Annotated in this window: 50 protein-coding genes (2 of these 50 cut by a window edge); 18 read left to right on the plus strand and 32 right to left on the minus strand. The window is 74.6% G+C overall.

What is annotated here, in order from left to right:
- The 3 genes in view from ABZ493_RS07350 to ABZ493_RS07360 are tightly spaced (at most 43 nt apart) and all read right to left on the minus strand, a layout consistent with a single transcriptional unit that may run on beyond the window.
- Nucleotides 1-1,358, minus strand: partial view of a methyltransferase gene (locus tag ABZ493_RS07350; RefSeq protein WP_430581521.1) — the 5' portion only. It extends 286 nt beyond the left edge of the window; only the first 1,358 of its 1,644 coding nucleotides appear in the window; its start codon is at nucleotides 1,356-1,358; its stop codon lies beyond the left edge, outside the window.
- Complete coding sequence (locus ABZ493_RS07355) at nucleotides 1,358-1,942, minus strand: hypothetical protein (RefSeq protein ID WP_430581522.1); 585 nt, start codon at nucleotides 1,940-1,942, stop codon at nucleotides 1,358-1,360. Before ABZ493_RS07355 ends, ABZ493_RS07350 begins: the two co-directional genes overlap by 1 nt.
- A gap of 43 nt (nucleotides 1,943-1,985) precedes the next feature.
- Nucleotides 1,986-2,564: a hypothetical protein gene (locus ABZ493_RS07360; RefSeq protein ID WP_430581523.1), complete on the minus strand. Its 579-nt coding sequence runs from the start codon at nucleotides 2,562-2,564 to the stop codon at nucleotides 1,986-1,988.
- A gap of 99 nt (nucleotides 2,565-2,663) precedes the next feature.
- On the opposite strand from ABZ493_RS07360, the gene ABZ493_RS07365 reads away from it, so the two are divergent.
- Both ABZ493_RS07365 and ABZ493_RS07370 read left to right on the plus strand, forming a co-directional pair.
- Nucleotides 2,664-3,206, plus strand: a complete 543-nt coding sequence (locus ABZ493_RS07365; protein ID WP_430581524.1) for a DinB family protein — start codon at nucleotides 2,664-2,666, stop codon at nucleotides 3,204-3,206.
- 42 nt (nucleotides 3,207-3,248) lie between these two features.
- On the plus strand, nucleotides 3,249-4,121 hold the full coding sequence (locus ABZ493_RS07370; protein ID WP_430581525.1) for a hypothetical protein: 873 nt from the start codon (nucleotides 3,249-3,251) through the stop codon (nucleotides 4,119-4,121).
- Between the two features lie 51 nt (nucleotides 4,122-4,172).
- Here ABZ493_RS07370 and ABZ493_RS07375 read toward each other — a convergent pair whose 3' ends face one another.
- Entirely contained in the window at nucleotides 4,173-6,827 is a 2,655-nt protein-coding gene (locus tag ABZ493_RS07375) for a M14 family zinc carboxypeptidase (protein WP_430581526.1), read from the minus strand.
- Between the two features lie 194 nt (nucleotides 6,828-7,021).
- On the opposite strand from ABZ493_RS07375, the gene ABZ493_RS07380 reads away from it, so the two are divergent.
- Nucleotides 7,022-7,600, plus strand: a complete 579-nt coding sequence (locus ABZ493_RS07380) for a DinB family protein (protein ID WP_430581527.1) — start codon at nucleotides 7,022-7,024, stop codon at nucleotides 7,598-7,600.
- 81 nt (nucleotides 7,601-7,681) lie between these two features.
- On the opposite strand, the gene ABZ493_RS07385 is transcribed toward ABZ493_RS07380, so the two are convergent.
- A complete protein-coding gene (locus ABZ493_RS07385) occupies nucleotides 7,682-9,967 on the minus strand; it encodes a sodium-translocating pyrophosphatase (protein ID WP_430581528.1) in 2,286 nt (761 codons plus the stop codon).
- A 213-nt stretch (nucleotides 9,968-10,180) separates the two neighbouring features.
- Between ABZ493_RS07385 and ABZ493_RS07390 the strand changes: the two genes are divergently transcribed.
- From ABZ493_RS07390 to ABZ493_RS07400, 3 genes are read left to right on the plus strand one after another with little or no spacing between them, the layout of a single operon-like run.
- Nucleotides 10,181-10,801 (plus strand): sigma-70 family RNA polymerase sigma factor, encoded by a 621-nt coding sequence (locus ABZ493_RS07390; RefSeq protein WP_430581529.1) that lies wholly within the window; start codon nucleotides 10,181-10,183, stop codon nucleotides 10,799-10,801.
- On the plus strand, nucleotides 10,798-12,228 hold the full coding sequence (locus tag ABZ493_RS07395) for a hypothetical protein (RefSeq protein ID WP_430581530.1): 1,431 nt from the start codon (nucleotides 10,798-10,800) through the stop codon (nucleotides 12,226-12,228). Before ABZ493_RS07390 ends, ABZ493_RS07395 begins: the two co-directional genes overlap by 4 nt.
- Nucleotides 12,229-12,256: 28 nt before the next feature.
- A complete protein-coding gene (locus ABZ493_RS07400; protein ID WP_430581531.1) occupies nucleotides 12,257-13,552 on the plus strand; it encodes a M18 family aminopeptidase in 1,296 nt (431 codons plus the stop codon).
- Nucleotides 13,553-13,660: 108 nt separating this feature from the next.
- Here ABZ493_RS07400 and ABZ493_RS07405 read toward each other — a convergent pair whose 3' ends face one another.
- Entirely contained in the window at nucleotides 13,661-14,479 is an 819-nt protein-coding gene (locus tag ABZ493_RS07405; protein ID WP_430581532.1) for an LPXTG cell wall anchor domain-containing protein, read from the minus strand.
- Between the two features lie 209 nt (nucleotides 14,480-14,688).
- On the opposite strand from ABZ493_RS07405, the gene ABZ493_RS07410 reads away from it, so the two are divergent.
- Together ABZ493_RS07410 and ABZ493_RS07415 are read left to right on the plus strand one after the other, a co-directional pair.
- Nucleotides 14,689-17,283: a DEAD/DEAH box helicase gene (locus ABZ493_RS07410; protein ID WP_430581533.1), complete on the plus strand. Its 2,595-nt coding sequence runs from the start codon at nucleotides 14,689-14,691 to the stop codon at nucleotides 17,281-17,283.
- Nucleotides 17,284-17,291: 8 nt separating this feature from the next.
- Nucleotides 17,292-18,149 (plus strand): CoA ester lyase, encoded by an 858-nt coding sequence (locus ABZ493_RS07415; protein WP_430581602.1) that lies wholly within the window; start codon nucleotides 17,292-17,294, stop codon nucleotides 18,147-18,149.
- A 29-nt stretch (nucleotides 18,150-18,178) separates the two neighbouring features.
- Here ABZ493_RS07415 and ABZ493_RS07420 read toward each other — a convergent pair whose 3' ends face one another.
- The 10 genes from ABZ493_RS07420 to ABZ493_RS07465 all read right to left on the minus strand — a co-directional run bounded on the left by ABZ493_RS07420 (nucleotide 18,179) and on the right by ABZ493_RS07465 (nucleotide 24,898).
- Nucleotides 18,179-18,634 carry an Rv3654c family TadE-like protein gene (locus ABZ493_RS07420; protein WP_430581534.1) on the minus strand — a complete coding sequence of 152 codons (456 nt, stop codon included), beginning with the start codon at nucleotides 18,632-18,634 and terminating at the stop codon, nucleotides 18,179-18,181.
- Nucleotides 18,631-19,002 (minus strand): TadE family type IV pilus minor pilin, encoded by a 372-nt coding sequence (locus ABZ493_RS07425; protein ID WP_430581535.1) that lies wholly within the window; start codon nucleotides 19,000-19,002, stop codon nucleotides 18,631-18,633. Before ABZ493_RS07425 ends, ABZ493_RS07420 begins: the two co-directional genes overlap by 4 nt.
- Nucleotides 19,003-19,034: 32 nt before the next feature.
- Nucleotides 19,035-19,319 (minus strand): DUF4244 domain-containing protein, encoded by a 285-nt coding sequence (locus ABZ493_RS07430; RefSeq protein WP_430581536.1) that lies wholly within the window; start codon nucleotides 19,317-19,319, stop codon nucleotides 19,035-19,037.
- Nucleotides 19,320-19,464: 145 nt separating this feature from the next.
- A complete protein-coding gene (locus ABZ493_RS07435) occupies nucleotides 19,465-20,130 on the minus strand; it encodes a secretion system protein (protein ID WP_430581537.1) in 666 nt (221 codons plus the stop codon).
- A complete protein-coding gene (locus ABZ493_RS07440) occupies nucleotides 20,127-20,843 on the minus strand; it encodes a hypothetical protein (RefSeq protein ID WP_430581538.1) in 717 nt (238 codons plus the stop codon). Before ABZ493_RS07440 ends, ABZ493_RS07435 begins: the two co-directional genes overlap by 4 nt.
- Entirely contained in the window at nucleotides 20,831-21,457 is a 627-nt protein-coding gene (locus ABZ493_RS07445) for an ATPase, T2SS/T4P/T4SS family (RefSeq protein ID WP_430581539.1), read from the minus strand. Before ABZ493_RS07445 ends, ABZ493_RS07440 begins: the two co-directional genes overlap by 13 nt.
- Complete coding sequence (locus ABZ493_RS07450; protein ID WP_430581540.1) at nucleotides 21,439-21,990, minus strand: ATPase, T2SS/T4P/T4SS family; 552 nt, start codon at nucleotides 21,988-21,990, stop codon at nucleotides 21,439-21,441. The genes ABZ493_RS07445 and ABZ493_RS07450 overlap by 19 nt, the downstream gene beginning before the upstream one ends.
- Entirely contained in the window at nucleotides 21,987-22,823 is an 837-nt protein-coding gene (gene ssd, locus ABZ493_RS07455) for a septum site-determining protein Ssd (RefSeq protein ID WP_430581541.1), read from the minus strand. The genes ABZ493_RS07450 and ssd overlap by 4 nt, the downstream gene beginning before the upstream one ends.
- Before the next feature lie 90 nt (nucleotides 22,824-22,913).
- Nucleotides 22,914-24,254 carry an MFS transporter gene (locus tag ABZ493_RS07460; protein WP_430581542.1) on the minus strand — a complete coding sequence of 447 codons (1,341 nt, stop codon included), beginning with the start codon at nucleotides 24,252-24,254 and terminating at the stop codon, nucleotides 22,914-22,916.
- Nucleotides 24,251-24,898, minus strand: coding sequence for a helix-turn-helix domain-containing protein (locus ABZ493_RS07465; RefSeq protein WP_430581543.1), 648 nt, complete (start codon nucleotides 24,896-24,898; stop codon nucleotides 24,251-24,253). The genes ABZ493_RS07460 and ABZ493_RS07465 overlap by 4 nt, the downstream gene beginning before the upstream one ends.
- A gap of 104 nt (nucleotides 24,899-25,002) precedes the next feature.
- Here ABZ493_RS07465 and ABZ493_RS07470 point away from each other — a divergent pair, with 104 nt between their 5' ends.
- The gene (locus ABZ493_RS07470) at nucleotides 25,003-25,821 is read left to right on the plus strand and encodes an HAD-IB family hydrolase (protein WP_430581544.1); all 819 of its coding nucleotides are present in this window, start codon (nucleotides 25,003-25,005) and stop codon (nucleotides 25,819-25,821) included.
- A gap of 212 nt (nucleotides 25,822-26,033) precedes the next feature.
- Here ABZ493_RS07470 and ABZ493_RS07475 read toward each other — a convergent pair whose 3' ends face one another.
- Complete coding sequence (locus tag ABZ493_RS07475; protein WP_430581545.1) at nucleotides 26,034-26,624, minus strand: GNAT family protein; 591 nt, start codon at nucleotides 26,622-26,624, stop codon at nucleotides 26,034-26,036.
- Nucleotides 26,625-26,898: 274 nt separating this feature from the next.
- Here ABZ493_RS07475 and ABZ493_RS07480 point away from each other — a divergent pair, with 274 nt between their 5' ends.
- The 3 genes from ABZ493_RS07480 to ABZ493_RS07490 all read left to right on the plus strand — a co-directional run bounded on the left by ABZ493_RS07480 (nucleotide 26,899) and on the right by ABZ493_RS07490 (nucleotide 31,073).
- Nucleotides 26,899-27,426 (plus strand): alternate-type signal peptide domain-containing protein, encoded by a 528-nt coding sequence (locus tag ABZ493_RS07480; RefSeq protein ID WP_430581546.1) that lies wholly within the window; start codon nucleotides 26,899-26,901, stop codon nucleotides 27,424-27,426.
- Nucleotides 27,427-27,524: 98 nt separating this feature from the next.
- Entirely contained in the window at nucleotides 27,525-30,428 is a 2,904-nt protein-coding gene (locus ABZ493_RS07485; RefSeq protein ID WP_430581547.1) for a BspA family leucine-rich repeat surface protein, read from the plus strand.
- Nucleotides 30,429-30,545: 117 nt separating this feature from the next.
- Nucleotides 30,546-31,073, plus strand: a complete 528-nt coding sequence (locus tag ABZ493_RS07490) for a signal peptidase I (protein WP_430581548.1) — start codon at nucleotides 30,546-30,548, stop codon at nucleotides 31,071-31,073.
- Between the two features lie 6 nt (nucleotides 31,074-31,079).
- Here the strand turns inward: ABZ493_RS07490 and ABZ493_RS07495 are convergent, their stop codons facing one another.
- The gene (locus tag ABZ493_RS07495) at nucleotides 31,080-33,614 is read right to left on the minus strand and encodes a helix-turn-helix transcriptional regulator (protein WP_430581549.1); all 2,535 of its coding nucleotides are present in this window, start codon (nucleotides 33,612-33,614) and stop codon (nucleotides 31,080-31,082) included.
- A gap of 264 nt (nucleotides 33,615-33,878) precedes the next feature.
- Between ABZ493_RS07495 and acs the strand changes: the two genes are divergently transcribed.
- Nucleotides 33,879-35,894 carry an acetate--CoA ligase gene (gene acs, locus ABZ493_RS07500; RefSeq protein WP_430581550.1) on the plus strand — a complete coding sequence of 672 codons (2,016 nt, stop codon included), beginning with the start codon at nucleotides 33,879-33,881 and terminating at the stop codon, nucleotides 35,892-35,894.
- Nucleotides 35,895-35,997: 103 nt separating this feature from the next.
- Here acs and ABZ493_RS07505 read toward each other — a convergent pair whose 3' ends face one another.
- From ABZ493_RS07505 to ABZ493_RS07515, 3 genes are read right to left on the minus strand one after another with little or no spacing between them, the layout of a single operon-like run.
- The gene (locus ABZ493_RS07505; protein WP_430581551.1) at nucleotides 35,998-36,945 is read right to left on the minus strand and encodes a PDR/VanB family oxidoreductase; all 948 of its coding nucleotides are present in this window, start codon (nucleotides 36,943-36,945) and stop codon (nucleotides 35,998-36,000) included.
- A complete protein-coding gene (locus tag ABZ493_RS07510) occupies nucleotides 36,938-38,320 on the minus strand; it encodes an FAD-binding protein (RefSeq protein WP_430581552.1) in 1,383 nt (460 codons plus the stop codon). The genes ABZ493_RS07505 and ABZ493_RS07510 overlap by 8 nt, the downstream gene beginning before the upstream one ends.
- Before the next feature lie 29 nt (nucleotides 38,321-38,349).
- Entirely contained in the window at nucleotides 38,350-39,507 is a 1,158-nt protein-coding gene (locus ABZ493_RS07515) for an ABC transporter substrate-binding protein (protein ID WP_430581553.1), read from the minus strand.
- Nucleotides 39,508-39,671: 164 nt separating this feature from the next.
- Between ABZ493_RS07515 and ABZ493_RS07520 the strand changes: the two genes are divergently transcribed.
- A complete protein-coding gene (locus ABZ493_RS07520) occupies nucleotides 39,672-40,217 on the plus strand; it encodes a helix-turn-helix transcriptional regulator (protein ID WP_430581554.1) in 546 nt (181 codons plus the stop codon).
- A 57-nt stretch (nucleotides 40,218-40,274) separates the two neighbouring features.
- Here ABZ493_RS07520 and ABZ493_RS07525 read toward each other — a convergent pair whose 3' ends face one another.
- Nucleotides 40,275-41,444, minus strand: coding sequence for a hypothetical protein (locus tag ABZ493_RS07525; protein WP_430581555.1), 1,170 nt, complete (start codon nucleotides 41,442-41,444; stop codon nucleotides 40,275-40,277).
- Nucleotides 41,445-41,644: 200 nt separating this feature from the next.
- On the opposite strand from ABZ493_RS07525, the gene ABZ493_RS07530 reads away from it, so the two are divergent.
- Entirely contained in the window at nucleotides 41,645-42,631 is a 987-nt protein-coding gene (locus ABZ493_RS07530; protein ID WP_430581556.1) for a 2-oxoglutarate and iron-dependent oxygenase domain-containing protein, read from the plus strand.
- 33 nt (nucleotides 42,632-42,664) lie between these two features.
- Nucleotides 42,665-43,327, plus strand: coding sequence for a GntR family transcriptional regulator (locus tag ABZ493_RS07535; RefSeq protein ID WP_430581557.1), 663 nt, complete (start codon nucleotides 42,665-42,667; stop codon nucleotides 43,325-43,327).
- Here ABZ493_RS07535 and ABZ493_RS07540 read toward each other — a convergent pair.
- The 3 genes from ABZ493_RS07540 to ABZ493_RS07550 are packed head-to-tail and all read right to left on the minus strand — an operon-like array spanning nucleotide 43,324 to nucleotide 46,857.
- Nucleotides 43,324-44,787: an amidohydrolase family protein gene (locus tag ABZ493_RS07540; RefSeq protein ID WP_430581558.1), complete on the minus strand. Its 1,464-nt coding sequence runs from the start codon at nucleotides 44,785-44,787 to the stop codon at nucleotides 43,324-43,326. The genes ABZ493_RS07535 and ABZ493_RS07540 overlap by 4 nt on opposite strands.
- Before the next feature lie 52 nt (nucleotides 44,788-44,839).
- Complete coding sequence (locus tag ABZ493_RS07545) at nucleotides 44,840-46,201, minus strand: FAD-binding oxidoreductase (RefSeq protein WP_430581559.1); 1,362 nt, start codon at nucleotides 46,199-46,201, stop codon at nucleotides 44,840-44,842.
- A complete protein-coding gene (locus tag ABZ493_RS07550) occupies nucleotides 46,198-46,857 on the minus strand; it encodes a flavin reductase family protein (protein WP_430581560.1) in 660 nt (219 codons plus the stop codon). The genes ABZ493_RS07545 and ABZ493_RS07550 overlap by 4 nt, the downstream gene beginning before the upstream one ends.
- Before the next feature lie 6 nt (nucleotides 46,858-46,863).
- On the opposite strand from ABZ493_RS07550, the gene ABZ493_RS07555 reads away from it, so the two are divergent.
- The gene (locus ABZ493_RS07555) at nucleotides 46,864-47,460 is read left to right on the plus strand and encodes an XRE family transcriptional regulator (RefSeq protein ID WP_430581561.1); all 597 of its coding nucleotides are present in this window, start codon (nucleotides 46,864-46,866) and stop codon (nucleotides 47,458-47,460) included.
- Here ABZ493_RS07555 and ABZ493_RS07560 read toward each other — a convergent pair.
- From ABZ493_RS07560 to ABZ493_RS07590, 7 genes are read right to left on the minus strand one after another with little or no spacing between them, the layout of a single operon-like run.
- Nucleotides 47,429-48,790 carry an amidohydrolase family protein gene (locus ABZ493_RS07560; protein WP_430581562.1) on the minus strand — a complete coding sequence of 454 codons (1,362 nt, stop codon included), beginning with the start codon at nucleotides 48,788-48,790 and terminating at the stop codon, nucleotides 47,429-47,431. The genes ABZ493_RS07555 and ABZ493_RS07560 overlap by 32 nt on opposite strands.
- Nucleotides 48,787-49,602: a creatininase family protein gene (locus ABZ493_RS07565; RefSeq protein WP_430581563.1), complete on the minus strand. Its 816-nt coding sequence runs from the start codon at nucleotides 49,600-49,602 to the stop codon at nucleotides 48,787-48,789. The genes ABZ493_RS07560 and ABZ493_RS07565 overlap by 4 nt, the downstream gene beginning before the upstream one ends.
- Nucleotides 49,602-50,960, minus strand: a complete 1,359-nt coding sequence (locus ABZ493_RS07570; protein ID WP_430581564.1) for an FAD-binding oxidoreductase — start codon at nucleotides 50,958-50,960, stop codon at nucleotides 49,602-49,604. Before ABZ493_RS07570 ends, ABZ493_RS07565 begins: the two co-directional genes overlap by 1 nt.
- Before the next feature lie 9 nt (nucleotides 50,961-50,969).
- Nucleotides 50,970-52,181, minus strand: a complete 1,212-nt coding sequence (locus tag ABZ493_RS07575) for a hypothetical protein (RefSeq protein ID WP_430581565.1) — start codon at nucleotides 52,179-52,181, stop codon at nucleotides 50,970-50,972.
- Nucleotides 52,182-52,226: 45 nt separating this feature from the next.
- A complete protein-coding gene (locus ABZ493_RS07580) occupies nucleotides 52,227-53,183 on the minus strand; it encodes an ABC transporter permease (RefSeq protein ID WP_430581566.1) in 957 nt (318 codons plus the stop codon).
- Entirely contained in the window at nucleotides 53,180-53,971 is a 792-nt protein-coding gene (locus ABZ493_RS07585; protein ID WP_430581567.1) for an ABC transporter ATP-binding protein, read from the minus strand. Before ABZ493_RS07585 ends, ABZ493_RS07580 begins: the two co-directional genes overlap by 4 nt.
- A gap of 4 nt (nucleotides 53,972-53,975) precedes the next feature.
- On the minus strand, nucleotides 53,976-55,340 hold the full coding sequence (locus tag ABZ493_RS07590; protein WP_430581568.1) for an amidohydrolase family protein: 1,365 nt from the start codon (nucleotides 55,338-55,340) through the stop codon (nucleotides 53,976-53,978).
- Nucleotides 55,341-55,587: 247 nt separating this feature from the next.
- Between ABZ493_RS07590 and ABZ493_RS07595 the strand changes: the two genes are divergently transcribed.
- On the plus strand, nucleotides 55,588-56,532 hold the 5' portion of the coding sequence (locus ABZ493_RS07595) for a cellulase family glycosylhydrolase (RefSeq protein ID WP_430581569.1). The gene runs 438 nt beyond the window's last position; the window shows 945 of its 1,383 coding nt (coding positions 1-945); the start codon lies at nucleotides 55,588-55,590; its stop codon lies beyond the right edge, outside the window.

Consider the following 56,532-nt stretch of genomic DNA (forward strand, 5'->3'; position numbering starts at 1 on the left):
AGGTGGGCCTGGGCCAGGGCCGCGTCGTCGCGGGCCTCGAGCCAGTCGTGTGCCGCGAGCGACGCCGCGACGTGCGCCCCGAGGGGCTGGTGCACGGACCCCGTGTGCTCCTCGAGGCGCCGCAGCGTCGGGCGCGCGCCGTCCGTCGGGCGGCGGAGGGTGACGATGCCGAATCCGACGGCCTCGACGTCGCGCGAGGCGAAGTCGTCCAGCCACGCGCCGTAGGCGGCGGCCCACGCGCCGGGCTCGCGCTCGCCGGTGGTGCCGCCGTCGCGGATCCACGTCTCCGCGTACTCGGCCGGGTCGAGCACCTCGCGCTGGATCACCCAGCCGTCCAGGCCGGCCTCGTCGAGCCACGCGCCCACGCGCTCCTGCCACGGCTCACCGCGCCGGTGCTCCCAGTTGCCCAGCAGCTGCGCGACGCCGCCCGGCGCGAGCACGCCGCCGACGTCGCGCACCAGGTCGCGCACCAGGTCGTCGCCGGAGCGGCCGCCGTCGCGGTACTCGTAGTCGCCCAGCGCGTCCGCGACGGCGGCGCCCGCGGCGCCCGTGTGCGGGGTGATGACGAACGGCGGGTTGGAGACCACGAGGTCGAAGCGCTCCCCCGCCACCGGTTCGAGCATGGAACCGTGCCGCAGCTCGACGCCGACCCCCTGCGCCGGGGTGTTGAGGGCGAGGTTGAACCGCGCGAAGCCCAGGGCCCGTCGCGAGAGGTCGGTGGCGACGACGTGCCGGGCGTGCCGCGCGGCGTGCAGCGCCTGGATGCCGCAGCCGGTGCCGAGGTCGAGCACGCGGCCGACCGGCGTGCGGGACGTGACCTGCGCCAGCGTCGTGGAGGCGCCGCCCGCGCCGAGCACGTGGTCGGTCGCGAGGCGCCCGCCGGTCGCCAGCTCGGCCAGGTCGCTCGACAGCCACCACGACGCCTCGCCGCCGGCGTCGACGGCGGCGTACGGGCGCAGGTCGACGACGGCGCGCACCGCGTCGTCGTCCGCCTCGCCGGCGGCGGCCACGAGGCCCAGGCGGGCGGCGCCCGCCGTGCCGAGGTCGGGCAGTGCCCGGTCGAGCGCCGTCCGTGGCACCTCGTCGCCGAGCAAGAAGAGGCGCGCCAGCACGGCGCGCGGTTCGTGCGCGGCCGCGACGTCCGCGAGGGCGCGGCGCGCGGGCACGGTCTGCTCGCGGTGCAGCGCCGCCGACGCGACGTCGCCCAGCGCCTCGCCGACGCCGTCGACGGTGTAGCCCGCCGCCGTCAGGCCCGACCGCAGCGCGTGCACCAGGGGGGCGGCGTGCCCGGCCGCACCGGGCACCGGCGTCGAGGCAGGTGTCGAGGCAGATGACGAGGCGGAGCCGCCCGTGGTCATCAGCCCGCGCACCCGGTCGCGACGAACGACGTGATGTCCTTGGCGGCCGCCGTGGCGTCGGCCGTGTCGTCGGCCGTGATCGCCCCCGCCATCGCGGAGCTCACCGCGTCCGCGTCGTCCTCGTCGACGTCCTCGAACGCGGTCGCCACACTGTCCAGGTAGCCGGCCATCGTGTCCCACGGCTCCGCCACGTCCTCGGGCGGCTCGGCGTCCGCCATCGCCTTGTCCGCGGTGCGGAAGCTCTGCACGAGGGAGCGCGGGTGCTCGGGGCTCAGGTCGACGAGCGCACGGTTGGTCGTGGACCACGCCTGCTGGAGGCCGGCGCACGTCTCGGTGTCGAGGCCGCCGTCGTCCGCGCTCGGGTCGGGTGATGGCGCGGAGTCCGACCCGGAGTCCTTGGACCGGCTGGGCTCGCCCTCGACCCCCATCGCGAGGTCGCCCGGGATCGAGACCGCGGGCGCGGGCTGCACCACCGGCTCCTCGCCGCCGTCGGCCTGCCCGCAGCCGGCCAGCGCGGTCCCCGTCACGAGCATCCCCACGACGACGACCGGGAGGTGGCGGGGCAGGAGGCGGGCGCGGCGCATCCCCCTATGGTGCGTCACCTCCCCCGCCCGCGGAAATCCCCGCTCAGTCGGCGGGCGCGTCCGGGGCGCTCTCCTCGTCCGGGGTGTCGGCGACGCCGCAGTCGGCCTTGAGGAAGGTCGTGACACGGTTCGACGCCGCCGTCATCGCCTCGGTGTCCAGCCCGGCGAGAGCCCCGGCGACGGCGGCCGCGACCTCGCCCTCGTCGGCCGCCTCGATCTCGTCGGCGACCGCGCCGACGTAGGTCGCGACGGTGATCCAGTCGTCCCGCACCTCGGCGGGCGGCCGCACCTCGGTGAGCGCGTCGCGGGCCCCGACGAAGCCGCGCTCCAGGGTGGCCGGGTCGTCGGCCGTCATCCCGACCTGCAGGCTCGCCGACCGCGACCACGCGGCCTGCACCACCGGGCACTCGTCGGGCGGGCCCGCCGCGAGGACAACCTCCGCGGGAGCGCCCGCCTCCCACACGAAACCGGACGCCACGCCGACGCCGAGGCCCAGGAGCAGCGCGACCGCACCCGCCGCGGCGAGCGACGAGCGACGTCGCCAAGGCCCCCGAACCGGTCGCCTCAGGCGACCGACCAGGCCGCGCGACGCGCCGGCGACGCGTCTCGTGCTGGCCCTCATGCTGCCGAAGGCTACCGGGAGAGGCCGCGGCGGCGGAACGTCACCGCAGGTGGGAGGGCGCCGCTTGACCCGTGGCGGGCGTTCGGCCAGATTACGCGCGTGACCTTTACCACGCCCGGCCTGTGGGTGCATCCCGAGAACGACCCGCGAGCGACGGGCGTCGACCCGGTCGGCGAGAAGGAGACCCTCTGGGAATATCTCTGCCGCTACCGCATGACGCTGGTCATGAAGTGCGAGGGCCTCGACGCCTCCCAGCTCGCGCGCCGCGCCGTGCCGCCGTCGACCCTCTCGCTGCTCGGGCTCGTCCGGCACCTCGCGAACGTCGAGCACCACTGGTTCCGCCGCGTGCTCCAGGGCCGTGACGAGCGCGGCCCGTTCGAGCTGCCCGGCTACCCGGACGTCGACTTCGACGGCGCCCTCCCGGACGTGACCTGCGTCGAGGAGGCGTGGGACGCCTGGCACCGCGCCGTCGAGGTCGCCGACGACTGCTTCGCCGGCGAGGACCTCGGCCGCGAGGTGCCCTACGACGGCGGCACCGTCGAGGCGCGCGACGTGCTGCTGCACGTGCTCGAGGAGTACGCCCGGCACATGGGCCACGTGGACCTGCTGCGCGAGTGCCTCGACGGGCGCACCGGGCTGTAGCCCGCGCTGTGGCCCCGCCCGCGGCCGCGTAGCGTGCCGACCATGGCGGGTGTGCGGAGCTTCCTCAGCGGCGTCCTGGTCCTGCTCGCGGTGCTGGCGGCGGTGGTCACGGTCCCCGCGCGGTACGCCGAGGGCACGCTGCTGGACACGGACGCCTACGTCGCCGCGACCGCGCCGCTGGCGGACGAGATCACCACGCAGGACGCGGTCGCGGAGGCCCTGACCGGCACCGTGGTCGAGCAGATCGACTCGGGCGTGCTCGCCGGCGTGCTCCGGCCGGTGATCGGCGAGGTGGCCGACGTCTTCGTGCGGTCCGAGGCCTTTCCGCCCGCCTGGGAGGAGGCCACGCGGCAGGGTCATGCCGCGACGATGACGGTGCTGCGCGACGAGAGCGACGTCGTCGACGCCGCCGAGGGCGTGGTGACGCTCCCGCTCGACCCGTTCCTGGAGTCGATCGGGCAGGCGCTGCGCGACCGCGGGCTGCCCGTCCCCGAGGGCTTCGCGACGACCGGTGCCGACGTCGTCCTGTACGCGTCGGACGACCTCGCCACCGCCCAGTCGGCCGTCGCCGCCCTGGACCGGTGGACGCCGTGGGCGCTGCCGGCGACGGTGCTGCTCGCCGTGCTGGCGGCCCTCGCCGCCCGGCCGGGCCGGCGCCTGCGCACGGTCGCCGTCACGGGGGCGCTGACCGCCGTCGCGATGCTGGTGCTACTCGTGCTGCTGCCAGAGGCCGTCCAGGCGGGCTTCGCCGGGCTCGACGTCGGCGAGGCGGGACGCCAGGTGCTGGACGACACCGTCGAGGCCCTGCTGGTGCCGCTGCGCACCCAGCTGTGGTGGGCGTTCGGGATCGCGGCGGCGGTGGGAGTCGGTGCGGGGGTCGCGGCCGGCGTGCTGCGCCGCGGCCGCGCGGCCTGATCCCCGGCCCGGTCCCGCCGCCCGGGCGTCGGCCCGGGCGGCAGGTGCGGGTCAGTCGCCGGAGGTCGCCCAGAAGAGGGCCTGGGCGGCCTGTCCCAGACCGCCCTTCGGGTGGGTGCGGAAGAACACCGACGTGCCGAAGACGACGGCCCGCGCGCCGGACTCCGCCTCGCCCGAGACCACGGCCGCCTGGCCTGCCGCCGCGTCGGGGCCGCCGGACCCCGCGTCCGACGGCGCCCAGTGGCCGGCGAGGAACGGCCGGTCCGCGTCGTAGGACTGCTCGGCCGTGGTGCTCTCGCCGAGGTCGGTGAACCAGGTCGCCGGGTAGACGAACGCCTGGTCCTGCGGGTGCGCGGACAGGAACGACGAACCGGCGGTGTCGACGGCGACGATCCCGTTGCCCGACCGGTTGCCCGTGACCGCCGAGCCCTCCACGAGCCCGTACGTCTCGGCGACGGCGAACGCGGCCGCCGTGCGGCCCACGACCGAGCCGCCGTCGTCCACCCAGCCCTGCACGGCCGCCCGGCCCGCGCTGCCGGCCGGCAGCGTCAGCGACGACCCGACCCACAGGACGTCGGCGTCCTCGAGCCCCGTCGTCCCGGTGGCCGCGCCGGCCTCGATGCCGCCGGCCGTCACCCGGACCAGGTCGTCGAAGCCGAGCTCGGTCAGGGACAGCAGGTCGTCCTGGGTGCCGGCGTACGCGACCGTGAGGTCGTCGAGCTCCGCCGCCTCGTCGAGCCGGCGCAGCTCCTGCCGGGTCGCAGCCTCGAACGGGACGTCGTGCTCGCGCCCGACCTCGCGGACGGTCCGGCCGTCCCCGCGCCCGACGACGGCGCGCCCGTCGTCCAGGAGCCAGACCGGGACGTCCTCCTCCAGCAGCGCGTTGAGCGCGCGGTAGTCCTCGACCCCCGCGACGTCGAACGCGACGTGGCGCGCCCCGTGCGGCACCTTCGCGTCCGACGGCTCGTCGCGCAGCGGCACCACCGTCCCGACCGGCCGGTCCGTGGTCGACCCGACGCTGTCGACCGTCGCGCCCCACAGGGACGACAGGCTCCACGCCGAGATGTCGTACATCGACGGCACCTTCGCCGAGATGTCGGTGCCCAGGTCGAGCAGGGCGTTCGCCAGGCCGCGCAGCGGCTGGTGCAGGTCGACGACGAACGACCCGCGCGGGTACGTCGTGCCGCCGACGCGGGTGCTGCGCGCCAGCGTGCCCACCTCCACGCCGTGGAACAGGAGCTGGTCCACCAGCGCCTCGGCGTCGGCGGCGGAGCGCTGCCCGTCGCCGACCGGGATCACGTAGGCGCGCGGCAGGTCGACCGGGTCCTGGTCGTCGACCACGTCCCAGTGCTCCTTCCACTCGTCCGGCCCCGGCACGGCCGCCACGTCGTCGACCGTCAGGGCGTCCTTCGGCTCGCCCGCCACACCCCGCCGGAACGCCTCGACCTGGTCGGCCAGCATGGCGTCGTCGTGCCCGGCCACGTAGTCGATCATCGACGTCATCGTCCGCTCCGCCACCGCCGTGTTGATGGCGGCGTCCTCGGGCGTGGTGGCCGGGCCGGTGCGGCCCTTCGGCAGCTCGACGGTGCTGGTCGTGGCACCGTGGAAGGCCGCGTACTGGGCGGTGAAGACCGGCGGGTAGTCGTCCCACCCGGACGGCGTGTCGCGGTACGGGATCTTGATGAAGCCGGTGTTCTCGTCGACCGCCTCGTCCGTGGCCGGGTCGTAGTAGGTGTTCCCGGGGATCTCTGCCGCGACCACGTCGTCCTCCACCTGGCGCGCGATCGCGTACCCGTGCGGGATGAACAGGTCGTACTCGTAGTTCTCGCCGTGCGGCGGGCCGCACGGCTCCACCTGCAGCACGTCGGTGTACCCGTGGAAGTCCGCCGCGTATAGCGGTTGGAGCGCCTGCGCCGTCGCGACGAAGGACCGCGACTCCGGCGTCGCCCCGGTGATCATGTCGCGGTTGGCGTCGAGGCTCAGGCTCGTCGCCCGGGTGCCGAGGGTGCGACCGTCGGGGTTGAGCGTCAGCGAGAAGTACAGCCGGTGGTCCTCGAGCAGGGCCGCGGTGGCCGCGTCGTCCGACGTCGCCAGGTCGTCGATGACCTGCATCGCGGCGTCGGTGCCCTCCCACTCGTTGCCGTGGATGTTGGCGCTGATCCACAGCGGCGTCTTGTAGCCCTCGGCGAGGCGGCGGTCGGCCGCGGCCCGCTCCGGGGAGGTGCGGATCTCCTCCCGCCAGCGGGTCTGCTGCGCCGTCTCGCGGCGGGACTCCGGCGCCGTCACGGTCACCAGGTACAGGTCTCGGCCCGCCGTGGAGCGGCCCACCACCTGGGTCGAGACGCGGTCGCTCGAGGCCATGAGGGTCGTCAGCCGCGGGGCGATCTCGGCGTAGCTGATCGTGCCGTTGAGGTCGGTCGCGTCGTCGTCCTCCGGCGGGTACACGGTCAGGTCGGGCTGGGACGGGTAGGCGCGGGGCATGTCGATCGCGCCGCTCGTCGTCCCGCCGCCGTGGCCGTGGCCGGGCCCCGAGCGCTGCGCCGTGCGCGCGAGCTCGGCGAACGACGCCGCACCCGCGGCGGGTACGTCCCGCTCGGGGCCACGGCCCGGGCGGTCCGGGCGATCGTCGGCGGCGGCGGTGCCGACGAGCGTCGTCGCCAGGAGGGTGAGGGTGCCGAGCACCGCGACGGTGCGTGGGAGCTTCATGGGTCTCCTTCTCGTCGTCGTCGGCGTGGACCCCGTCGTCCCGCCCGGGCGCCGACGCCGAGCGCCGGCCCCGGTCCAGCATGTCGTGACCCGGGGGCGTCGGCACGGCCGGAAACACGATGTTCACCGGGCGACGCCGGGCGACGGGGACTATCCGCTTGCGCGCGTCTCGCCCGACGGGGTCGGATGTCGCCATGACTGATCCCGCCCCCGCGCCCGAGGCACGCCGGTTCCCCGACCTGTGGGTGGACCCCGAGGAGGACCCCCGCCAGCAGTGGGCCGACCCGGTCGGCGAGCTGCAGACCCACTGGTCCTACCTGCGGTCCTACCGCGCCACGTTCGAGATGAAGTGCGAAGGGCTCGACGCCGAGCAGCTCGCGCGCCGCTCCGTGCCGCCGTCGACCCTGTCCCTGCTGGGTCTGCTGCGGCACCTGGCGAAGGTGGAGCACTCCTGGTCCCGCCGCGTGCTCCAGGGCGCGATGGACCTGCCGAAGCTCTACGTCGCCGACGGCGGCCCGGACTGGGACTTCGACGGCGCCGTCGCGGACCCGGACGTCGTCGCGGAGGCGTGGGCCACCTGGCGGCGCGAGACGGCGGCCGCCGACGACTGGCTCGCGACCCAGACCGACGAGGACATGGGGCGGGTCGTCCCGTTCGACGGCACCACCTCGACCGTGCGCGACATCCTCGAGCACCTCGTCGAGGAGTACGCCCGGCACGCCGGGCACGCCGACCTGCTGCGCGAGTGCATCGACGGTCGTACCGGTCAGTAACCCCTTCGCGCCGGAGAAGCTCGGGCCGGGCCGCGACGTGGCGGCCCGGCCCGAGCTTCTCCCGTGGTTCGAGGTGGTCCGTCAGGCGGGGACGCTCGCCGTCTCCTCCGCCTGCTCACGGTCCACGCGCGCCGCGCGGAGGCGGGACATGATGACCGCGCCGAAGGCGATGCCCGCCGCGACGACCGCGATGGCGATGCGCACCGCCTGGTTCGCGTCGGCCGGCACGCTCAGCATGACCACGGCGGGCGCGATGAGCACCGACACCAGGTTCATGACCTTGATGAGCGGGTTGATCGCGGGGCCGGCAGTGTCCTTGAACGGGTCGCCGACGGTGTCGCCGATGACGGTGGCGGCGTGCGCCTCGGAGCCCTTGCCCCCGTAGGCGCCGTCCTCGACGATCTTCTTCGCGTTGTCCCAGGCGCCGCCCGAGTTGGCGAGGAAGACGGCCATGAGGACGCCCGCACCGATCGCCCCGCCGAGGAAGCCCGCGAGCGGCCCGACGCCGAGGCCGAAGCCGACCGCGATGGGCGCGAACGCCGCGAGCAGGCCGGGGGTGGCGAGCTCGCGCAACGAGTCGCGGGTGCAGATGTCCACGACGCGGCCGTACTCGGGCCGCTCCTCGTACGTCATGATCCCGGGGTGCTCGCGAAACTGGCGCCGCACCTCGAACACGATCGCGCCGGCCGCGCGGGTCACGGCGTCGATGGCGAGGCCGGAGAACAGGAACACGGTGGCGGCACCGAGGATCACGCCCACGAGCGTCACCGGCGACACGATGTCGAAGCTCAGCATGGCCGGGACCAGCCCGGCGCCCCGCTCCGCGACGTCCGCCAGGGCCGTCGAGACGGCGTCGGCGTACGAGCCGAACAGCGCCGTCGCGGCGAGCACCGCCGTCGCGATGGCGATGCCCTTGGTGATGGCCTTCGTCGTGTTGCCCACCGCGTCGAGGTCCGTGAGGATCTGCGCGGCCTCCTCGTCGACGTCGCCGGACATCTCGGCGATGCCCTGCGCGTTGTCGCTCACCGGGCCGAAGGTGTCCATCGCGACGATGACGCCCACCGTGGTGAGCAGGCCGCAGCCCGCGAGCGCCACGAGGAAGAGCGACAGCCAGAGCGACCCGCCGGCGAGCAGGAAGACGCCGCAGATCGCGGCGGCGATCACGCCCGCCGTGTACACGGCGGACTCGAAGCCGACCCCGATGCCGGACAGCACGACCGTGGCCGCGCCGGTGCGCGACGTCGCCGCGACGTGCAGCGTGGGCTTCGACGTCGTACCCGTGAAGTAGCCGGTGATCCACAGGATGACGCCCGCGAGGACGACGCCGATGATGACGGCCAGGGAGGCGACGACGCGCGGGTCCGCGGTGATCTCGCCCAGGTCGGCGGTGCCGGAGAGCTCGGCGAACGACGACGGCAGGTAGACGAAGGCGGCGACGGCCGCGAGCAGGGCCCCGACGACGGCTGACAGGTAGAAGCCGCGGTTGATGGCCTTGAGGCCGTTCTCGCTGCCCCGCACGCGGGTGACGAGCACGCCCAGCAGCGCGACGAACGCGCCTACGGCCGTCACGATCAGGGGGAAGACCAGGCCCTGCTCCCCCATGACGGCCTTGCCGAGGATGAGGGCGGCGACCAGGGTCACGGCGTAGGACTCGAACAGGTCGGCGGCCATGCCGGCGCAGTCGCCGACGTTGTCGCCCACGTTGTCCGCGATGGTGGCGGCGTTGCGCGGGTCGTCCTCGGGGATGCCCTGCTCGACCTTGCCGACCAGGTCGGCGCCGACGTCGGCCGCCTTGGTGAAGATGCCGCCGCCGACCCGCATGAACATGGCCAGCAGCGCGGCCCCGAAGCCGAAGCCCTCCAGCACGGCGGGTGCCTCGGTGCGGTACACGAGCACGACGAGCGCAGCCCCCAGCAGACCCAGACCCACCACGGACATGCCGACCACGCCGCCGGTGCGGAAGGCGATCCGAGCGCCCTCGGCGCGCCCGTCGGGGCGGGTCGACGCCGCCGCCACCCGCACGTTGGCGCGCACCGCGAGCCACATGCCCAGGTACCCGATGGCCGCCGAGAACCCGGCGCCGACGAGGAACGCGATCGAGCGGCCCACCCGGACCCCGCCGTCGCCCGGCAGCAGGAACAGCAGGGCGAACACCACGACGGCGAAGATCGCGAGGGTGCGGAACTGGCGGTTGAGGTAGGCGGACGCCCCCTCCTGGACGCCGCGCCCGATCTCCTGCATGCCGGACGTCCCCTCGGGGGCGGCGAGCACCTGTCTGCGCAGCGCGATCGCGCACAGGAGCGCGGCCAGACCGATCACCCCGATCACCACGACGATCACGACGCTGCTGGACCCGAACGTGAGCATCCGTCCTCCTTGACGTGCGTCCTCGACCCGACGGGGTCGGCGGTGACCACCCGTCGGTAAGGTCCCGCCGTCGCCGTTGACGGCGGGATGCCGGGGAGTCTACCCACATGTGACGGCCGTCACGAACCACCGTGGAATCCTGACCCCAACGTTTCCCGTCCCCCAGCCGTCCCAGCGGGTGAGGACGGCACGGGAGGGACTGGTGGATCGACGATGAGTCGCTGGGAGGACGAGCTCGCCGAGCTCGCGCGAGCACGGGGCCGCGCCCTGGTCGGGTACGCCTACGTGCTCTGCGGGGACCAACGGCTCGCGGAGGACCTGGTGCAGGACGCCCTGGTCAAGGTGTTCGCGCGGCTGCGCCGCGGGCCCGCCCCGGACGCGCGAGGCGGGCCGGAGGTGCACCCGCTCGACGGCGGAGGGACGAGCGAGGCGTACGTGCGGCGCGCGATCCTCACGCTCTTCCTCGACGAGCACCGGCGCACCAAGCGCTGGGTGGCGGCGCGCCCGCTGGTGGCCACCGACGACCGCGTGCGCGGCGCGGCCTCGGGCGCGACGGCGCGGGCCGACGTCGCCGCCGCGCTCGGGCGCCTGGCTCCGCGCGAGCGGGCCTGCGTCGTCCTGCGGTACTTCGAGGACCTCACGGTGCCGCAGGTGGCCGACGCGCTCGGGCTCGCCCAGGGCACGGTCAAGCGGTACCTCGCGGACGCGACGGCCACGCTCCGCGACGTGCTGCGGGTGCCCGACGACGACGTCCTGCGTGCCGCCGGCCCCGCGGGCCGCGGCGGCACGGACGTCACCACGACCACGACGGCCGGACGGAGGGCAGGACGATGAGCACGCACCACGCGCGGGACGACTGGGCGGACGCGCGCACCGACGAGGCGCTGCGCCGCGGGCTCGACGCCCTGGCCGGCGCCGGCGCCGCGGCGTCGACCCTCGACGGCGCGCTGGGCTCGGTGCGGCGGCGCGTGCGCCGCCGCCGGACGGTGAAGCAGGCCGGCATCGGCGCCATGACGCTCGCCGTCGCCGCCGGGCTGGTGCTGGGCGGCGCCGCGCTGCTCCCCGACGCGCCGCAGCCGCTGCCCGGGCCGGCGAACAGCCCGACGCCGACGCCGTCGGGGACGCCGTCCGGCACCGACGACGCGCAGGCGACGGGCGGTACGCGCGCCGCCGACCTGATCCAGCCCGGGTACCAGCCGGGCTGGCTCGAGGGCACCGGGCTGACGTGCGGCATGCCGGCCGAGGACGTCGCGCCGCAGGGCGGCGACACCTACCGCATGATCCTCGTCCCCAGCGGCGACGACCTCGGCGGGGCGGCGCTGGGCGACGGGTACGCGGCGAGCACGATCTCGATCACGACGACGACCCGGGTCGACGAGACGGTTCCGGCGGACGCCGTCCTCCTGGGCCCCACGCTGGTGTGGGCCCAGGACGGGCAGGTGGTCGACCTGGGCACCGACCAGACCGAGACCCCGGTGGACCTCGTCGCCGGACCCCTGGAGCGCGCCGCCACCGACTCCCCGACGACGACCTGCGCCCCGGACGGCCGGGCGGAGGGCCGCACCGCGTTCCCGCACCCGCTGCCCGACGGTCGGTACCAGGTGCGGGCCTACGGCGTGGCGTGGTCGGACGACTTCACCCGCGCCACCGTGGTGGCCTCGCCGTCGTGGATCGACGTCGACGTCGACGCGGACGGCGCGCACGTGCCTCACCGTGACCGCGGTGTCCTCGGGAGCGACGACTGCTCGGCCGCCGAGATCGACGCCGGGGTGCCGGACCTCTCCGAGGTGGACGAACCGGCCCGCAGCACCGCGGCCACGCTGCTGAACGCCGCCCTGGAGTGCGACGACAACACCCTGGTCGCGCTGGCCGAGGAGGCCGGCCGCGACGACCTCAACTGGGGCGGGCGGTCTCCGCAGGAGCTGCTCGGGCTGCCCGGCGCCGAGGCGGACGAGGACGTGTACGCGATCCTCGCGCGGCTGCTCGGTGGGACCACGCCCTGTGTGATCGAGGCCGAGGCCGAGGGCGACGCCGGCGTCGAGCGGGCGTACTCGTGGCCGCGCATGTACCCCGGCGGATGCTCGGCGACGGCCGAGGACTGGCAGGACGCCGTCGACGCGGGCGCGATCACCGTGCAGGAGTCGGAGGAGATGCGCGAGGCCGGGCTGGGCGGCTACGAGGGCTGGCGGGTCGTGATCCGCGACGACGGCAGCTGGATGCAGCTCGTCGACGGGTACCTGGGGCCGCCGCGCGGCGACTGACGACATGCCGCGTGGGAGGATGACGGTCATGCCCGACGCCGTCCCCGCAGCAGCCCGCGCCCACACCGAGGACCTGGGGGCGTTCGTCTCCGCCTCGCCGTCGTCGTACCACGCCGCCCTGGAGGTGGCCCGCCGCGCGGAGGCCGCCGGCTACGTGCGGCTGGACGAGACGGCCGCGTGGGACGTCGTGCCGGGCGGGCGCTACGTCGTCGTGCGTGACGGCTCGGTGATCGCCGTCGCCGTGCCGCCGTCGGCGGGTGCGACGACGCCGTACACGATCCTGGGCACGCACACCGACTCCACCGGGTTCAAGCTCAAGCCGAAGCCAACGACCGGCCGGGACGGCTGGGTGCAGGCCGGGGTCGAGGTGTACGGCGGGCCGCTGCTCAACTCGTGGCTGGACCGCGAGGTGGAGCTCGCCGGGCGGCTGGTGACGTCGGACGGGACGGAGCACCTGGTGCGCACCGGGCCGATCGCGCGCATCCCGCAGCTCGCCATCCACCTCGACCGCTCCGCGAACGAGGGGCTGACGCTCGACAAGCAGCGGCACACGCAGCCCGTCGTCGGGCTGGGAGACGTGTCGCAGGCCGACGTGCTGGCGGAGCTCGCCGCCGCGGCCGGGGACGCCGTCGAGGCGGCGGACGTCCTCGGGTACGACGTCGTGCTCGCCGAGACGCAGCCACCGCGCGCGTTCGGTATCGGCGAGGCGCTGTGGGCGTCGCCGCGCCTGGACAACCAGCTCTCGACGCACGCGGCGATCACGGCGCTGCTCGCCGTCGCCCCCGAGGACCTCGCCGGGATCGGCGTCGTCGCCGCGTTCGACCACGAGGAGATCGGGTCCGGGTCGCGCTCGGGCGCGGCGGGCCCGTTCCTGGAGGACGTGCTGCGTCGCGTGTCGGCCGGGCTCGGCGCGTCGGAGGACGAGCGGGCGCGCGCCTTCGCGGCCTCCCTGTGCGTGTCGTCCGACGTCGGGCACGCGGTGCACCCGAACTACCCCGAGCGGCACGACCCGGCGAACCACCCGCACGCGGGCGGCGGACCGATCCTCAAGATCAACGCCAACCAGCGCTACGCGACCGACGCGCACGGCGCCGCCCGCTGGCAGGCGGCGTGCGCCGCGGCCGGAGTGCCCAGCCAGGAGTTCGTCTCCAACAACACGGTGCCCTGCGGCTCCACGACGGGGCCGATCACCGCGACCCGCCTCGGCATCCGCGTCGTCGACGTCGGCGCCGCCATCCTGTCGATGCACTCCGCGCGGGAGCTCACCGCCGTCGTCGACCCCTGGTACCTCTCCCGCGCGATGCAGGCCGTGCTCGCCGCCTGACCACCGCCCCTGGTGGGCGCTGACCTGGTGCAGTTCCGCGTCGGACAGCACCTCAACAGCGCCCAGCACAGCGTGCCTCGCGCCGGCCGGGCACGCCCGGCCCGGGCCTCAGGCGCGGCGTCGACGGCGCACGAGCACCAGCGCCGCGCCCGCGCCGAGCAGCGCGGCGGCCGCGACCGCCAGTCCCGCCACCGCCGCGCCCGTGCGCGGCAGCTCGTCGGCCGGGGCGGACGGCGTCGCGGCCTCGACCGCCGGGGCTGCCGCCTCGACGGTCTCCTGCGCCACGACGGCGCGCTCGACGGGCGCCCCTGCGACGGTCGTCTCGTCCGCATCCAAGGACGTGTCGTCGGCCGACGTGGTGGCCACGTCGGCCGCACCGGCCGTCGGCTGCTCCTCATCCACGGCGGGCGCATCGGTCACGTCGCCGGACTCTTCGGGGGCGTCGGTGGCCGCCTCAGGGGCTGTTCGGTCGTCCGACTGCTCGGGCGGCGCCGACCCCTCCGGCGTCGGCACGGGGGGTGTCGGCGCCGTGGGCGTCGGGGCCGGGGCGTCGGTCGTGCAGACGCGCTCCTGTCCACCCGCACCGAAGTGCTCGTTGTAGTCGTGTACCTGAACCCAGGTCACGCAGACCTCCGCGGCATGGGGCAGCACGTACGACCAGGGAAGGAAGGACTCGCCGATCAGCCACGCGTCAGGGTCGTTGTTCTGGCTCTCGATGTGGACGTTGACGTGGGGCATCTCCCGGCCGTCGACGGTGAACTCCACATTCACGTCGTCGCTCTCCCTGAACGCGACTCCGTCGGGAAGCCTCAGCCCGTCGGTGGTGACCGTGTAGGGCGGCGCATCCTCGGTGCCACCTGCCATCGCGGGCGCGGCGGAGATCAGAAGAAGGGCGGCGGCGGTCGCCGCCACGGTGGCATGGCGCATCAGGGGTCCTTAGTCGGCGCAGCGTCGGGGAGCGCGGGGCCAGCCCCCGGACGGGGCGGCATGCGGGCGCGACCGGATCCTAGGGTCTCCGATGCCCGCGAAGTGCCGCTTTCTCATGATGCGACCTGGATGTCCGGATGGCTGTCCGCGCCGGCTGCTCGCGGGAGTCACGGCCCTCGGGCTCACGGCACGGTGCGAGACTGTCGCCCGTGCCCGCCACCCCCGCGCCCGAGGCCGAGCAGCACCCGCTGCTCGACGTGCTCACCGCGCACGGGGCGCGGGCGGACCGGCTCACGCACGTGCGCACCTTCCCGGCCCGCGCCGGGGTGACCTCCGACTGGCCCGCCTGGGCGGACCCGGGCGTGGTCGCCGGCTACCGCGCGCTCGGCGTGGACCGCCCGTGGGCGCACCAGGTCGAGGCCGCCGACGCTGCCCGGTCAGGGCGGCACGTCGCGCTAGCGACGTCGACCGGGTCGGGCAAGTCGCTCGCCTTCTGGCTGCCCGCGCTCACGGCGGTGCGCGGACCGGAGCCCGCCACCGTGCTCTACCTGTCCCCCACCAAGGCGCTGGCGGCCGACCAGCTCGCCGGCCTGGAGCGGCTGGTCGCGGGGATGCCGGGCCCCCGTCCCCGCGTCGCGACCTGCGACGGCGACACCCCGACGGAGGAGCGCCGCTGGGTGACCGAGCACGCCGACGTGGTGCTCACGAACCCCGACTTCCTGCACTTCTCGCTGCTGCCCGGCCACCGGCGGTGGTCGCGGCTGCTGCGCGGGCTGCGGTACGTCGTCGTCGACGAGGGGCACGCGTACCGCGGCGTCTTCGGCGCGCACGTGTCGCTCGTGCTCCGGCGCCTCACGCGGCTGGCCGCCCACTACCGCCCCCTGTCGGACACGCAGTTCACCGGGGTGAGCGCAGCGTCCGACCGTCGCGAGGCACCGCCCGACGTGTCAGACGCGCAGCTCACCGGGGCGCGCTCACGGTCCGACAGGTCGCCGGTGTTCGTGGTGGCCAGCGCGACGACGGCGGAGCCCGCGGCGAGCACGGCGCGGCTGGTGGGGGTGGCGCCCGAGGAGGTCGTCGCGGTGACGGCGGACGCGTCGCCGGCGGGACGGCGCACGTTCGCGCTGTGGCAGCCGCCGGAGGTGGCCGCGTTCGACCGGTCGCGGGCCACCGGCGACGCGCCCACGCACGACGACGACCCGTGGGCGCTGCCCGACCCGCTCGACCCGGCGCACACCGAGCACGAGGCCGAGGCCGTGCTCACGACGCGCGGCGCCGCCGAGCACCCGCGGCGGTCGGCGACCGCGGAGACGGCGGACCTGCTCGCCGACCTCACGGCCTCCGGCGCGCGCACGCTCGCGTTCACCCGGTCGCGACGCGGGGCGGAGTCGGTGGCGCAGCAGGCGCGCGACCACCTGCGCCCGGTGGCCGCGGGGCTCGAGTCCCGGGTGGCGAGCTACCGCGGCGGGTACCTGCCGGAGGAGCGCCGGGAGCTCGAGCAGGCGCTGCGCACCGGCGAGCTGCGCGGGCTGGCGACGACCAACGCGCTCGAGCTGGGCGTCGACATCTCTGGGCTGGACGCCGTGCTCGTCGCCGGCTGGCCGGGCACGCGCGTGTCCCTCTGGCAGCAGGCGGGGCGCGCCGGACGCGCGGGCGCCGAGGGCCTGGTCGCGTTCGTCGCCCGAGAGGACCCGCTCGACACGTACCTCGTGACCCATCCCGAGGCGGTGTTCGACGCCGCGCTCGAGGCCACCGTCTTCGACCCTGCCAACCCGCACGTGCTCGCGCCGCAGCTGTGCGCCGCCGCGCAGGAGGTGCCGCTGCGCGCCGAGGACCTGGCCGCTTTCGGCGACCCACGGGCCGTGCGCGAGGTGCTCGACGTGCTCGTCGCGCGCGGCGCGCTGCGGCGTCGCCCGTCCGGCTGGTACTGGACGCACGCGCAGCCGGCGTCGGCGATGGCGGACCTGCGCGGCACGGGCGGGCGGCCCGTGCGCGTCGTCGAGGCGACGACGGGGCGGTTGCTCGGCACCGTCGACGCCGGGTCGGCGGACGGGCAGGTGCACGACGGAGCGGTGTACGTGCACCAGGGCGCGACGTTCGTCGTCGACCACCTGGACCTCGCCGAGCACGTGGCGTTCGTGGTGCGCAGGGACGTGGAGCACGGCACCTGGTCGCACGAGGTCATGGAGATCGCCATCGACGAGGACGGGCACCGACCCGTCGAGGGCCGGGACTGGGGTCCGGTCCGCTGGGGTCTCGGGCCGGTCGAGGTGACGAGCCAGGTCGTGAGCTTCCAGCGCCGCCGCCTGCCCGACATGCAGGTGCTCGGCACGGAGCCGCTCGACCTGCCGTCGCGCACGCTCGCCACGACCGCCGTCTGGTGGTCGGTGCCGGACTTCGTGCTGCGGGCCGCGGGCGTGTCCGCCGACGAGACGCCGGGGGCGCTGCACGCGGCCGAGCACGCCTCGATCGGGCTGCTGCCGCTGCTGGCGACGTGCGACCGCTGGGACCTGGGCGGCGTGTCCACCGAGGTGCACCCCGACACCGGGGAGGCCACGGTGTTCGTGTACGACGCGTACCCGGGCGGCGCCGGCTTCGCCGAGCGCGGGTACGAGCTGGGTGCCCGCTGGCTGCGCGCCACGCGCGACGCGATCGCCGCGTGCCCCTGCGCGGAGGGCTGCCCGGCGTGCGTGCAGTCGCCCAAGTGCGGCAGCGACAACGCGCCCCTCGACAAGTCCGCGGCCGTGCGCTTGTTGGGTGCCGTGCTGAGCCACGCGCCGGCGGAACCTACCATCGTGAGGTGACTACCGAGATCGACCTCGCCGAACGCCGCCGTTCCCGCGAGGACACGCGCGTCGACCCAGCCAACTCCCGCTCGTGGCTGCTGCTGTCGGCCCTGCGCGACGACATGTTCGACGCCGCCCAGCTCTCCCGTGCCGACCAGGTGATCCTCGACTGCGAGGACGCCGTCGACGACAGCCGCAAGGACGAGGCCCGCCAGAAGGTGCTCGACTGGTTCTCCGCGGGGGGCCGCGCCTGGGTGCGCATCAACGAGCGCGGCTCGCAGGCCTGGGCCGACGACGTCCGCGCCCTCTGGGACTCGAAGGGCCTGCGCGGCGTCATGCTCGCCAAGACCGAGTCGCCCGACCAGGTCGTCGACACCGCCCAGCGGCTCGGCGGCAGCGTGCCGGTGATCCCGCTGGTCGAGTCGGCGCTGGGTATCGAAGACGCCGTGAGCATCGCGCGCGCCCCCGGTGCCTTCCGCCTCGCGTTCGGCTCCGGCGACTACCGTCGTGACACGGGTACCGCCAACGAGTCGCTCGCGATGGCGTACCCGCGCTCGCGCCTCGTCACCGCCAGCCGGATCGGCGGGCTGCCCGGCCCGATCGACGGCCCCACCGTCGGCACCAGCCACGCGCTGCTGCGCGAGCAGTCGGCGGACGGTGTGGCCCTCGGCCTCACCGCCAAGCTCTGCCTGGACCTGGAGACGCCGGCCGTCATCAACGAGTCCTTCAGCCCGTCCAGCGCCGACGTCGCGTGGGCGATCGACTTCCTGGCCGACTTCGAGGCCTCCGGCTCCGTGATCCGCGACGGCTCCGACAAGCCCCGCCTGGCCCGCGCCCGCAAGATCAGCGAGCGTGCCGCGCTGTTCAACGTCAACCCCTCCTGATCTCCGCCGCGTCCCGGCCCGGTCCCGCCTCACGGCGACGGCCCGGGCCGTGGCCCGGCGCGGGCGTGCGCGCTGGCGTCGCCGAGCGCGCCCGCCCACGGCCCCACCTCCGGCCCGACGGCGGCCCGCGACGCGCTGACACCGACGACACCGCCGTCCTCCGGGGCGCACGACACCACCTCCCCGCCGTTGCGGCGGACCGCCTCGGCCGCCGTCGCGCAGGGATCCGCGCCCTGCCGCCACGCCGTCGCGGCGGCGAGCGCGCCGAGGTCCGCCGCGGCCTGGGCCGACCCTCGTGCGCGCTGCGCGGCCCCCAGCGCACCGACGGCCAGCGCGAGCAGCACAACCACCGCCGCCAGTGCGAGCACGAGGACCGTCCCCGCCCCGCGCTCGCGGCTCGCTGCCCTCCGGTCGTCCCGAGGTGCGCGGTCGCCTCGCGACGCGCCCGCGCGCTCCGCGTCCGCGGCACGTGCTGGCGCCGTCACGGCTCGACCCACGCCGTCGCGTCCCCGGACGCCCGCACGGGCGCGCCGGCGAACCAGCCGCCCACGACGGGCCGGGTGACCGTGACCCGCACCCACGTGCCGTCCCGGGTGACGCTCAGCTCCGCGTCGTCGCCGCCGACCTGCGCGACGGCCAGCCGCGCCGCCGCGTCGTCCTCCCCGATGGCGTAGGCACGCGCCCCGGCCCGGGCCGCGTCCAGGGCGCGCATCTGCGCCGTGGACGCGGCCGCGAGGCTGAGCACCGCGACCAGCAGGAGGACCACCACCGGCAGCCCGACGGCGAGCTCGGCCGTGACCGCGCCCCGCTCGCCGCCGGCGCCCTCGCGGGCCGGCCCTCCCGGCACCCGCACCGTGCGGGCTCCTCTGTTGCGGTGCGGGCGCATCAGATCGACAGGGCCGAGCTGATGATGTTCTCCAGCAGGCCGCGCACGGTGCCGCTCTTCAGCACCGCGATCAGCAGGCCGGCGAACCCGACCGCCGCCACGGTGGCGACGGCGTACTCCGCGGTGGCGAGCCCCGCCTCCGGGTCCGGGCGCTCGGACGGCGGCCCCGCGGCCGACCCCGCGGAGGGCTCCCGGCCGTCGGCTGACACCCTCGCCCCCGTGCCCGTCGTCCCCGACTCCTGCTCGCTCTCGGCCGCCGCGCGGCCCTCGTCCTCGTTCGTCATGGCTCCTCGTGCTCCCTTCGTGGGTTTCTTGCGGTGTTCCTCTCGCGACCTGCGCCCGACTCGCCGGACCGGTCGTGTCGCGTCCGCCCGGCCGGGCGGACGCGGTGGACCCGGGCGGCGCCCGGGTCGTCGTGAGCCGGGCACGTCACCCGGACAGCAGGTCGATGCCCAGCGCGAGCAGCACGGGCACCAGGCCGACCAGCACGAACGCCGGCAGGTAGCAGGCGCCGAGCGGAAGCACGAGGCGCACCGCGAGGCGGGCCGCGGCCGTCCGGGCGGCCGCGCGACGGGCGCGGAGCAGCTCCTCTCCCGCGGCCCGCAACGCGCCGGTCGGGGACGCCCCGTCGGTCCATGCCCCGCGCAGCGCCCGCTGGGCAGGGCCGAGCCGGCCCGGCGCACCGCGCCACGCGCCGTCCCAGTCCGCGCCGAGCCGCAGCGCGTCGGCCGCTGCACGCAGTGCCGCGCCGTCGGCGGACCTCGCGCCGGAGATCATCGGTGTCGCAGGAGCTCCAGGAGCCCCGGAGGCCCTCGTCCCGGCGAGCGCCGATCCCGTGGCTTCGAGGGCCCGCGGCACCCCTGCTCCGGCGCGCAGGGCGGCCCCGACGAGCTCCAGCACGACGGGCACGTCCACCGGATCCGCCTCCGGTCCTTCGGCGTCCGAGGGCGCGCGACCGTCCACGGCAAGGCCCGCCACCCGCCTGTCGGCGGCGCGGCGTGCCAGCCACCAGGGCGTGACCGCGAGCAGCACGGCCACCAGGACCGTCCACGCTGCGCCGGAGACGGTGACCGTCCCGACCGGGACCACACTCATGCCGCCTCCTCCCCCGCCGTTCGCGCCGCCGCGACCAGCCGACGGGTCCATGCCCATCCGGCCGCGAGCAGCAGGAGTCCGAGGCCGACCGCGGCGGATCCGACGCCGCCGTCGAGCGCCGTCGCCAGCGGGTCGGCGCCCAGCACCCAGCCGAGCGCGGCCCCCAGCAGGGGCAGCCACATCAGCACCCGCGCGGTCGCCCGCGGTCCGGCCAACGACGCGTCCCGCTCCGCTCGGGCCTCCGCCTCGGCCACGAGCGCCCCCGACACGGCGTCCAGCACCGACGCCAGGGGCGCACCGACGTCCCGCGCGAGCACCGTCGCGGCCACCACCGACCGGGCATGGCGGGCCCCGCCGACCATCGGCGCCAGGGCCGCCTGGTCGGGGACGCCCGTGGTGTCGACCGGCACCCCGAGCGCCCGCGACCAGGCCGCTGCCGGCGGGGCCCCGGCCCGCAGCAGCGCCACGACCTGGGCGACGGCGACCCGCACCGCGTCCGCCTCGGTCGACGCGTCCCGTCCGCGGTGGAGCAGCACCGCGCGTCGGGAACCGGAGCGCGCGATCGCGGGGCGAGCGAGAGCGCCCGGGCGCCGTCCGCCGCGCGCCAGCACGAGCCACGCGGCGAGCGCCACCCAGAGCCCGACCGCGGCCGGTCCGGACGCCAGGTCTGCGCCCCCGCCGAGACCGGCGCCGAGGTCCGTCACGACGTCCACCGCCCCGTGAGCTCCTCCCACGCGACGTCGGGCCGTGGGTCCGCGCCCGGCTCCCACGTCGCCGCGCGGCGGACCACCAGCCGACCGTCGTCGCCACGCCCGACGAGGCCGAGCTCGGCGAGGTGTCGCCGCCCGCCGCGCCGTCGCAGGTGGAGCACCACGTCCAGCGCCGCGGCCGCCTGCGCGGCGACCGCGTCGCGCGGCATCCCCGCGAGGGCCGCGAGCGCCTCGAGCCGCGCGGGCACGTGCTCGACGGCGTTGGCGTGCACGGTGGCCATCCCGCCGTCGTGCCCGGTGTTCATCGCCAGGAGCAGCTCGCGGACCTCGGCGCCGCGGCACTCGCCCACGACGATCCGGTCGGGCCGCATCCGCAGTGCACCGCGCACCAGCTCGGTGAGCGTCACCTCGCCCACGCCCTCGACGTTGGGGCGCCGGGCCGCGAGGGACACGACGTGCCGGTGCTGCGGCGCGAGCTCGCGGGCCTCCTCGACCACGAGCACCCGCTCGGCGGGAGGCACCAGGGAGAGCAGCGCGGCGAGCAGGGTCGTCTTGCCCGTGCCGGTGCCGCCCGTCACGAGGAGGTTGGCCCGGCCGGTCACCAGGCCCCGCAGCACGCCCTCCCACCCGGCGGCAGCGCGCCGCCGGACACGAGCGACGCCACGGAGTGCGCCGCCTGCCGCAGCACGCGGAGCGCGATGACCGCCCCCGCGGGCGCGACGGGCTCCACCACGGCGTGCAGCCGGGTGCCGTCGGGCATCCGGGCGTCGACGGTCGGGGCCGCGTCGTCGAGGCGCTGGCCGGCGACGGCCGCCATCCGCACGGCGAGCGCCCGCACGGCGTCGGGAGTGCCGAGATCGAGGTCCACGCGGTGCAGGCCGTCGCCACGGTCCACCCAGACGTCGCGCGGGCCGTTGACGAGCACGTCGGTGACGTCGGGCGCGTCGAGCAGCTCCTGCAGCGGCCCGGCGCCGGTGAGCTCCGCCCGCGCGGCGCGGGTCAGGTCGGCCAGCGCCGCCGAACCGAACACGCGTCCGGTGGCCCGCAACGCGTCACGCACGGCGGCGTCGTCGAGCGCCGCGCCGGACCCGCCGACGCGTGCCCGGACGTCGTCGAGCAGGTCGCGGTCGACGAGCGCGCGGCCGGTCATGACCGCCCTCCCGCGAGCGCCGTGACCAGCGGGGCCACGGCACGCCCGAGCGGGGTCCGTCGGCCGGCGGGCGGGCCGTCGCCGCGGTCGACGGCGGCGGCCAGGCGGGGGTCCGTGCGCACGGTCGTGACCACCGGCAGCCCGACGGCGTCCCCCAGGGCGGCGGCGTCGACGCGGCCGGGAGCCGGGCGTCGGGCGACGAGCCACGGGTCCCGCACGCCGAGCTCGACGAGCTCCGCCCAGGTCGCGAGCGCCCCGGCGACGCCCGGGGCCGTGCACGGCACGACGAGCAGGACGACGTCGGCGGAGGTCACGAGCAGGCGTGCGGCCGCGGTCCAGGCCGCGGGCCGGGGCAGGTCGAGCACCACGGTCTCGCCGCCGCGGAGCAGCCCGGTGCAGACGTCCACCACGACCGCGTCGTCGGGACGGGCGGGGCTCAACCGGGACCCGGAGAGCACGGGCACCGAGTGCCAGCGGGGCAGCGCCGCGACCAGGCCGGCGCCGTCCACGTCACCGCGGGCGGCGGCCAGCTCGGTCCAGCGGGCGCCGGGCTCGTCCTCGATGCCGAGCAGCACGTCGGCGCCGGGGCCGGGCAGGTCGAGGTCCACGAGGACGGCGCCCTCCCCGGCCCGCCGCAGCCCCTGGGCGAGGGCCGCGGCCAAGGTGCTCACCCCGGCGCCGCCGCACGCGCCGACGACGGCGACCGTGCGGCGGCCGCGACCCGGCGGCCACGGCGCGGGTCCGGGCGGGGGCCACGCGGTCGTCGGCCTGGTGTCGACCAACTCAGGGCTCGGCGGCCGGGTCAACGTGCGGGTGGGTGCGTCGTCGTCCATGCGCCCAGGCTGGTCCGCGGCGCATGGACGCCGGCCCGGTAAGCGGCGATCTGTGGACGACGCCCACCTGGGGGCGGGCTCCGTGCGGCGTCAGGCCGCGGCGGCGTCCTGCGGGACGTCGTCCACCACGTCGACGGCTCGGCGGCCCCGCTCCCGCTCCGCGCGCAGCGCCGGCAGGAAGCACAGGACGCCGAGCACGCTGAACGCGCCGCCGAGCACCATCGCGAGCGGCGTCGACGCCGTCTGCGCCACCCAGCCGAGTGCGGGTGACACGACGGCGTACGACGCGAACCCCACCATCGACGCCATGGACAGCACGGTGGACCGGTTGTCGCGCCGCGCCTCGCGGTGCAGCAGAGCGCTGTAGCCCGGACCCGAGCTGCCGTGCAGCCCGTAGGTGACGAGGTAGGCGACCACCAGCATCACGGGCCCTGCGGCCAGACCCATCCAGACGGCCCCGAGGCCGTTGAGCACGCGGGCGGCCATCGCCGTGCGGGCCACCCCGAACCGGCGGCTGGCGAAGCCGCACAGGGCCGCGCCGAGGGCGAACGCTCCCCAGCCGACCGAGGCGACGGGCCCCATGACGGCGGCTGCCTGCGCCTCGCCGCCCAGCAGCTCCGCGAGCCGCACGGGTTGCAGGGACTCGAAGACCACCATCGCCGCCGCGGCGAAGATCTCGACGAGCAGCAGCCCGCGCAGCACCCGGTTGTCCCGGGCCAGCCGCAGCCCCGACGCGATGCTCGCAGGCGCCTGCCGCGCCGCGCTCGTGACCGACCGCAGCGCCACGCCCCACCGGGCCCGCGCACCGACCGGCCTGACGGCCTCGACCAGGGCGACGCCGCGTGCGACCGTCCGCGGGCGTACCTCCCGCACCAGCAGCACGACCATCACCAGGTGCACGACGGCGAGCACGCAGTACGCGGCGTACGGGAGCGCGAGCGCCGACCACGCGGCGAACGGGTGCCACCAGATCAGCCCGCCGGACACGAGCGCGCCGAGGGCGATCGACACCCCGAGGACGGTGCCCTGGTGGGCGAGCGTGCGGTCGACGTCGGCCCCGGGATGCTTCGCGTGCACGGCGTCGACGAACCACGCCTCGAGCGGGCCGGAGTCCAGCGCCCGGAACATGCCCATGAGCCCCGACGCGACGAGAAAGGCCCAGAAGGACTGCGCCAGCAGGAAGGTGGTGGCCGCCAGCACCTGCACCACGGCGGAGGCGATGAGCATCGGGCGCCGCCCGACGGCGTCGGCGGTGCCGCCGGTCGGGAGCTCGAGCGCGAACACGACGAGGCCCATCACCGAGGCGAGGGTGAGGGTCTGGCCCACGGTGAGGCCACGCTCGATCGGCAGCAGTGTCGTGACGGTGACGACCAGACCGACGGGGAACCACCGCGTGGCGGTGAGCAGGAGGAAGACGCGCTGCGGGCTCATGACTCGTCGTCCTTGGTCGAGGAGGCGCTCTCGGAACCCTCGTCGACGGCGGCGGTCCCGGTGTCGGGCACGTCGTCGGCGTCGAGCGGGAACAGGAAGCGCCACAGGTGCAGGCGCCGGGCGCGGGGGTCGCCGGTGCCGACGCGCAGGTACTTGTTGACGACGCCCTCGAGCTCCTCCGCCATCTCCGCCGCCTGCTCGGGCGTGACCTCGACCCAGGTGTCGGTCATGCCGGCCACGTCGGTCCACTCCTTCGGCCAGCTGTCGGCGACGTCGAGCCAGTGGGCGTAGTTCGTGTCGAACTGCCGGTGGTAGTCGCGCACCAGCCAGCCGAGCGCGGTCTGCGCGTCCTCGTCGCCACCGAAGTCGGAGTCGCGCCAGCCGTGGCTCTGCGTGGCCGCCGCCCAGAGCCGCTCCTTGCCGCGCCCCTCCTCCGTGTCGGTCACGAGGCCGACGGACTCCAGCTTGCGCAGGTGGTAGCTGGTCGCCCCCGTGTTCGTGGCCAGCTCGGCCGCGAGCGCCGTCGCCGACGCAGGACCGCCGCGCCGCAGCGCGCCGAGCAGCCGCGAGCGCAACGGGTGGGCGAGCACCTTGGCGGCCTCTGCGGTCAGCTCGAGGTGGGTGTAGGGGCGCTCCGGTTCCATGCGTGCACAGTAACCGTGCACAACTCTTCTGCACAAGACTTCTGCACAACAGTTGTGCATGAGATCCGGCCCGACCCCGCGACCCGCACGGCTAGGCTCGCCCCGTGACCGACCAGCGACCCGGACCGCGCGAGGCGGCACCGGCGCGCGTCGCGGCGTTCTTCGACCTCGACAAGACGATCATCGCGACGAGCTCGTCGGCGGCGTTCTCCAAGCCGTTCTATGCCGGGGGCCTCATCACCCGCGGGGACGTGCTGCGCAGCGCGTACGCGCACCTCCTCTTCTACGCCGGCAACGCCGACGCCGACCAGACCGAGCGGATGCGCAAGCACCTGTCCGAGCTCGCCACCGGGTGGGAGGTGAGCAAGGTGCAGCAGATCGTCGCCGAGACCGTGCACGAGCTCATCGACCCCTACGTCTACGCCGAGGCCGTGGAGCTCATCGCCGAGCACCACGAGCTCGGGCACGACGTCGTCATCGTCTCCGCCTCCGGCACCGAGCTCGTCGAGCCGATCGCCACCGTGCTGGGCGCCGACCACGTCGTCGCCACCCGCATGGCCGTCGACGACGGCCGGTACACCGGGGAGATCGAGTTCTACGCCTACGGGGAGCAGAAGGCCGAGGCCGTGCGCGAGCTCGCGGCCCGGCGCGGCTACGACCTCGAGCGCTCCTACGCCTACTCCGACTCGGTCACCGACGCCCCGATGCTGGGCGCCGTCGGCCACGGCTTCGCCGTCAACCCGGACAAGTCGCTGCGGCGCGTGGCCGCCGAGAACGGCTGGGGCGTGCTCACGTTCTCCCGGCCCGTCGCGCTGCGCTCCGCGATCCGGCCGCCCGCCGTGGCGCTCGCCGCGGGCGGCATCGTCCTCGCCGCCGTGGCCGCCTGGTTGCTCCGCCGCTGGTGGCGGCGTCGGCACGCCTGAGCGCTTGCACCCCTGGGCGGGCGGGCGTTCCATGGAAGGGAACAGCCGGACGAGGGACCCACGCTAAGGAAGTCCCCGGTTGAGGACCCACTCGGTGGGAACGACCCCACCCAGTGATCGGACCAAGCGCCTGCTACCCACGTCCGGGCTGGCGAGAACGGCGCTCGGTGTCCTGCAACCCGGGCGCCGTCCTCGTGTCCGGGCCCGGCGCCTCAGTCGGCGGGCTGCCGCTCGGGGACGCCCGCCCACTCGTCCGCGAGGACGCCGTAGGTGTAGCCGTCGACCCAGCCCAGCTCGTCGTGCCACGAGTCGCGGACGCCGTGCTGCTCGCGGCGCATCCCGAGCTTCTCCATGACCCGCCACGACGCGTCGTTCGCCGCGAAGCAGCCGGCGGTCACGCGGTGCAGGCCCAGGTCGGTGAACGCGACGTCGAGCAGGGCGCCCGCGAGGGCGGTCGCGATCCCCCGCCCCGCGTACGCCGGGTCGACGAGGTAGCCGATCGAGCCCTCGGCACGGCGCCACGAGTCGCCCTGTGGCTGGCCCATCCCGTCGCTCACCTCCAGCATGCCGGTCGCGACGACGACGCCGTCCAGGTCGGCCAGGACCACCTGGTCGTAGGGGTCGTCGAGCGCGCGGCGCCATGACGCCCGCAGCTCGTCGCCGTCCTGCGTGGTGCGCAGCAGCCACCGGGTCACGTCGGGCTCGTTGCGCCACGCCAGCACGCGGTCGACGTCGCGGCTCGTCGGGACGCGCAGGCGGAGGTCGCCCGCCTCGCGCGGCCAGGACACGTAGGGGGTCGCCATGGTCGACATCTACCAGGGCCCGACGACAGAAGCCCGGACTTTTCGCCCCGTCCCGCGACGCGCCACCCGTGCTCGGGGCTACTGCGGACGGCCGGCTCAGTAGTGCCCCGGGCTACTGCACTCGCGGACGACGACGGACGTCGCCCCAGGTCGTGGGCGCGGCCGTACCTACGGCCGGTGCCGTGCATTCCCCGCGCGCGACGACGGTCGCCGACCGTGGATGTGTCAGGCGCAGCGAGCGTCAGACCTCAGCCCACAGGGGAGGAACAGAAAAATGACGAACACGACCACGAAGAAGGGTGCCGTCAAGGGCACCGTCGCCGCTGCTGCCGGCATCGCCGTCCTGCTGGGCGGGGCCGGGACGTTCGCCGCGTGGAACGCGGACCTCAGCGTCGGACAGGGCGACACCGTCACGGCCGGTGAACTGAAGGTCGACAGCTACGAGAAGGGCGAGTGGACCGACACGAGCGACGACTCGCCGATCACCTCCATCGCCGACTTCCGCATGGTGCCGGGCGACACGCTCGTGCGCCGGGACACCGCCAAGGTCATCGCCTACGGCGACAACCTGGTGATCCAGTCGGACATCGACACCACCGCGAGTATCGCCAACGAGTTCGGCGAAGACGTGACCGTCGACGTCACGGTCGACCAGAGCGCCATCGACACCAGCGTCAAGACGGCGCAGGACCTGCCGGTCACCGTCACCGTCGCGTACGCGAGCACCGGCTCGAACGCCGGCCAGGCCGCCGCGGTCACGCTGGACGACATCGCGGTCAAGCTGACCCAGGTCACGAACTGAGCGTCTGAACCGCCGCGGGCGGCGGCTTGCTCCTCCCCCGAGCGTCGCCGCCCGCGGTCACCACCATCACGTCCCTGCGACACGAAGACAGGTATGAGATGACGCGCCAGGTCCGGTCCACGAACCCGCTGCGGGCGATGCTGCTCGCGATGGCAGCCGTTGCGGCCCTGCTCGTCACGCTGCCGGGTGCGGGCTCGTTCGCGGCGTGGAACGCCTCCACGCCGGTCGGGGGGACGGTCACCACGGGGAGCCTGGCGATCGGGACCGACGCCGTCACCGGCGGGTCGTGGACCAAGGGCTGGGCCGCGTTCGACCCCGCCGAGGACCGGCTCAGCGCCGGCACCACGCTCACGTACACGGTCTGGAACGTGCCCGTCACCGCCGTCGGGGACAACCTCGAGGCGTCGTTCGAGCCGGGGGTCACCGGTGCCTTCATGCCCGCCGCGATCGAGGACCACATCGCGCTGTCGGTCGCGTCGGACCCGGCGACGATCCCGGGCGGCACATCGGAGTCCACCGGCCAGAAGACGGTCGGCCTCAAGCTCACCGTCTCCGCCGACGCGAGCCTGCCGGCCGGGACCGAGACGATCGACCTCAGCAAGCTCACCGTCACGCTGAGCAACGGCCACTCGTGGACGGACACGGCGACGCTCGATGCGGGCACCCTCATCACGAGCCGGAGCTCGGCCCCCGGCGGCACGGTCAACCTGAGCTTCACGCTCGCGGACGACGCCGACCACAAGGTGGGCTTCTACCTCACCAACCCGGGCGAGGACACGACCATCAACTGGGGCAACACGACCACGGCAGCCAAGGACGGCTACAACGAGTCCCCCGTCTACACCTCCGAGGGCGCCTACATCGGCATCACCGGGACGTTCGAGGGTTTCGGCTCGAAGGAGCAGACCGTCGAGCAGATCGGCGGACTCACCCACGTCCAGGGATGGACGGACAACATCGGGTCGACGTCGGCGCGGTACGCCTTCCTCAACGCCAGCCACCTCCAGTACGTCGGTTCCCTGCCGAACGGGCTCACGGACGCCGCGTACGCGTTCAACGATGCGGGCACCGCGTCGACCGCCGAGCAGGGCATCTACATCGGGGAATGGACCCCGTCCAAGGTCACCACCATGGCCCACATGTTCGACGGCGCCACGACGTTCAAGCAGAGCAACATCTCCTGGGACACCTCCAGCGTCACCGACATGTCCTTCATGTTCGCGGGCGCGACGAGCTTCACCGGCCCGGTCAAGTTCACCGACACGAGCAACGTCACCACCATGGAGGCGATGTTCCAGGGCACCACGAGCTACACCGGCGGCACCTGGGCGGACGGCGACACCGTGCAGAACTGGGACACCTCGAAGGTCACCTCGATGGCGCACATGTTCGACGGCGCGTCGCTGTTCGACCACGACCTCCGGATGTGGGACACGTCGTCCGTCACGGACATGTCGGCCATGTTCCGCGGAGCGACGGCGTTCAACCGTGCCCTGGAGACGTGGGACACCTCGAGCGTCACGAACATGTCCGCGATGTTCCAGGGCGCCTCCGCCCTGAACCAGAACCTCAACACCGACGGCAACCGCTGGAACACGGCGCACGTCACCACGATGGCCCACATGTTCGACGGGGCGGCGACCTTCGACGGCGACGTCCAGGGGTGGAACACCTCCGCCGTGGAGGACATGAGCTTCATGTTCGCCGGTGCGGAGAACTACGACGGGACGATCCGCGAGTGGGACGTCTCGCAGGTCACCACCATGCGGTCGATGTTCGACGGCGCCGCCGCGTTCGACGGCGACCTGTCGGCGTGGACCACGTCGAGCCTCACCACCATGGAGGCCATGTTCCGCCGGGCGACGAGCTTCACAGGCACGGCCGGAGCCGGGATCGGGAGCTGGGACGTCAGCTCCGTCACGACCATGAAGAGCACGTTCGAGGACGCAGCGAGCCTTGCCGCGACGTTCCCGGGCTGGGACGTCAGCTCCGTCGCCGACATGTCGCACATGTTCGAGAACGCGGTCGACTACTCGGGCGGGCAGCTCCCCCGCTGGGACGTGTCGAGCGTCGTCACCATGTCCGCGATGTTCCGCGGCACCAAGGAGCTGTCCAAGTCCCTCAACAACTGGGGAAGCAAGACCCAGAACGTCGAGGACATGTCCTACATGTTTGCCGACTCCGGGTTCAACCAGGCTCTCGACCAGTGGGACGTGAGCTCGGTGACGACGATGAAGGGCATGTTCCAGAACGCTCGGGCCTTCTCGAAGGAGGTCAAGTGGCGGCCGGGCACGGGCACCGCCCATGTCACCGACATGTCCCACATGTTCGACGGCGCGAGCAGCTTCAACGGCGACCTCACCATGTGGAACACCGGCAAGGTCACGGCCATGGACGCCATGTTCCGCAGCGCGTCGTCGATGGTCGGGAACCTGAGTGCGTGGGACGTCTCGACGGTCACGACCCACGTCGACTTCGCCACCGGAGCGGGCGCCCTCACCGAGCCGAACTGGGGCGGCACGCCATCCGCGGCCGAGCAGGCACCGTCGTCCGACACGCAGACCGACAGCTCGAAGGCGAAGGCTGCTGACGGGCCGGCGGACGACGCCGCGTCCGGCGCCACGACGACGCCGGGTGCCGGCACCGACCCGGAGACCACGGACACCACCGCCGACACCACCGCCGACGGCGCCGACGACGGCGCCGACGACATCGCCGACGAGTCGCTCGCCCCCGAGGAGCCGGCCGGAACGGCGGGCGCGGAGGGCTCAGAGGACGCGAAGCAGGCGGTCGACGCGCTCGAGGAGGCGTGGGAGCAGGCGCAGGAGTCGGGCACCGACGAGTCGCTCCGGGCGCTCCAGGAGGCGGCGGACGCCGTCGACGCGCTGCTCGGCGCGGGCAGCGCCGATGAGATCGTGCAGCGGCTCGAGGACGAGGCGGCCGCCGCCACGCCGTCGTCGGCACGCCCGATGGCGACGTCGGAGAACGACCAGGCAGACTGAGCAACGCCCGCGAGGCAGGCCCCTCGCGGACGACCGGGGGAGGTCGACATCATCGCGGACGACGCGGCAAACGGACCGGCGGCGGAACCTGACCGCGGCCGGCAGGACCGGCACCCGGTGCTGTCGGGCCTGTGGACGGGGTTCACGTACGGCCTGCTGGGCCTGGTGCTGCTGCTGGCGGCGGTGGTGATCGTGGTGCCGAAGATGATGGGCGGCATCCCGCTGACCATCCTGTCGGGGTCGATGGAGCCGAACCTGCCGGTCGGCTCCCTCGCCGTCGTCCTGCCGGTCGAGCCGGAGGACGTCCGCATCGGCGACATCGTCACCTACCTGCCCAACCCGGACGACCCGACGGCGATCACGCACCGCGTCATCGCGATCGACAACCACCAGGACGGCTCGCGGACCTTCACCGTGCAGGGCGACGCGAACGCCACCGCCGACGACCCCGTGCAGGAGTACCAGGTGCGCGGCCGCGTCGCCTATGCCGTCCCGTGGCTGGGGTACGTCAACTCCGCCGTCAACGGTGAGCAGCGCTCGGTGGCCGTGTACGTCGTCGCCGGCGTGTTCCTCCTCTGGGCGGTCAGTCTGTGGTGGCGCGCCTGGCATGGGCGCCGCGCTCCGCAGGACGAGCAGGCGGCCTGACCGCCGTCACCCGCCGAGCTGCCGCCGGTCGGAGACGCCCAGCTTCTGCATCGCCCGGTACAGATGGCTCTCGACGGTCCGCACGGACAGGAAGAGGCGGCTGGCGATCTCGCGGTTGGCGAGGCCGTCGCGCACGAGGGTCACGATCTCGTCCTCCCGGGCGGTGAGGAGCGACGCCGGGCCGACGGCGGTGCGCGCGGTGGTGGCGCCGGTCGCCGCGGCGACGTCGTCGGCGGTGAGCGCGGCCCGCCCCTCGGCCGCACGACGCCGCTGCACGGTCGCGAGGGCGACGTGGGCCAGCGGTCCGCGCGTGCGCATGGCGCGCAACGACTCGAGGACGACGCCGCTGGTGCCGTGCGCGAGGTGCCGGTGCAGCCGTACGGCGGGCGCCAGCAGCGGCACGTGCACGGCCCCGAAGCCCTCCTCCAGTCGGGCGAGGCGTGCGTCGTCGAGCACCTGCGGCGTGAGCGCCCAGCAGAACACGGCCGACGCGGTCCAGCCGCGCGCCCACAGGTCCTCCCCCGCGGCCCACAGCGGCTCGCCGTCGGGTTCGCCGCCGGTCGCCGCGTGCTCCACCTCCATCCGGGCCCACGGCCGCATGAAGTCGAGCACGGGGACGAACGGGCGCGGGGTGCGCTCCAGCTCGTCGAGCAGGGTCCGCGCGAGGTCGTGGTGCCCGGCCCGGGCGTGCAGCATCGCGGCGAGCGCGAAGATCCGTTCGTCGTAGGGGCTCATCACCGGGCCGACGCGCCCGAGCCGCAGCACCACGCTCAGCGCGCGCAGGGCCCGGTCGTGGTCGCCGCGCAGGAACAGCGCGGTCGCGAGCCCGCGCGCCGCCAGCCGGATGCCGAACGGGCTGACCTCGTCGTAGGCGGCGCTGACGCGCTCGCGCGCCCACGTCACGGCGTCGTCCACCTGACCCACCATGAGCAGCGCGTCACCGCGCAGGGCGTCCAGCCGGTGCGTGTAGGGCCGCTGGTGGGGCGTGCCGTGCCAGCTGCCCAGCAGCTCGAGCGCGCGGTCGGGGGAGCCCGCCTCCAGCTCGGCCCGGACCTGCTGGACGACGGCGTAGCCACGCAGGGAGCGCGGGACGTCGGTCTCCACGTCGAACGCCGCGGCGTCCGGGGCGCGCTCGGGCTCGCCGTACACGTCGTCGAGGTAGTGCAGGAACGGCTCGCCGACGTCGTCGAGCGCGACCTGCCCGGACGGGCCGGGGTCGTGCAGGAACCCCTCGCGCGCCGTCCCGCCTCCCTGCACGGCCCACTGTCCGCGCAGGACGACGTAGGCCGCCACCTGCTCGGGGTCGTCGGTCGGGGCCCGCGAGGTGCCGGCGAAGATCTCGTCCGCCTCCACCGGGGCGAGGCCGTCCACGAGGTGCAGCCGCAGCAGCGGGAGCGCGCTCGCGACGTCGCGCCGCGCCGCCCACGTGTGCGACCACAATGCCGCCCGCGTGCGCACCGACTCGGTGACGATCGTGACCTGCTGGTGCACCGGCTGGTCCTCGGGCACGGGTGCCCCGGCGAGGGCCGCCAGCGGCGAGTCCCCGCCGGTGTCCTCACCGCCCGCGGGTCTGCTGACCCCGAGCATCTGCTCCGCCTGCTCGCGCAGCACCGCCCGCCTCGCACCGGTGAGGCCGGCGCGCAGCGCCTGAGCGAGCACGGGCGGGCTCACCGCGACGAGGCGGGCGTCGGGTCGCTCGTCGACGGCGACCCTCCCGGCGGCGTCGAGCGCGGCGAGCCGGTCCTCGCCGAGCAGCACGCCCGCGTGGTCGACGTCGAGCAGCCCGAACCAGGCGAGCGCCTCGAGCCCCTGGCGCAACGTGTCGGGGAGCCCGCCGAGCAGCCCGTGCACCACGGAGTCGGTCGGCACCGACTCGAGGTTGTGCACCTGCGACCACCGGCCCTGCACCTGGGCGACGGCGCCGGCCCCTGCCGCCGCGACCACCAGCGCGCCCGCGGCGCGCGGGTTCCCGCCCGACCGCCCGGTCACGGTCGCCGCGAGGCTGCCCTCGACCTGGCCGCCCAGGAGGTCGCCGATCAGCGTCGCCACCTCGTTCACGCCCAGGGGCTCGACCGGGACCGCGGCGGCCCCCCGCACGAGGACGGACCACGCGCCGTCGACCGGCACGCCCGGCGGGACGGTCGTGACGAGGCGCATCCGGTCGCGCCGCAGCCGCGCCACGCTGTCGACGACGGCGAGCGACGGGCGGTCGAGCAGGTGCGCGTCGTCGACGACGACGGTGGCCTGGCGACCGGCGAGCGCCTCGTCGAGGACGGCCGCCGCCTCGGTCGCTCCCCACCTCGGGACGGTCCCGCGGGGCCGCAGCGTGGGATGGGTGAGGAACGCGCCGAGCGGCACGGCCTCCCCGCCCGCTGCCCCGGCGAGCTCGACGACGGCCGCACCGGAGGAGCGCCGTGCGTCGGCCAGCGCCCGCAGGACGGTGCTGCGCCCTGCGCCGACGTCGCCGGTGACGTGGACGTCGTGCCCCGAGCGCAGCCATCGCAGCGCGTCGTCGAGGGTCCTGTGGTGGACGAAGGTCACCGTCGCGCCTCCCTGCTGCCGGCCCAGTCTCCGGACTCGTCGCGAACGCCCTGCTCAGGATGCCGCCGACGGGTCAGGACGGCCACCGGTGGGCGCGCCCGACGATTTTGCAAGGAAGGTGGCCGAACCGTGGGACGGCGTGACCCCGGTCACGCGCGAGGTCTAGACTCCCGACGGCGGGCCCCGCGGGGCGCCGCCGTCCCCGGGGCGCGACACGTCGCGCCGGCGGGACCGCACCAGCGACGATGCGCACCGGAGGTAAGCGTGCCAGAGAACGAGACCACCGCCCCCAGCCTCGAGAACCTGCTGCACGAGACGCGAGCGTTCCCGCCCAGCCCCGCCTTCGCGGCGCAGGCGAACGCCCAGGCGTCCCTGTACGAGGAGGCCGCGGCCGACCGGCTCGGGTTCTGGGCCGACCAGGCGAGGGAGCTGGTCAGCTGGTCCACGCCGTTCACCCAGACCCTCGACTGGTCCGGGGCCCCGGTGGCGAAGTGGTTCGCCGACGGGAAGCTCAACGCCGCGTACAACGCGGTGGACCGGCACGTCGAGGCGGGTCTCGGCGACCGGGTCGCCATCCACTTCGAGGGCGAGCCGGGCGACACCCGCACCGTCACCTACGCGGACCTGCAGGCCGAGGTCTCCCGGGCCGCGAACGCCCTCACGTCGCTGGGCGTCAGCAAGGGCGACCGCGTCGTCGTCTACCTGCCGATGCTCGTCGAGTCGGTCGTCGCGATGCTCGCGTGCGCGCGCATCGGCGCCCCGCACTCCGTGGTCTTCGGCGGCTTCTCCGCCGACGCGCTGCGCAGCCGCATCGCCGACGCCGAGGCCAAGCTCGTGATCACCGCCGACGGCGGCTACCGCCGCGGCGCGCCGTCGGCCCTCAAGCCCGCCGTCGACGATGCGCTCGCTCCCAAGGACGGCGAGCCCGCGACGACCGTCGAGCACGTGCTCGTCGTGCGCCGCACCGAGCAGGACGTCGCGTGGACCGACGGCCGCGACGTCTGGTGGCACGACGCCCTGGAGCAGGCCAGCCCGGTCCACGAGCCCGTCGAGGTGGACGCGGAGCACCCGCTGTTCATCCTGTACACCTCCGGCACCACGGGGAAGCCGAAGGGCATCCTGCACACCACGGGCGGCTACCTCACGCAGGCGGCGTACACCCACAAGAACGTCTTCGACCTCAAGGCGGAGAGCGACGTCTACTGGTGCACCGCCGACATCGGCTGGGTCACCGGCCACACCTACGTCGTGTACGGGCCGCTGACCAACGGCGCCACCCAGGTGCTGTACGAGGGCACGCCGGACACCCCGCACCGTGGCCGCTGGTGGGAGCTCGTCGAGAAGTACAAGGTCTCGATCCTCTACACCGCGCCGACGGCGATCCGCACCTGCATGAAGTGGGGCGAGGACATCCCCGCCGGCTTCGACCTGTCGAGCCTGCGCGTGCTCGGCTCGGTGGGCGAGCCCATCAACCCCGAGGCGTGGATGTGGTACCGGCGCGTCATCGGCGGCGACACCGCCCCCATCGTCGACACCTGGTGGCAGACCGAGACGGGCGCCATCATGATCAGCCCGCTGCCCGGCGTCACCGCCACGAAGCCCGGCTCGGCGCAGGTCGCGCTGCCCGGCATCGTGGCCGACGTCGTCGACGACGAGGCGCACTCCGTGCCCGACGGCGGTGGCGGCTACCTCGTGCTCTCCGAGCCGTGGCCGTCCATGCTGCGCGGCATCTGGGGCGACCTGCAGCGCTTCAAGGACACGTACTGGTCGCGGTTCGAGGGCCTCTACTTCGCCGGCGACGGCGCCAAGAAGGACGAGGACGGCGACATCTGGCTGCTCGGCCGCGTGGACGACGTCATGAACGTCTCCGGCCACCGCCTGTCGACCACGGAGATCGAGTCCGCCCTCGTCTCGCACGACGTCGTGGCCGAGGCCGCCGTCGTCGGCGCCGCCGACGAGACCACCGGCCAGGCGGTCGTCGCGTTCGTCATCCTGCGGGGCGAGCACGCGGACCGCGCCTCGACGCCGGAGGGTGCCGAGGAGGTGCAGCAGGAGCTGCGCAACCACGTCGCCAAGGAGATCGGCCCGATCGCCAAGCCGCGCCGCATCCTCGTCGTGCCGGAGCTGCCCAAGACCCGGTCCGGCAAGATCATGCGCCGCCTGCTGCGCGACGTCGCCGAGAACCGCACCGTGGGCGACGCGACCACGCTCGCCGACTCCTCGGTGATGGACCTCATCTCCGCTGGCCTCGCCAAGCCGTCGGCGGCCAACGAGGACTGACGGCACCACCCCGGGGCGGCCGTCTCTCGTGCGGAGACGGCCGTCCGGGGTGGCGCGGCTGTGCATCCAGGGCCTGGCGCCGACGACGGAACGCTCCCCGTGGTCACAGGTCGAGCGTGAGGACGGGGCCGCACGCCCTGGAGACACAGGGCATCATGGAGCGGTTGCCGGCCTGCTCCTCGGGCGAGAGCACCGAGTCCCGGTGCTCGACCTCCCCGTCGACGACCGCCACCTCGCACGTGCCGCAGGTGCCGACGCGGCAGCTCGAGACGACGGGAACGTCGTGCCGTTCCAGCACGTCGAGCACGGACTCGTGCGGCTCGACGGTCAGCGTCTCGGCAGACATCAACAGCTCGAGCCGGAACCGCTCGGCCCACCGCGGAGGGGCGAAGGTCCTCGGCGCGAAGCGCTCGACGTGCAGGCTGCCGGGCGGTCGGTCGTCGAGCGCGGCCCCCAGCCCGTCGAGCAGCCGCGCCGGCCCGCACCCGTACACGACGGTCCGCGCCTGCTGCCCCGCGAAGCGCGCGGAGAGGTCGAGGCGCACGCCCTCGTCCGCAGCGAACACCTCGACCCGGCCCCGGTAGCGTTCCTCGAGCTCCTCGACCAGCGCCATCGAGGCCCGCGAGCGTCCCAGATAGAGCAGGGAGAACTCGTTCCCGGCCGCAGCGGCCGCAGCCAGCATCGGCACGAGAGGTGTGATCCCGATCCCGCCGGCGACGAAGACGTACCGCCGGCCGGGGCTCGGCGCGAACAGGAAGTGGTTCGCGGGTCCTCGCACCCGAAGCGTGCACCCGACGCGGGCGTTCTCGTGCAACCACGCCGAGACCTCCCGCTGGCGCAGCACGCCGATGCGCCACGTCGTCCCGTCGTCGGGGTCGGAGCACAGGGAGTACTGCCGCTCCCGCCCGTCGTCGAGCACCACCGTGACGTGCGCGCCGGGCGCCCACCGGGGCAGGGTCCCGACGGCCGGGGCGAGGTCGAGGAGCACCACGTCCTGGGCGGCGGATCGGCGGCGCGTCACCACGACGTCGATCGTCCGCGTCTCAGCCACGGCCAGCCGCCCCGCGGCCGCCCGGGCGCGTCTCGACGGGCAGCCTGCCGGGGTTCAACAGACCCTGAGGGTCGGTGCGTGCCGCTGTCGCGATCGCCTCGTCGACCCGGGTGTCGACCATCCACTGGTGGGCGTCGTGGTGGCCGATGCCCAGCGCGGCCAGACTCTCGTACCCCTCGCGCACGTCGCGCTCGGAGCGGAACGGCGCCACCAGCAACCCGTTCGGACGCGACCGGGTGCCCTCGAGATGGAGCATCCCGCCGGGGTAGACCGACTCGACCGCGGCGCACTTCTCCGGCAGGGCGGGTCCGCCCACCTCGACGTGGAACAGCGGGACCGTCGAGCGCTTCTGCACCCATTCGACCGCGTGGTTGTAGCTGAGGGTCGAGGCGTGCAGCACGGCGTTCAGCCCCTCCCGCACGTCCTCGATCCGTCCGCCGCCGCCCTCGACGAGCGCCACCACGCCGTCGAGCGTCGCGGCGTCGACGACGACGCGCAGGCTGGCGCGCCCCGCGGGCATGGCGGTGTCCTCCGGGAAGGCGGCCGACACGGCCGGGTTGTCGCACGAGACCAGCCGCGGCGCGGGCTCAACGTCGCACAGCGGCCTCAGCACGGCGGCCGCCGACGGCAGGTCCGGAAAGCTCGCGTAGACCGCGCGCCACTGCTGCAGCGGTTCGAGGGCCACGGTGGCCCGGACGATCACGCCGGTGGTGCCGTAGGTGTGGACGTACGGCAGCGTCTCGGGCGCGGTGACGTGGACGATCTCGTCGCTCCCGTCGGCGTGCACCACGTCCAGGGCCCGCACGAACCCCCTGTCATTGAAGCCGTGCGCCACCGAGCCGGTGCCGCCCTTGCCGCCCCCCAGGAAGCCGGCGATCGTGGAGTGGACCGTGGACGGGTACATCTGGAGCTGCTGCCCGGCGGCCCAGGCGGCCCGCTCCATCAGCACCATCGGCGTCCCCGCCTCGGCGGTGAGGAACCCGTCACCCACCTCGGTGATCGCGCGGGCCCGCGTGGTGTCGAGCACGAGGCCCTGGCGCAGCGGCAGCGCCTGGCCGTAGTTCCCGGTGCCCTTGCCGCGCACGGTGACGGGCACCCGGAGCCGCACCGCGGCGGCGACGGCCCGGGCCAGCGAGACGGCGTCCTCGGGGAACGCGACCAGGTCGGCCAGGGGCAGCGGGAGCCGGGCGGCGAGGATCGGGGACATGATCGCGCCGTCGACGCTCGCGCGCTGCCGTACCCGGGGCTCGGCGCTCACCGCACCCGCCCCCAGGAGCTCGACGAGGCGTTCCTCCAGGGCGACCACGCGCTGCTCACGGTCCGGCGCACGGGTGGGCCCGCGGTCGCCGTCCACGACGGGAATCTTCTGAACCATGGTGAGGCCCTCTCCTTCGGTGCGGGGAATCACGGCGCGAGCCCGACGGAGGGGTCGATGAAGTCGTTCGTGTACAGGTCCTCCGCGACGAGGCCGTCGGCCACGGTGGTGCCCGACGCCTCGAAGAGCGGGGCGACGACGTCGAGGGTCGACGCCACGCGCGCCGGGTCGAAGCTGCCGATCGCGCCGTCGGGGCCGTCGGCGACGATGCCGTCCGCGACGGCGGCGTCGATCCCGGCGCGCGCGGCCTCCACCGTGATCGGGACGGCGCTCGACGTCTCGTTCGTGGCCCGCGCGATCAGGTCCAGCGTCGGCTCGGGATCGGCGAAGAACTCGGCCTCCGCGCGCTGGACGGCGGGTACCAGCGACTTCAGGCAGTCGGAGCGCGCGTCGAGCCTGTCGGCCCGCACCGCGAGGGTGCCCTCGTAGTACTCGTATCCTGCGTCGCTGACCATCTGATAGGCCACGGGCTTCGACCACTCGGGGATCTCGTGCTCGTACTGGTACGGCTCGCTGGTGACGAAGCCCTGCTGCGCGTCGGCGCCGCCGCTCGCCACGAAGTTGGCCGGGGCACCGTCGTAGCCGCCGTCCACCTGGTCGCGGCGCAGCTGCCCGCTCTCGACGAGGTATGCCATGAAGGGCGCGTCACCGTAGTAGCGCACGACGGCGTCGGTGCGGCCGAGGTCGGCGATGGAGTGCACGTCGGGGTACGTCGCCGGGTCCCACATGATCATCAGCGGGCTCTTGTTCAAGGGCGCCATGACGGAGACGACGGGCTGGTCGGCGAACGTCGCGATCTGGTTGTCGGTGGGCACGAAGCCGAGCAGGATGTCGTCGTCGGTGTAGAGCTGGCTCTGCACGGTCTGGTAGCCGATCGCCGGCCCGCCGGCGCGGATCTCGACGTCGACACCGGCGTACTCCCCCTCCGTGTAGAGGGGCCCGCTCACGGTCCCGGTGGCACTGTCGATCATCGGATCCGGACCGAGGAGCCGGTAGATGTAGGCGTTGTCGGTGCCCGGCGTCCAGCTCGTCTGGATGCCGACGGTGGCGGGGCAGACCGCGGACAGGTCGGTCTCCCCGACCTCGAGGTCGGCGGCCGTCGCGCCCGTCGGCGTCGCGGAAGAACACCCGGCGAGGATCGCGGCCACCAGGGCTGACGTGACCGCGGGGATGACGGTGCTGCGCATGGACGGCTCCTTGTACGGTGGGCGGGACGACGGGCGGGACAGCGGTGCCGGATCCGGGACGGCAGGGGCGATATAACTGATAGGAATATTGGCGTGACCGTGTTACGGAGCGTTTGCGGGTTCTGGTCGATCGCGTTGCGACCGCGACACGGGTGGTGGGACCGATGACCGCCCAGGCGGACCTCGGCGCGCTCCTGCGCACCGCGCGCCAGGCCCGCGGACTCACGCTCGTCGCGCTGGCCGCCGCCGCCGGCGTGAGCCAGCCGTTCCTCAGCAAGGTCGAACGGGGCCAGGCCAACCCGTCGCTGCACAGCCTCTACCGCATCGCGAACGCGCTCGAGGTGAGGGTGTCGGACCTGCTCCCCGGACAGGAACCCACGGGCGTGACCGTCGTGCGCGCCGACGCGGGCACCATGGTCGCCAGCACGGAGGGCCCGACCGCACCCCGGGTCCGGTTGATCACTCCCGGCGCAGGGGCGCGGACCTCGGTGCTGGACTACACGATCAACGCCGACCAGAACGTCGACGACTGGTTCGACTCGCACGACGAGACCACGCTCGTCATCACCGACGGCGACCTCACCGTCGAGGTGCGCGGGCGGGGGACGTGGACGCTGGGGCCCCACGACGTCATGTCGCTGCAGGGTGACCTGCAGACCCGATGGGCCACGGCCTCGGGGTGCTCGCTGATCGTGTTCTCGCTCCGCTGACCGGTGGACGGCCGCGGGCCGGCCTCGCCCGCCGCCGGCGGGCCGGCCCCTGCGTCGTCAGTCCGCGGTCACCTCGTGGTCGGTGAACCGGTCGGTGAACAGCGTGTCGGCCGCGGGGTCGCCGAGGTCGGTCCCCTCACCCTCGAGCACGCCCACCAGGTCGGTGACGAACGACTCGACGCGCTCCATGTCGTACGTGCTGACGGAGCCGTCGTCCTCCGGGCCGATCAGCCCCTCCTCGACCAGCGTCTGTGCGCTGTACGCCGCCTCCCCGGCCGAGTAGGGCGAGTACGACGGGTCCTGCGCGACGACGTCGACGATGACGTCGTTCACCGCCTCCGGCGCGGTCACGTAGTCCGCGTTGGCCTGCTGGATCATCGGCACGAGCGCGTCCAGGCACGGGGCGAGCTCCTCCAGGCGGTCGGCGCGGACCGAGACGTTCGACGCGTAGACGTCGTACCCGACGTCCTTGACGTAGCCGAACCCGACGGACCGCCCCCACGCGGGCACCTCGTGCTCGTACGTGTACGGCTCGGAGTTGCCGAACCCCTGCTGCACGACGGTCGGGTCGCCGACGAACCGGGCGGGGTTGCCGTCGTAGCTCGTGTCGACCTGGCCGGCGTCGAGGAGGTCGTGCGCCACCATCCAGGCCGGGTAGATCTGGTCGGCGGACACCACGACCGGGGCGCCCGAGGCCCGCACGTCGTCGACGCCCGCGATCTCGGGGTGGGACTCCGGGTCCCACATGAGGATCGCCGGGCTGTACCTGAGCAGCGGCGCGACGCCGACGACGGGCGCCTCCGCCGCCGCGGCCACGAGCTGGTCGCCGTGGACGAGGCCCACGGTCACCGCGTCGTCCACGTACATCTGCGACGGCACCGACTGGAAGCCGATCGCCGGTCCGCCCGCCCGGAGCGTCAGGTCGACCCCGGTGTCCTCGCCGTCCGCCACGAGCGGCCCGGTGACCGAGTGCTGGTCGGTGTCGACGGTCCAGCCCTCGCCGAGGAGGCCGAAGACGGCGCCCTGGTCGGACTGCGGCTGCCACTGCAGCTGGACCACCACCTCGTCCGGGCAGGTGCCGGCGAGGGCGCCGCCGCCGGCGGGGGCGGGAGCAGCGGACGCGCCGGACGACGCGGCGTCCGCTGCGGCCCCGGCGCCGCACCCCGAGAGGGTGACGAGGCCGAGGACCGCGGCCAGGGGGACGAGGTGGGTGCGGGACAGGGCCATGTCGGGCTCGCTCTCTGGAGGGATGCTGGCGCGACCACTCTCCCGATCGGAGGTATTACATGCAATACCTCGATGTTGCCGCTCCGTTAACTCTTCACAGCACACCGTCGTCGCGGTTGACAGCGGTGTGACGCGGGCCATTACATGGCATCACTGTCCAGCGACATCGCCAGGGACCGTACCCGCCGAGGGAGAACACCATGACGGACACGTACGCACTCGCCGAGCTCCAGAAGGAGTCGCGGATGGGGGGCGTCGGCACCGAGAACGCCGACCGCACCATCCCCCGCATCGATCTGTCGGACTTCGACGAGCGCCGGTCCGAGATCACCGAGCAGCTGTGGACGGCAGCCACCGAGATCGGCTTCTTCCAGCTGGTCGGGCACGGCATCCCCCAGGACCAGGTGGACCGCGCGTTCGCCGAGTCGGCCCGCTTCTTCTCGCTGCCCGACGAGGTCAAGGGCCGCTTCCCTCTCGTGTCCGGTACCAACGCCGGGTGGGAGAAGCTCTCGCAGACCCGCCCCTCCGTGGGCACCCCGGACCAGAAGGAGTCGTACCAGGTCACCCGGCCGCGCATGGACGACCTGTGGCCGGACGACGAGCTGCCCGGGTTCCGGGACTTCGTGCTCGGCTTCGAGGCGCAGTGCTGGGGCCTCGCGATGCGCGTGCTGTCCTGCTTCGCGGACAAGCTGGGCTTCGACCGCGACTTCTTCGCCCGGGCGCACGACCCGGCCTCCGCCGAGTACCAGTCGACGCTGCGCCTGATCCACTACCTGCCCCTCCCCGCGGACCAGAAGGAGCGTCCCGGGGTGTGGCGAGCAGGCGCGCACACCGACTTCGACTGCCTGACCCTGCTGTTCCAGCGGGACGGCCAGGGTGGGCTCCAGGTGTGCCCCGGGCGCGATGCCGAGGCGCAGGAGTGGACGCCCGTCACGCCCTCCGACGAAGCGATCACGTGCAACATCGGGGACATGCTCATGCGGTGGAGCGACGACCAGCTGCTGTCGAACTTCCACCGGGTCAAGCTTCCGGGACGAGGTGACTACACCGGGTCGCGCTTCTCCATCCCGTTCTTCGCGCAGGCGAACCGGGACGTCGTCATCGAGACCCCGCAGGGCACCTACCCGCCGATCACGGCGCACGACTACCTGCAGGAGCGGGTGCGCGCCAACTACCGCAAGGGCTGATCCCATGGGGGCCGGGCCCGGTTACAGTGCCGCATGACCACCGCCGAGTCCGGCTCCCTGCTCGCCGAGTCCGTCTACCGCACGCTCGTCGACCAGATCTTCGAGGGGGCGCTCCCACCGGGCGCCCCCTTGAGCGTCCCCGCCCTCGCCGCCCGGCTCGACGTGAGCCGCAGCCCCGTGCGGGAGTCGGTCCAACGCCTCATCCACGAGGGCCTCGCGGTGCACGTGCCGCACGCCGGCGCCCGGGTGCTCGAGCTCGACGAGCGCGCCGTGCGCGACGTGCTCGCCGTCCGCGAGGCCTTGGACGGGCTCGCCGCGCAGGAGGCCGCGCGCCGGGCGTCGGCGGACGACGTCGCGGGGATCGTGGAGCTCGTGGAGCGCCAGGCCGGCCTGCTCGAGGAGCCCGCGGACCCGCTGCGCGACGCCCGGCTCGACGTCGAGCTGCACACCCGGGTGCGCGAGGTCTCGGGGAACCGGCCGCTCGCCGACGCGCTGCGGCGCCTCGACGCGCAGGCGCACCTGTACACGTCGGGCATGTGGGCCGAGGAGTCCAACCGGCGGGTCGCGGTGGTCGAGCACCGTCGTATCGCCGACGCGGTCGCCGCCGGGGACGCCGACGGCGCACGCCAGGCGGCGAGCGCCCACGTCGCCGCCATCGCGGTGCGGATGCACCGCTGGCGCTCGGCGGTCGGCTAGGCCGGCGACGCCTCCCGCACGCCCGAGCGCCGGGCACGGGCGGACACGAGCTGCTCCGCGGTGACGGCGAGGCGGCGTCCGTCGGCGTGGGCCGCGCGCTCGATGCGCTCGGCCAGCTCGGCGTCGGCGCGGTCGGCGAGCGGCGTCGTGGCTCGCCCGTCGCGGGCGACGCACCGTCCGCCCACGTAGGTCGCGCGCAGGTTGCGCAGCCCGCACGCCAGCACATAGGTCGCGACGACGTCCCAGACGGGTCCGGTGCTCGGCGCACGGTGGTCGACGACCACGAAGTCGGCGTGCTTGCCGACCTCGAGGCTCCCCACCCGGTCGGCCACGCCGAGCACCTCCGCGGACCCGAGGGTGTGCATCCGCAGCACGTCGCGGGCGGACAGCACGGCGGCGTCGCGGTGCAGCGCGCGCTGGGAGTACAGGCCGAGACGCATGTTGGACCAAGGGTCGGAGATGTCGGTGCACGACTGGTCGTCCAGCCCGACGCCGACGGCGATGCCCGCGTCGCGGTAGCGCACCACGTCCGCCACGCCCGACCCCAGGCGCCCGTTGGACGTCGGCTGCCAGACCACGGGGCTGCCCGCCGCGGCGACGCGGTCGACCATCGTGTCCGTCGGGTGCACGAAGTGCCCCAGGAGCAGGTCGGGGCCGAGCGCACCGGCCTCCTCGTACCAGGCGAACTTGGCACGCTGGGTGTCCAGGCCTTCGGCCGTCTCGACGAAGTGCGCCTGGTCGGTGATGCCGTGCTCGCGCATCACGAGGGCCTCGAGCTCGGCGGTGCGCGGCGTGGCGGCCCACTGGACGGCGCCCATCACGGACACGCCCAGGTGCTGGTCGTGCCGGTCACGCTCGGGGGCGCGGGCGGCGTCGACCATGCGGGCGAAGCGCGCCAGCACCTGGTCCTCCGGGCCGGACTCGTCGTCCAGCCGGATGGCATGGATCGCCCGGAGGCCGGCGTCGACGGTCCCGTCCATCTGCCGGGTCGTGTACGCGTCGGGGTGCACCCGGCCCAGCACGTTGCGCGCGGTAGCGGGGTCGTACAGCCAGGTGACACCCGACTGCAGGAAGTTGTACGCGCTGGTCACGCCGTTGGCGAGGAAGTCGAGCGACCCGTGCAGCGTCGCCCAGTACATGTCCTCGGCCTCGGTGTGCCGGAACAGCTCCATCATCGACCGGACCCAGGGGTACAGCGTCGCGTCGGGCGCGATGCCCCGCAGGCCCGACGTGAACAGGTGCGAGTGCGCCGAGACGAACCCGGGGGCGACGATCGCCCCGCCGGCGTCCAGCACGGGTGCTGCCTCGTGGCCGGGCGGCGGCTCGCCCGGGCCGAGCCCGAGGACGCGGCCGTCGGCGCCGACCTGCAGCCAGCCGAAGAACCAGTCGGGGCCCGTGTCCGCCCCGGGGAGCACGAGGGCGTCGACGACGGTGAGGGCGGGCGGGGTGCTGTGGTTCACGGGGATCCCTTCGCGGGTACGGGTCGGGGGTGAGGGCAGCCGGGGCGCGTCGTCAGTACAGCCCGGGCGGCGGGCGGAAGACGCCGGCGGGGTCGAGCCGGCGCCGCAGCTCCCGGACCCGCGCGATCCCACCGTCGGGCCAGCACCGCGCAAGGCGCTCGGGTGTGCGGCGCAGGTCGGACTCGCCGATGTAGTGGCCGGTCGTCACGTCGGCGAGCGGCGCGAGGGTCCGGGTGGGCCAGGCGAGGTTCGCGTCGTCGTCCTCGCCCGGGGACCAGCACGCGTACGCGGCGACGGTCAGCGGGCCGAGCGGCCGGTGCAGGGGGTCCGGGGAGGGCGGGGCCGACCGCCGGTAGGAGGCCGAGCTCACGAGCACGCTCGACGCCCCCGACAGCGCGGCGGCGAGGCCCGGGGCGAGCCGGGGCAGGACGTCGGCGTAGCCTGCGCGGCTCCAGGCCTGCTGCGCCACGCACCCCGCTCCGGTCCGCTCGGGCTCGGCGCGCAGCAGCCCGGCGAAGGTCGTCGCGCTGGACACCACGGCGTGGGTCGAGGCCGGCAGCCCGCCGGAGACGGGTTCCAGCAGCGCGTCGGTGTGGGCGTCGTCGCGGCCGAACGCCGTGACCGAGGCGACGACCCCGGTGCCCTCTCGGGCGGGAGCGAGCACCAGCGTGAGCTCGACCTCGGGGGCGACCTCGGCGGCGAGCGCGTCGGCCCACTCCCCGGCGGCCCGGAGCCCCGTCGCGTCGGCAACCTGCATCCGTACCGACCGGCGCCGCACCACGGGCTCCGGCCACAAGCGCAGCCGGAAGGAGGTGACCACCCCCGGGAAGGCAGGGCCGGCGCCGCGCAGCACGGCGAACGCCTCGGGGTCGGCGGCGGCGTCGAGCACCACGCGGCACCCGTCTGCCAGCACCACCTCGGCGTCGAGCACCGACTCGCAAGCGCTGCCCCACGCGCCCTGGTTCCAGCCGTTCCCGCCGGCGAGGAGGAAGCCGCCGAGCCCCACGCCCGCCTGGTGCCCCACCGGGAAGGCGAGCCCGGTGCCTTCCAGCGCCTGCGCGAGCGCGAGCGACGTCACGCCCGGTCCGACGCGCGCCGTGCGCGCCGCAAGGTCGACGACGACGCCGTCGAGGGCCGAGACGTCCAGGGCAAGGGCGCCGTGCGCCAGGGCCGTGAAGGCGGTGCCGTGCCCGCCGGAGCGCACGGTGACCGGCAGGGCCTCCCGAGCCGCGTACCGCACGGCCGACGCGACGTCCGCGGCATCGTGGGCCCGGACCACGAGCGCGGGCCGGTCACCGGGTACGACCGCCGAGACGGCGAGCTCCCGACGTGCGAGCTCGTAGCCGGCGTCGCGGGGCCTCAGCGCGCCGGGGGGCACGGAGGGGCCCGCGTGCGCGAGCACAGGGTCGGTCACCCCTGCCGCCCGGGCGCCCGGGGCGCCCCCACCTCGTGGAACGCCCGGTCGAAGTGCACCAGCGCGCGCCCGTCGGGCGCCGCCGCCCCGTGCACGCGCACCACCCGGCCCACGAGCAGCACGTGGTCGCCCGCCTCGACCTCCGCCCACGTCTCGCACTCGACGACGTGCCGCGCGGCGTCGGCCAGCAGGGGGACGCCGCCCTCGCCCGGCCGGACCGCGAGCCCGGCGAACTTGTCCACGGCCTTGGAGGCGAACACGGACGCGACGTCCGCCCGGTCGTGCGGCAGCACGTGGACGGCGAACCGACGCGCGGTGCGCAGTGGCTCGAGCGTGCGGCTCGCGCGCCCCACGCCGACGGCGACGAGCGGCGGCGCGAGGCTCACGCTCATCACCGCGGTCGTGGTCAGCCCGGCCGGGACGCCGTCCACCGACGTCGTCACCACGCACACCCCGCTCGCCAACCCTGCCATCGCGTCGCGGAACCCGTCGGCGACGGACTCAGGAGGCGATGTTGATGTCATCAACATGCCTCCATCCTGGGCGCACGATGTTTCGCCGCGATCACCCCGGCGCGCGGGTTCTGTTACGGCTGCTCCGGAGGGCCCGCGAACGCCGACGACGGCAGGTCGCCGGGGTCCGCGCTCCCCTAGCATCGAGCCATGCAAGCGCGCACCGACGAGACCACCGATCCCCTCGATCGTTCGGTCACCCGCCTGGGGCAGCGGATCCGGACGCTGCGGCACGCCGCGGGCCTGACGCTCGTCCAGCTCGCCGCCGCGACAGGGCTCTCGCACTCGTTCCTCAGCCAGGTCGAGCGCGGCCGGGCGCGGCTGAGCATGTCGTCGCTCTTCCGCGTCGCGACGACGCTCGGCACCACGCAGCAGATCCTGCTCGCGGAGGCGACCGCGCCGTCCGCGGGCGCGACATCGGTGCTGCGCCGGACGGACGACGCGTCGGCCTCGGCCGGCGGCGGCACGGTCCGCGCCCTCGCCCCCGCCGGGGAGCGGCCGTTCGACCCGCTCGAGTACGCGGGCACCTCGCGCGACCTGGGCCCGTACTGGGTGCACGACGAGGACGAGTTCGCCTACGTCGTGGAGGGCAGCGTGCTCCTCGACCTCGACGGCACCGTGGACCGGGTAGGGCCCGGCGACTCCGCGTTCTACCGCGGCGGCACCCGCCACCGCTGGGCGAGCGCGGAGGGCGCGCCCTACCGGCTGCTGGTGGTCAAGCAGCGACTCGCTCCAGGCGCCGGCTGAGGCCCCGGGCGACGTCGCGCTCGTCGGCGGTCACCAACCGGCCGTCCCGGACCACGACCCGCCCGCCGACCACGACGTGGCGGGGCCGGCGCCCCGGGGAGGCCCAGAGCAGGCCCGCCACCGGGTCCGCGACCCCGGCGTCGGCGACGCCGCCGACGTCCCAGACGCACAGGTCGGCCGCCGAGCCGGGGTCGAGCCGGCCGAGCTCGGCACGGCCGAGGCCCGCCGCCGAGCCGGCCGTCGCCGCGTCCAGGAGCTCGCGGGCGGCGAGCTGACGACCCACCAGTGCCGAGACCTGCATCGCGAGGCGCGCGTCGGCGAGCAGGTGCCCGGCGTCGTTCGACCCGCCGCCGCTCGTGCCGAGTCCGACCTCGATCCCCGCGGCGAGCAGCCGGGCCACGGGCGCGACGCCCCAGCCCATCGGCACGTCGCAGCCGGGCGCGTGCGTGGCGTGCACGCCCGCCGCCGCGAGCCGCTCGATCTCCCCGTCGGTGACGTCGCACAGGTGCGCGACGGTGACGTCGGGGGCGAGCCAGCCCCACTCGTCGTGCAGGTCCAGCGGCCGGCGCCCGTACCGCTCGCGCGCGGCCGCGACGTCGACCTGCTCGTTGGCCTGGGTGCGCCGCCGCAGCCCGCGTCGCGCCGCCACCTCCCCCAACGCCCGGAAGGTCTCCTCGCCGTCGCTGTGCACCCCGGCCGGACCGACGGCCACCTGCACTCGGCCGTCCGCGCGCACCCCGCCGGGCGCGCCGCCGACCAGCGCGGCCGCGACCGCGTCGGCGCTGGCGGCCGCGCTCTCCGGGTCGTCGCCGGCGGTGCCGCGCACGAGCACGAGGCGCGCCCCGAGCTCGTCGGCCGCGGCGGCCGCCGCCACGGCCAGGTCCACCGTGTCCGCGGGCGCGAGCGACGCCGGCCACGTCAGGTGATGGTCGGCGACTGTCGTGACCCCGCTGAGCAGGGCCTCCGCCAGGCCGGCGCGGGCCGCCGCACCGACCAGCTCGGCGTCGATCCCCGCCCGCCGGTACGCGTCCCCCATGAGCCCCAGCCAAGCGCGCATCGGCACCCCGCGGGTGCCCGGCAGCGTGCGGAACGCCGTCTGCAGCAGGTGGTGGTGGGCGTTCACGAGGCCTGGCGTCACGACGCAGCCCGTCGCGTCCAGCACCTCCACCCCGGCGGCGATGCCGGAGATGCCGGCGGCCGCGTCGCCCGTGGCCAGCACCCGGCCGTCCCGGCCCACGACGACGTCGCCGCCCGGCTCGCCGCCCGCTCCGGCGCCCGGCCCCGTGCGCACGGCGAGCGCGCCGCGCACCACCAGCCCGGGCGTCGTCATGCGCGGTCCCGCGCGACGAGCGCGGTCGCACCGTCGGCGGGGGTCGTGAACCGCGCCGCCTCGACGAGCGTGCGCGCCAGCTGCTCGACGGCGTGCTCGAACGCCTCCTTGCCGGCCTGGGCGGTCGCCGTCGTCGGGTCGCCCACGTGACCGTCGGGACCGAAGTCGCTCGACAGCCAGCCGAACGACGTCGCGCGGCCGAAGCCGATCTGCTCATACGCGAGCAGCCCTTCGGGCACGCGGCGCTCCGCGAGGTCCATGTGCACGAGCTCGGGCCGCAGGTGCAGCATGAGCGATGTCTCCGCGTGCCCGCCGTGCACCCCGAGGCCGTGCTCGTCGCCGGACGTCGGGACGCCGCCCTGGTCGCGAGGCGTCGCCACGTGCGCGAAGAACGTCCGTAGCCCGAAGCGCCGCCGCAGCTCACGGTTCGCGACCTGCCCGAGGGCCGAGTTGCCGCCGTGCCCGTTCACGAAGACCAGCCGGGTGATCCCCGACGCGGCGAGCGACCGCCCGACGTCGGTCAGCACCCGCATGAGCGTGTCCCACGACAGCCAGATCGTGCCCGGGAACCCGGCGTGCTCGTCCGACTTCGTGTACGCGAGCGGCTCCAGCAGCACGACCGAGGCCGCGCCGGAGCGGGCCACGGTCTCGACCGCCGCAGCAGCCGTCTCCGAGGCGGTGACGAGGTCCGTCGACACCGGCAGGTGCGGCCCGTGCTGCTCGATCGCGCCGAGCGGGAGCACCGCGACCGTGTCGACGGGCAGCGCCTCGACCTCCCGCCAGGTGAGGTCGGCGAAGCGCGGGGCGGACATCAGCGCACCCCGATGTTGACGCGGGTGTCGACGGGCGGGGAGTCCACGAGCTTGCCCGGGTTGAGCAGGCCCTTCGGGTCGGTGGTCCGCGCGACGTGCCGGGCGAGGTCGACGTGGCGGTCGACGTACCACTGGTGCGGCGAGTGCACGCCGAGGCCGAGCGACTCGAGGCGCGGGATCCCGGCGAGGACCTCGTCCTCGGACACGTAGTCCGCGACGACCATCGCGAGCGGCGCCTTCCCCATCAGCTCCAGGTGGAGGTGCACGTCGCCGTCGTAGACCGCGCGCACCTCGTCCGGGCGCTCCCAGTGCGCGAGCCCGCCGGTCTCCATGTGGAACCACGTGCGCTCCGGGTGCGCCTTCTGCAGGAAGTACACGGGGTGGTTGTACGACATCGACGACAACCTGTCCGTCTCGGCGTAGTCGGCGAGGCTCGCGACGACGGTGCCGCCCGCGGCGACCACCCGGGCCTCGACCTCCGCCACGGTGGACGCCTCGGCGATGACCCGCAGGCTGTGCCGTGCCGGGTCGAGCGGCACGGCGGCCGGCAGGCTCGGCACCAGCGCGGGCGGGTCGGCCGACGCCAACCGCGGCAGCACCGGCAGGTCGAGCAGCGAGCGGTGCACGCCCGTCATCGCCTCCCAGTCGTCGAAGGCGGCGTACACCGCCACCCAGTCCCGCGCCGGGTCCGTGGCGATCTCGAGCTCCACCACCACCCCCGTCACGCCGTACACGTGCACGTAGGGCGTGACGTCGGGGCCGCTCACGGTGAACGTCGTGCCGCTGCCGTCCATCGGCGCCACCGTCAGGGAGAGCACGAACCCGTCGGACGTGGAACCGCGCTCGATCGTCCCGGTGCCGGCCGAGCCGCCGCCCACGAAGCCGCCGATCGTGGAGCCCTTGGTCGACGGGTAGATCCAGATGTCCCGGCCGGCCGCCCGGGCCGCGGCGTCGATCGCGGTGATCTTGGCCCCGGCGCCCGCCGTGACCGAGCCGGAGTCGTTGACGCGGATCTCGTCGAGCCCCCGCAGGTCCAGCACGAGGCCGCCGTCGAAGGGCGTCGCCTGCCCGTAGTTGCCGGTGCCCGATCCCCGGGGCGTCACCGGGACGTCGTGCTCGTAGGCGATCCGCAGCACCTCGGCGACCTCCGCCGCGGAGCGCGGACGGACGACGGCGTCCGGCAGGTAGCGCCCGGCGGGCACCTTCTCCTGCAGGATCGGCGACATCCGCGACCAGTCGGAGGAGGCCTTGAGCAGCAGCTCGGGGTCGGTGGTCACGAGCCCGGGTCCGAGCAGCGCGTCGATCGCCCCGGCCACCTGCCCGGCCCGTTCGGACGTGGTGAGGGTGGTGCTGGTCATGTCTGCTCCTCAGCTGCCCATCGAGATGGTGTCGTCGATGAACTCGTTGGTGTACAGCGACTCGGGGTCGACGTCCGCGGACTCGATCTGCCCGGCGTCCACGAGGATGGGGGCGAAGGTGTCGACGATCTCCGCCATCCGCGCCGGGTCGATCTGCCCGAACACGCCGGACGTCGGGTCGTCCGTCACGAGGTCGAGGTCGCGCATCGTCCGCACCGAGAAGTCCGCCACGCCCTGGGAGTACGTCCAGCCGGTCTGGTACTGGTCCACGAGGTCGACGATCAGGTCGTTCGTGGCCTCCGGGTCCTCGAGGTAGTCGATCTGCGCCTGCTGCAGGATCGGCACGAGCCTGGCGAGGCACTCGGCGTGCTCCTCGAGCTTGTCCGCCCGCACGGTGAGGGCCTCCGGGTACACCGAGTACCCGACGTCGGCGAGCAGCTGGGAGCCGACCGGCTTCCCCCACTGCGGGATCTCCTCCTCGTAGATGTACGGCTCCGCGGTGGCGAACCCCTGCTGCAGGATGCTCGGGTCGGAGACGAAGCGCTGCGGCGTGCCCTCGTAGCTGAGGTCGATCTGCGCGTCGTCGATGAGTCCCTGGGCGGCGAGGAGCCGCGGGAACACGTCCCCGGACGACACGAGCGGGTCGCCGCCCGCCGCGGCCTCCTCGATCGTCGTGGCGCCGCCGTGGCTCGCCGGGTCCCACATGACGATCTGCGGGCTGGTGGTGAGCTGGGAGGCCACGGTGACCACCGGGTTGTCGGCCAGCGCGGTGATCTGCGCGTCGCTCGTCACAGCACCCAGCAGGATCGAATCGTCGAGGTACATCAGCGACGGCACGGGCTGGAAGTTCACGTTCGGCCCGCCGGGCCGCACCTCGACGTCGACCCCCGTGTCGACGCCCTGCGCCACGAGCGACCCGGTGACGGACTTCGCCTCGGCGTCCACCGTCCGGTCGGCCCCGACCAGCGAGTACATCGCGCCGTGCTCGGCCTCCGGCTGCCAGTCCTGCTGCAGCACGACGGTCGCCGGGCAGACCCCGGACAGGTCGAGCGGCCCGTCCGCCTCGGCGGCCGGGAGGTCGATGTCGGCGACGGCGCCCGCGGGCGCGGGGTCGGCGCCGCTGCACGCGGTGAGAGCGAGCAACGGAACGGCGGTCAGCGCGGCGAGGACGGGGCGGACGGTCCGACGGCCAGGACGACGTCCGGGGCGGGACAAGGGCATGAGGGCTCCTGGGGGTGAGGGGTGGGGGGAGCTGGGGCGGGACGGTCAGGCTGCGCCGCGGCCGTACCAGCGGCCGATCACGGCCCGGTCGAGCGCCGCGAAGACGGAGAAGACGACGACCCCGAACAGCGCGGTGAGGATGATGGCCATGAACAGGGCGTCCATGTTGAGCCGCAAGGTGTAGGTGCGCAGGAGGCCGCCGATCCCCGGCGACCCCTGCTGGAAGAAGAAGTCACCGACGATGGCGCCGATGACGCTGAGGCCGGCGGCGTTGCGCAGGCCCGTGAAGATCGACGGGAGCGCCGCGGGGAACTGCAGCTTGGCGAGCCGCTGTGAGCGCGTGGCCCGGTTCAGCGTGAACAGGTCGTGGGCGGCGGCGCTCGCGGACTGCAGCCCGAACAGGGTGTTCGCGATCATCGGGAACAGGGCGATGATCACGCAGACCACGATGCGGGCGCCGAACCCGTAGCCCATCCAGATCCCGATCAGCGGCGTGAGCGCCAGGATCGGGATGGTCTGGAGGATCACCGCGTAGGGGTAGAGCATGCGCTCCAGCCAGCCGGTCTGGACCATGACCACGGCGTACCCGATGCCGATCACCACGGCGATCGCCAGCCCGCACAGAGCCACGCCGACGGTCTGCCACAGCGCGTCGAGCATCGGGCCCATGACGTTCGGGTTGCCCAGCGTGGTGCCGAGCACCTGGTGCAGCGGCGGCAGCAGGAAGCGGCGCTCGGGGCTGAGCACGAGGTACGTCACGACGTACCAGACGCCGACGATGCCGGCGACGGCGGCGACGAGCGGACCGACCGTGGCAGCGGCCGCCCGTCCTCGTCCACCGGGACGGGCGGGCGCCGTCCGCGCCGCCGCCGTCGCGGACGGGGGCGCCGGCGCGGTCGCACGGGGTGTCGCTGTCGACGTCACGATGGCCTCCTGCGGGACGGTCCGGTTCTGGGTGGGTGCGGCGGGCGTGGCGGCCTGGTTGACGGCGGGGCTGGTCACGAGTGCTCCCCGAGCGCCGCGGAGACCTCGCCGGTGAGCGCGCCGAACTCGGGCTCGTAGCGCAGCTCGGGAGGCCGCGGGTACGACCAGGGCACAGGGAGGTCGGCCACCACCCGGCCGGGGCGACCGCTCATGACCACCACGCGGGTGGAGAGGTAGACCGCCTCGGAGACCGAGTGGGTGATGAACAGCCCGGCGAAGCCCTTGAGCGCGAAGAGGCTCTGCAGCTCCGTCTGCATGCGGAGGCGGGTGATCTCGTCGAGCGCGCCGAAGGGCTCGTCGAACAACGCGAGGTCGGGCTCGGCGACGAGGGCGCGGGCGATCGAGACGCGCATCCGCATGCCCCCCGAGAGCTGGCGCGGGTGCTGCTTCTCGAAGCCGGTCAGCCCGACGAGGTCGAGCGCCTCGCGCGCCCGGCGACGCCGCTCCAGCTTCGGGACGCCCCGCAGCTCACCGACCAGCTCGACGTTGCGCAGCGCGCTGCGCCACTCCAGGAGCGTCGGTTCCTGGAAGACGTACGACGTCGAGGTGGCGTTGACCTCGACCTCGCCGCTCGTCGCGTCGTCGAGCCCCGACGCGAGCCGGAGCAGGGTGGACTTGCCGCATCCTGAAGGGCCCACGACGGAGACGAACTCGCCGCCCGCGACAGCGAGGCTCACCCCTTCGAGCGCGACGGTCCCGGTCGGGAAAGCCTTGGTCACGTCGTCGAGCACGAGCGTGCGCGTCAGGGACGCGGGCCGTGGGGTCGTGCTCGTCGTGCTCGTGCTGGTCGTGGTCGCTGCGCTCATCGGGTCACCTCACGAGCTGGTCGGGTACGGGAACGGTCTTGCGGGTCGAGGGCCCGGCGGCGCGGTGGGCGACGCCGAGCGCGAGGTCGCGACGGACGCGCGTGTCGGCGACCACGCGGCCGCCCGCGACGACGACGCGCGCCGGCTCCGCTCCCGCGAGCACGTCGCCGAGGGGTACGTCCGGCACCAGGACCAGGTCTGCCCGGTCCCCGAGGGCGAGGCCCGCCGGCGGCATCCCGAGCACGGTGCGCGGTGTCGTCGTGACGGCGTCGAGCGCCTCCCGCTCCGAGAGGTGGGCCGCGGTCATGAGGAGCGCGGTCGTCTCGAACGGGTCGCAGCTGCCGACCGGGTTGAACGGGTCACGCACGTTGTCCGCCCCGGCGGCCACGGGCACCCCGGCGTCCAGCAGCGCGCGCACCGCGGTGAGACCACGCGGGGCAAGATGCGTGGCGTCGCGACCCTGCAGGTAGAGATTGGTGATCGGCAGCGTCACGACCCCGAGACCGGCGCGTGCCACGAGCTCGACGACGGGACCGAGCCGGTCGGGCGGCAGGGACCCGAGGCGGACGGCGTGGCTCGCGGTGACCCGCTGGGTCAGCCCCCGGGCCAGGACCTGCCGGGCGAGGTCCTCGATGTCGAGCGCCCCGCCCGACGCCAGCGACGTCTGTTCGTCGACGTGCAGGTCGACGGGCAGGCCCGTGCGCTCCGCGACGTCGAGCACGCGCGTCACCTCGCCGTGCGGGTCGGGCGCGAGGTGCGGGCACCCGCCGAGCACGTCGGCACCGCGGGCGGCGGCCTCGACGAGGACGGCGGTCGGCGTGTGCCAGCCTGCGAGGAGGCAGACCTGCACGGTCACCGACCCGGCCAGCTCGTCCCGGAGCGCGAGGAGTGCGTCGAGCATGCGCAGCGGGTCGCCCTCGGCGGGCGCGTCCACATGGGTGCGGATCGTCGTGGTACCCCTGCTCGCGTACCGCTCGACGGCGCTCCGCGCCCGGCCCAGGACGTCGGCGCGGTCGACCCGCGGCGCGAGCGCGCGCCAGCGGGCGACGGCGCCCTCGAGGTCCGCCCCGCGCTCCGCGGGGAACCGTGCGGCGGTGAACGCCTTGTCGAGGTGCGCGTGCGGCTCACAGGCCGCGGGCAGCGCGCGCCAGCCGCGGGCGTCCAGGCCCGGCCCCGCGACCACGCCCGGCGGTCGCGACGCGGTCGGGGACAGCGCGGCGACCCGACCGCCGACGAACGACACGTCGACGAGCGTCCCGTCGGGCTGCCGCACGCTCCACAGAGCTGCGACCTCCGTCCCGGCCAGGCTCACGGCGCCGTCGGGCGGACCGACGGGAAGCGTGGCGGCGGCTGTGGCGTCGTGCTGCACGACGTCTCCTCTCACCGAGCGTCGACGGAAGCAGAATGTTGATCAGAGGAACATCCCGAACGCTAGGGGCGGGCTGTTACCGCCGCGTGTCGGGTGCGGCGCGGACGTGTGAACGTCACCACCGCCGCTCCCGGACACCGCACCTGCAAGGGCACGCCGCTCCCGAATCGTTTCATCGGGATCCGGTCGCCCTCGTCCGCGGGCAGGCTGTCGGCGTCCCGCCCCTCCGGGAGACAAGGACGTCTCGATGCAGCCCCAGCGAAGTACCCGACGCCTCCGTACCGCCGCCGTCGTCACCGCGCTCGTCGCGACCGCGGCCGTCGCCGCCCCCGTCACTGCCGCCTCCGTGGCGAGCCCGCCGGGCATCCATGTCGCCGACGGCCGCATCGTCGAGGCCGACGGCACCGACCTCGTGCTCCGCGGGGTCAACCACGCGCACACCTGGTACACCCACCAGACCGGCTCGTTCGCGGACATCAAGGCCGCGGGGGCCAACAGCGTGCGCGTCGTCCTGTCCAGCGGCGACCAGTGGACGCGGAACACCCCCGAGGACGTGGCGAACGTCGTCGACCTGTGCGAGGAGAACCAGCTGGTCTGCATCCTCGAGGTGCACGACACCACCGGGTACGGCGACACGTCCGCGCCCGCCGCCGCCACCCTCGACCAGGCCGTCGACTACTGGGAGGACCTCTACCCGACGCTCGCCGGCACCGAGGACTTCGTCATGGTGAACATCGGCAACGAGCCGATGGGCAACGACGACGCCACCAACGAGACCTGGGGCAGCGCGACCTCCGACGCCATCGTGCGGCTGCGCGACATCGGGTACGAGCACGCGATCGTCGTCGACGCGCCCAACTGGGGACAGGACTGGAAGAACTACATGCGGCCCGCGGCCGCCGACGTCTTCGCGTCCGACCCCGACGCCAACACGGTCTTCTCCATCCACATGTACAGCGTGTACAACCAGCACCAGACGGTGACGGACTACCTCGAGTTCTTCGTGAACGCCGGGCTGCCGATCATCGTCGGCGAGTTCGGCTGGCAGCAGACCTCCGGCGACGTCGACGAGGACTGGGTGCTGTCGGAGGCGGAACGCCTCGACCTGGGCTGGCTCGCCTGGTCGTGGAGCGGCAACACCGACCCCTACCTCGACATGGTGCTCGGCTTCGACGCCGCCGACCCCAGCGCA

This window comes from Isoptericola sp. NPDC019482 (genome assembly GCF_040632295.1).
Lineage (GTDB): Bacteria > Actinomycetota > Actinomycetes > Actinomycetales > Cellulomonadaceae > Isoptericola.

What these genes read in the sequence shown, in the direction of transcription:
- ABZ493_RS07460 (WP_430581542.1), bottom strand. Translation starts at nt 24,254, where the DNA reads ATGAGCCCGCAGCGCGTCTTCCTCCTGCTCACCGCCACGCGGTGGTTC.
- ABZ493_RS07380 (WP_430581527.1), top strand. Translation starts at nt 7,022, where the DNA reads ATGACTGATCCCGCCCCCGCGCCCGAGGCACGCCGGTTCCCCGACCTG.
- ABZ493_RS07450 (WP_430581540.1), bottom strand. Translation starts at nt 21,990, where the DNA reads ATGACCGGCCGCGCGCTCGTCGACCGCGACCTGCTCGACGACGTCCGG.
- ABZ493_RS07560 (WP_430581562.1), bottom strand. Translation starts at nt 48,790, where the DNA reads ATGACGACGCCCGGGCTGGTGGTGCGCGGCGCGCTCGCCGTGCGCACG.
- ABZ493_RS07375 (WP_430581526.1), bottom strand. Translation starts at nt 6,827, where the DNA reads ATGAAGCTCCCACGCACCGTCGCGGTGCTCGGCACCCTCACCCTCCTG.
- ABZ493_RS07570 (WP_430581564.1), bottom strand. Translation starts at nt 50,960, where the DNA reads ATGACCAGCACCACCCTCACCACGTCCGAACGGGCCGGGCAGGTGGCC.
- ABZ493_RS07555 (WP_430581561.1), top strand. Translation starts at nt 46,864, where the DNA reads ATGCAAGCGCGCACCGACGAGACCACCGATCCCCTCGATCGTTCGGTC.
- ABZ493_RS07475 (WP_430581545.1), bottom strand. Translation starts at nt 26,624, where the DNA reads ATGGCGACCCCCTACGTGTCCTGGCCGCGCGAGGCGGGCGACCTCCGC.
- ABZ493_RS07525 (WP_430581555.1), bottom strand. Translation starts at nt 41,444, where the DNA reads ATGGCCCTGTCCCGCACCCACCTCGTCCCCCTGGCCGCGGTCCTCGGC.
- ABZ493_RS07485 (WP_430581547.1), top strand. Translation starts at nt 27,525, where the DNA reads ATGACGCGCCAGGTCCGGTCCACGAACCCGCTGCGGGCGATGCTGCTC.
- ABZ493_RS07400 (WP_430581531.1), top strand. Translation starts at nt 12,257, where the DNA reads ATGCCCGACGCCGTCCCCGCAGCAGCCCGCGCCCACACCGAGGACCTG.
- ABZ493_RS07480 (WP_430581546.1), top strand. Translation starts at nt 26,899, where the DNA reads ATGACGAACACGACCACGAAGAAGGGTGCCGTCAAGGGCACCGTCGCC.
- ABZ493_RS07585 (WP_430581567.1), bottom strand. Translation starts at nt 53,971, where the DNA reads ATGAGCGCAGCGACCACGACCAGCACGAGCACGACGAGCACGACCCCA.
- ABZ493_RS07550 (WP_430581560.1), bottom strand. Translation starts at nt 46,857, where the DNA reads ATGCTAGGGGAGCGCGGACCCCGGCGACCTGCCGTCGTCGGCGTTCGC.
- ABZ493_RS07535 (WP_430581557.1), top strand. Translation starts at nt 42,665, where the DNA reads ATGACCACCGCCGAGTCCGGCTCCCTGCTCGCCGAGTCCGTCTACCGC.
- ABZ493_RS07390 (WP_430581529.1), top strand. Translation starts at nt 10,181, where the DNA reads ATGAGTCGCTGGGAGGACGAGCTCGCCGAGCTCGCGCGAGCACGGGGC.
- ABZ493_RS07530 (WP_430581556.1), top strand. Translation starts at nt 41,645, where the DNA reads ATGACGGACACGTACGCACTCGCCGAGCTCCAGAAGGAGTCGCGGATG.
- ABZ493_RS07520 (WP_430581554.1), top strand. Translation starts at nt 39,672, where the DNA reads ATGACCGCCCAGGCGGACCTCGGCGCGCTCCTGCGCACCGCGCGCCAG.
- ssd (WP_430581541.1), bottom strand. Translation starts at nt 22,823, where the DNA reads ATGGACGACGACGCACCCACCCGCACGTTGACCCGGCCGCCGAGCCCT.
- ABZ493_RS07565 (WP_430581563.1), bottom strand. Translation starts at nt 49,602, where the DNA reads ATGTCCGCCCCGCGCTTCGCCGACCTCACCTGGCGGGAGGTCGAGGCG.
- ABZ493_RS07405 (WP_430581532.1), bottom strand. Translation starts at nt 14,479, where the DNA reads ATGCGCCATGCCACCGTGGCGGCGACCGCCGCCGCCCTTCTTCTGATC.
- ABZ493_RS07385 (WP_430581528.1), bottom strand. Translation starts at nt 9,967, where the DNA reads ATGCTCACGTTCGGGTCCAGCAGCGTCGTGATCGTCGTGGTGATCGGG.
- ABZ493_RS07465 (WP_430581543.1), bottom strand. Translation starts at nt 24,898, where the DNA reads ATGGAACCGGAGCGCCCCTACACCCACCTCGAGCTGACCGCAGAGGCC.
- ABZ493_RS07355 (WP_430581522.1), bottom strand. Translation starts at nt 1,942, where the DNA reads ATGCGCCGCGCCCGCCTCCTGCCCCGCCACCTCCCGGTCGTCGTCGTG.
- ABZ493_RS07395 (WP_430581530.1), top strand. Translation starts at nt 10,798, where the DNA reads ATGAGCACGCACCACGCGCGGGACGACTGGGCGGACGCGCGCACCGAC.
- ABZ493_RS07575 (WP_430581565.1), bottom strand. Translation starts at nt 52,181, where the DNA reads ATGCCCTTGTCCCGCCCCGGACGTCGTCCTGGCCGTCGGACCGTCCGC.
- ABZ493_RS07370 (WP_430581525.1), top strand. Translation starts at nt 3,249, where the DNA reads ATGGCGGGTGTGCGGAGCTTCCTCAGCGGCGTCCTGGTCCTGCTCGCG.
- ABZ493_RS07515 (WP_430581553.1), bottom strand. Translation starts at nt 39,507, where the DNA reads ATGCGCAGCACCGTCATCCCCGCGGTCACGTCAGCCCTGGTGGCCGCG.
- ABZ493_RS07360 (WP_430581523.1), bottom strand. Translation starts at nt 2,564, where the DNA reads ATGAGGGCCAGCACGAGACGCGTCGCCGGCGCGTCGCGCGGCCTGGTC.
- ABZ493_RS07435 (WP_430581537.1), bottom strand. Translation starts at nt 20,130, where the DNA reads ATGAGTGTGGTCCCGGTCGGGACGGTCACCGTCTCCGGCGCAGCGTGG.
- ABZ493_RS07510 (WP_430581552.1), bottom strand. Translation starts at nt 38,320, where the DNA reads ATGGTTCAGAAGATTCCCGTCGTGGACGGCGACCGCGGGCCCACCCGT.
- ABZ493_RS07430 (WP_430581536.1), bottom strand. Translation starts at nt 19,319, where the DNA reads ATGACGAACGAGGACGAGGGCCGCGCGGCGGCCGAGAGCGAGCAGGAG.